Origin of the sequence: Roseomonas alba, assembly GCF_019430885.1 — a bacterium.
GTDB lineage: Bacteria > Pseudomonadota > Alphaproteobacteria > Acetobacterales > Acetobacteraceae > Neoroseomonas > Neoroseomonas alba.
Genome location: NZ_JAHYBZ010000001.1, coordinates 905,288 through 959,854, shown reverse-complemented (window position 1 = coordinate 959,854; position 54,567 = coordinate 905,288). Strand labels below are relative to the sequence as shown.

Annotated in this window: 62 protein-coding genes and 1 pseudogene (1 of these 63 running past the window's edge); 35 read left to right on the top strand and 28 right to left on the bottom strand. The window is 69.5% G+C overall.

Annotation, left to right across the window (positions count from 1 at the left end; all coding sequences use genetic code 11):
• Positions 1–582 (bottom strand): hypothetical protein (locus KPL78_RS04440; RefSeq protein WP_219761665.1); only part of this gene is annotated, 582 nt, incomplete at its 3' end.
• A gap of 211 nt (positions 583–793) precedes the next feature.
• Between KPL78_RS04440 and KPL78_RS04435 the strand changes: the two genes are divergently transcribed.
• From KPL78_RS04435 to gpt, 3 genes are read left to right on the top strand one after another with little or no spacing between them, the layout of a single operon-like run.
• Complete coding sequence (locus KPL78_RS04435; protein ID WP_219761664.1) at positions 794–1,105, top strand: hypothetical protein; 312 nt, start codon at positions 794–796, stop codon at positions 1,103–1,105.
• A 50-nt stretch (positions 1,106–1,155) separates the two neighbouring features.
• A complete protein-coding gene (locus KPL78_RS04430) occupies positions 1,156–1,497 on the top strand; it encodes a tRNA-binding protein (protein ID WP_219761663.1) in 342 nt (113 codons plus the stop codon).
• 1 nt (position 1,498) lies between these two features.
• The gene (gene gpt, locus KPL78_RS04425; protein ID WP_219761662.1) at positions 1,499–1,975 is read left to right on the top strand and encodes a xanthine phosphoribosyltransferase; all 477 of its coding nucleotides are present in this window, start codon (positions 1,499–1,501) and stop codon (positions 1,973–1,975) included.
• A 62-nt stretch (positions 1,976–2,037) separates the two neighbouring features.
• On the opposite strand, the gene KPL78_RS04420 is transcribed toward gpt, so the two are convergent.
• Both KPL78_RS04420 and KPL78_RS04415 read right to left on the bottom strand, forming a co-directional pair.
• The gene (locus KPL78_RS04420; protein WP_219761661.1) at positions 2,038–2,553 is read right to left on the bottom strand and encodes a putative adhesin; all 516 of its coding nucleotides are present in this window, start codon (positions 2,551–2,553) and stop codon (positions 2,038–2,040) included.
• A gap of 186 nt (positions 2,554–2,739) precedes the next feature.
• Positions 2,740–4,035: a hemolysin family protein gene (locus KPL78_RS04415; protein WP_219761660.1), complete on the bottom strand. Its 1,296-nt coding sequence runs from the start codon at positions 4,033–4,035 to the stop codon at positions 2,740–2,742.
• Positions 4,036–4,389: 354 nt separating this feature from the next.
• Between KPL78_RS04415 and KPL78_RS04410 the strand changes: the two genes are divergently transcribed.
• From KPL78_RS04410 to KPL78_RS04395, 4 genes are all read left to right on the top strand, one after another.
• Complete coding sequence (locus KPL78_RS04410; protein ID WP_219761659.1) at positions 4,390–4,689, top strand: hypothetical protein; 300 nt, start codon at positions 4,390–4,392, stop codon at positions 4,687–4,689.
• A gap of 110 nt (positions 4,690–4,799) precedes the next feature.
• Positions 4,800–5,426, top strand: a complete 627-nt coding sequence (locus KPL78_RS04405) for a bifunctional 4-hydroxy-2-oxoglutarate aldolase/2-dehydro-3-deoxy-phosphogluconate aldolase (protein WP_219761658.1) — start codon at positions 4,800–4,802, stop codon at positions 5,424–5,426.
• Between the two features lie 2 nt (positions 5,427–5,428).
• Positions 5,429–6,352, top strand: coding sequence for a sugar kinase (locus KPL78_RS04400; RefSeq protein ID WP_219761657.1), 924 nt, complete (start codon positions 5,429–5,431; stop codon positions 6,350–6,352).
• Positions 6,349–6,753 (top strand): hypothetical protein, encoded by a 405-nt coding sequence (locus KPL78_RS04395; protein WP_219761656.1) that lies wholly within the window; start codon positions 6,349–6,351, stop codon positions 6,751–6,753. The genes KPL78_RS04400 and KPL78_RS04395 overlap by 4 nt, the downstream gene beginning before the upstream one ends.
• Positions 6,754–7,002: 249 nt before the next feature.
• Here the strand turns inward: KPL78_RS04395 and KPL78_RS04390 are convergent, their stop codons facing one another.
• The 11 genes from KPL78_RS04390 to KPL78_RS04340 form a co-directional block, all read right to left on the bottom strand.
• Positions 7,003–7,584, bottom strand: coding sequence for a YiiX/YebB-like N1pC/P60 family cysteine hydrolase (locus KPL78_RS04390; protein ID WP_219761655.1), 582 nt, complete (start codon positions 7,582–7,584; stop codon positions 7,003–7,005).
• Positions 7,585–7,664: 80 nt separating this feature from the next.
• The gene (locus tag KPL78_RS04385; protein ID WP_219761654.1) at positions 7,665–8,096 is read right to left on the bottom strand and encodes a GNAT family N-acetyltransferase; all 432 of its coding nucleotides are present in this window, start codon (positions 8,094–8,096) and stop codon (positions 7,665–7,667) included.
• On the bottom strand, positions 8,093–9,592 hold the full coding sequence (locus KPL78_RS04380) for a M81 family metallopeptidase (RefSeq protein WP_219761653.1): 1,500 nt from the start codon (positions 9,590–9,592) through the stop codon (positions 8,093–8,095). The genes KPL78_RS04385 and KPL78_RS04380 overlap by 4 nt, the downstream gene beginning before the upstream one ends.
• A 3-nt stretch (positions 9,593–9,595) precedes the next feature.
• Entirely contained in the window at positions 9,596–10,849 is a 1,254-nt protein-coding gene (locus KPL78_RS04375) for an allantoate amidohydrolase (protein ID WP_219761652.1), read from the bottom strand.
• A complete protein-coding gene (locus KPL78_RS04370; RefSeq protein ID WP_219761651.1) occupies positions 10,846–12,099 on the bottom strand; it encodes a Zn-dependent hydrolase in 1,254 nt (417 codons plus the stop codon). The genes KPL78_RS04375 and KPL78_RS04370 overlap by 4 nt, the downstream gene beginning before the upstream one ends.
• Positions 12,096–13,331 carry a Zn-dependent hydrolase gene (locus tag KPL78_RS04365; protein WP_219761650.1) on the bottom strand — a complete coding sequence of 412 codons (1,236 nt, stop codon included), beginning with the start codon at positions 13,329–13,331 and terminating at the stop codon, positions 12,096–12,098. Before KPL78_RS04365 ends, KPL78_RS04370 begins: the two co-directional genes overlap by 4 nt.
• On the bottom strand, positions 13,328–14,623 hold the full coding sequence (locus KPL78_RS04360; protein WP_219761649.1) for an ArgE/DapE family deacylase: 1,296 nt from the start codon (positions 14,621–14,623) through the stop codon (positions 13,328–13,330). Before KPL78_RS04360 ends, KPL78_RS04365 begins: the two co-directional genes overlap by 4 nt.
• Before the next feature lie 9 nt (positions 14,624–14,632).
• Entirely contained in the window at positions 14,633–16,240 is a 1,608-nt protein-coding gene (locus tag KPL78_RS04355) for an ABC transporter ATP-binding protein (protein WP_219761648.1), read from the bottom strand.
• Positions 16,237–17,082 (bottom strand): ABC transporter permease, encoded by an 846-nt coding sequence (locus KPL78_RS04350; protein ID WP_219761647.1) that lies wholly within the window; start codon positions 17,080–17,082, stop codon positions 16,237–16,239. The genes KPL78_RS04355 and KPL78_RS04350 overlap by 4 nt, the downstream gene beginning before the upstream one ends.
• Positions 17,083–17,145: 63 nt before the next feature.
• Entirely contained in the window at positions 17,146–18,132 is a 987-nt protein-coding gene (locus KPL78_RS04345) for an ABC transporter permease (protein ID WP_219761646.1), read from the bottom strand.
• 3 nt (positions 18,133–18,135) lie between these two features.
• Positions 18,136–19,725, bottom strand: a complete 1,590-nt coding sequence (locus tag KPL78_RS04340; RefSeq protein ID WP_255568553.1) for an ABC transporter substrate-binding protein — start codon at positions 19,723–19,725, stop codon at positions 18,136–18,138.
• 115 nt (positions 19,726–19,840) lie between these two features.
• Here KPL78_RS04340 and KPL78_RS04335 point away from each other — a divergent pair, with 115 nt between their 5' ends.
• The 7 genes from KPL78_RS04335 to KPL78_RS04305 all read left to right on the top strand — a co-directional run bounded on the left by KPL78_RS04335 (position 19,841) and on the right by KPL78_RS04305 (position 27,984).
• Positions 19,841–20,875 carry a histone deacetylase family protein gene (locus KPL78_RS04335; RefSeq protein ID WP_219761645.1) on the top strand — a complete coding sequence of 345 codons (1,035 nt, stop codon included), beginning with the start codon at positions 19,841–19,843 and terminating at the stop codon, positions 20,873–20,875.
• Positions 20,872–21,888 (top strand): dipeptidase, encoded by a 1,017-nt coding sequence (locus KPL78_RS04330; protein ID WP_219761644.1) that lies wholly within the window; start codon positions 20,872–20,874, stop codon positions 21,886–21,888. Before KPL78_RS04335 ends, KPL78_RS04330 begins: the two co-directional genes overlap by 4 nt.
• Before the next feature lie 52 nt (positions 21,889–21,940).
• On the top strand, positions 21,941–23,455 hold the full coding sequence (locus KPL78_RS04325; protein WP_219761643.1) for a YifB family Mg chelatase-like AAA ATPase: 1,515 nt from the start codon (positions 21,941–21,943) through the stop codon (positions 23,453–23,455).
• A gap of 460 nt (positions 23,456–23,915) precedes the next feature.
• Positions 23,916–25,652, top strand: a complete 1,737-nt coding sequence (locus KPL78_RS04320) for an alkaline phosphatase (RefSeq protein ID WP_219761642.1) — start codon at positions 23,916–23,918, stop codon at positions 25,650–25,652.
• 7 nt (positions 25,653–25,659) lie between these two features.
• On the top strand, positions 25,660–26,100 hold the full coding sequence (locus KPL78_RS04315; RefSeq protein ID WP_219761641.1) for a hypothetical protein: 441 nt from the start codon (positions 25,660–25,662) through the stop codon (positions 26,098–26,100).
• Complete coding sequence (locus tag KPL78_RS04310; protein ID WP_219761640.1) at positions 26,087–26,782, top strand: ABC transporter ATP-binding protein; 696 nt, start codon at positions 26,087–26,089, stop codon at positions 26,780–26,782. Before KPL78_RS04315 ends, KPL78_RS04310 begins: the two co-directional genes overlap by 14 nt.
• Positions 26,779–27,984, top strand: a complete 1,206-nt coding sequence (locus KPL78_RS04305; RefSeq protein WP_219761639.1) for an FtsX-like permease family protein — start codon at positions 26,779–26,781, stop codon at positions 27,982–27,984. Before KPL78_RS04310 ends, KPL78_RS04305 begins: the two co-directional genes overlap by 4 nt.
• A gap of 54 nt (positions 27,985–28,038) precedes the next feature.
• Here KPL78_RS04305 and KPL78_RS04300 read toward each other — a convergent pair whose 3' ends face one another.
• The 6 genes from KPL78_RS04300 to KPL78_RS04275 all read right to left on the bottom strand — a co-directional run bounded on the left by KPL78_RS04300 (position 28,039) and on the right by KPL78_RS04275 (position 33,151).
• Positions 28,039–28,731, bottom strand: coding sequence for a carbonic anhydrase (locus tag KPL78_RS04300; protein ID WP_219761638.1), 693 nt, complete (start codon positions 28,729–28,731; stop codon positions 28,039–28,041).
• Between the two features lie 291 nt (positions 28,732–29,022).
• A complete protein-coding gene (locus KPL78_RS04295) occupies positions 29,023–29,628 on the bottom strand; it encodes an invasion associated locus B family protein (RefSeq protein ID WP_369412622.1) in 606 nt (201 codons plus the stop codon).
• A gap of 295 nt (positions 29,629–29,923) precedes the next feature.
• The gene (locus KPL78_RS04290; RefSeq protein ID WP_219761637.1) at positions 29,924–31,372 is read right to left on the bottom strand and encodes a YncE family protein; all 1,449 of its coding nucleotides are present in this window, start codon (positions 31,370–31,372) and stop codon (positions 29,924–29,926) included.
• Between the two features lies 1 nt (position 31,373).
• Positions 31,374–31,799: a DUF305 domain-containing protein gene (locus KPL78_RS04285; protein WP_219761636.1), complete on the bottom strand. Its 426-nt coding sequence runs from the start codon at positions 31,797–31,799 to the stop codon at positions 31,374–31,376.
• Between the two features lie 87 nt (positions 31,800–31,886).
• Positions 31,887–32,645: an anti-sigma factor family protein gene (locus tag KPL78_RS04280; protein WP_219761635.1), complete on the bottom strand. Its 759-nt coding sequence runs from the start codon at positions 32,643–32,645 to the stop codon at positions 31,887–31,889.
• The gene (locus tag KPL78_RS04275) at positions 32,642–33,151 is read right to left on the bottom strand and encodes an RNA polymerase sigma factor (protein ID WP_219761634.1); all 510 of its coding nucleotides are present in this window, start codon (positions 33,149–33,151) and stop codon (positions 32,642–32,644) included. Before KPL78_RS04275 ends, KPL78_RS04280 begins: the two co-directional genes overlap by 4 nt.
• Before the next feature lie 388 nt (positions 33,152–33,539).
• On the opposite strand from KPL78_RS04275, the gene KPL78_RS30735 reads away from it, so the two are divergent.
• The 4 genes from KPL78_RS30735 (at position 33,540) to KPL78_RS04255 (ending at position 37,519) form a co-directional block, all read left to right on the top strand.
• Complete coding sequence (locus KPL78_RS30735; protein ID WP_219761633.1) at positions 33,540–34,820, top strand: tyrosine-type recombinase/integrase; 1,281 nt, start codon at positions 33,540–33,542, stop codon at positions 34,818–34,820.
• Positions 34,817–35,518, top strand: coding sequence for a hypothetical protein (locus KPL78_RS04265; protein WP_219761632.1), 702 nt, complete (start codon positions 34,817–34,819; stop codon positions 35,516–35,518). The genes KPL78_RS30735 and KPL78_RS04265 overlap by 4 nt, the downstream gene beginning before the upstream one ends.
• A 67-nt stretch (positions 35,519–35,585) precedes the next feature.
• Positions 35,586–35,798 (top strand): helix-turn-helix domain-containing protein, encoded by a 213-nt coding sequence (locus tag KPL78_RS04260; RefSeq protein WP_219761631.1) that lies wholly within the window; start codon positions 35,586–35,588, stop codon positions 35,796–35,798.
• 140 nt (positions 35,799–35,938) lie between these two features.
• Positions 35,939–37,519, top strand: coding sequence for a replication initiation protein (locus KPL78_RS04255; RefSeq protein ID WP_219761630.1), 1,581 nt, complete (start codon positions 35,939–35,941; stop codon positions 37,517–37,519).
• Positions 37,520–37,689: 170 nt separating this feature from the next.
• On the opposite strand, the pseudogene KPL78_RS30080 reads toward KPL78_RS04255, so the two are convergent.
• Positions 37,690–37,974, bottom strand: a pseudogene (locus KPL78_RS30080) (BRO-N domain-containing protein); the annotation flags it as partial.
• A 99-nt stretch (positions 37,975–38,073) separates the two neighbouring features.
• On the opposite strand from KPL78_RS30080, the gene KPL78_RS04250 reads away from it, so the two are divergent.
• On the top strand, positions 38,074–38,682 hold the full coding sequence (locus tag KPL78_RS04250; RefSeq protein ID WP_219761629.1) for a DUF4320 family protein: 609 nt from the start codon (positions 38,074–38,076) through the stop codon (positions 38,680–38,682).
• A 36-nt stretch (positions 38,683–38,718) separates the two neighbouring features.
• Here the strand turns inward: KPL78_RS04250 and KPL78_RS04245 are convergent, their stop codons facing one another.
• The 3 genes from KPL78_RS04245 to KPL78_RS04235 form a co-directional block, all read right to left on the bottom strand.
• On the bottom strand, positions 38,719–39,108 hold the full coding sequence (locus KPL78_RS04245) for an antA/AntB antirepressor family protein (protein ID WP_219761628.1): 390 nt from the start codon (positions 39,106–39,108) through the stop codon (positions 38,719–38,721).
• A gap of 232 nt (positions 39,109–39,340) precedes the next feature.
• Positions 39,341–41,476 (bottom strand): phage antirepressor N-terminal domain-containing protein, encoded by a 2,136-nt coding sequence (locus tag KPL78_RS04240; protein WP_219761627.1) that lies wholly within the window; start codon positions 41,474–41,476, stop codon positions 39,341–39,343.
• A gap of 41 nt (positions 41,477–41,517) precedes the next feature.
• On the bottom strand, positions 41,518–41,694 hold the full coding sequence (locus KPL78_RS04235; RefSeq protein ID WP_219761626.1) for a hypothetical protein: 177 nt from the start codon (positions 41,692–41,694) through the stop codon (positions 41,518–41,520).
• 181 nt (positions 41,695–41,875) lie between these two features.
• Here KPL78_RS04235 and KPL78_RS04230 point away from each other — a divergent pair, with 181 nt between their 5' ends.
• From KPL78_RS04230 to KPL78_RS04165, 14 genes are all read left to right on the top strand, one after another.
• Positions 41,876–42,064: a helix-turn-helix transcriptional regulator gene (locus KPL78_RS04230; protein WP_219761625.1), complete on the top strand. Its 189-nt coding sequence runs from the start codon at positions 41,876–41,878 to the stop codon at positions 42,062–42,064.
• A gap of 4 nt (positions 42,065–42,068) precedes the next feature.
• Entirely contained in the window at positions 42,069–42,842 is a 774-nt protein-coding gene (locus KPL78_RS04225; protein WP_219761624.1) for a phage antirepressor, read from the top strand.
• Positions 42,842–43,291 (top strand): hypothetical protein, encoded by a 450-nt coding sequence (locus KPL78_RS04220; RefSeq protein ID WP_219761623.1) that lies wholly within the window; start codon positions 42,842–42,844, stop codon positions 43,289–43,291. Before KPL78_RS04225 ends, KPL78_RS04220 begins: the two co-directional genes overlap by 1 nt.
• Positions 43,292–43,634: 343 nt before the next feature.
• Complete coding sequence (locus KPL78_RS04215) at positions 43,635–43,940, top strand: hypothetical protein (protein ID WP_219761622.1); 306 nt, start codon at positions 43,635–43,637, stop codon at positions 43,938–43,940.
• Entirely contained in the window at positions 43,937–44,176 is a 240-nt protein-coding gene (locus KPL78_RS30730) for a GcrA family cell cycle regulator (RefSeq protein ID WP_219761621.1), read from the top strand. Before KPL78_RS04215 ends, KPL78_RS30730 begins: the two co-directional genes overlap by 4 nt.
• Before the next feature lie 144 nt (positions 44,177–44,320).
• Positions 44,321–45,199 (top strand): hypothetical protein, encoded by an 879-nt coding sequence (locus KPL78_RS04205; RefSeq protein ID WP_219761620.1) that lies wholly within the window; start codon positions 44,321–44,323, stop codon positions 45,197–45,199.
• Positions 45,199–45,735 carry a hypothetical protein gene (locus KPL78_RS04200; protein ID WP_219761619.1) on the top strand — a complete coding sequence of 179 codons (537 nt, stop codon included), beginning with the start codon at positions 45,199–45,201 and terminating at the stop codon, positions 45,733–45,735. The genes KPL78_RS04205 and KPL78_RS04200 overlap by 1 nt, the downstream gene beginning before the upstream one ends.
• An 8-nt stretch (positions 45,736–45,743) precedes the next feature.
• The gene (locus KPL78_RS04195; protein ID WP_219761618.1) at positions 45,744–46,067 is read left to right on the top strand and encodes a hypothetical protein; all 324 of its coding nucleotides are present in this window, start codon (positions 45,744–45,746) and stop codon (positions 46,065–46,067) included.
• Positions 46,064–46,342 carry a hypothetical protein gene (locus tag KPL78_RS04190; RefSeq protein WP_219761617.1) on the top strand — a complete coding sequence of 93 codons (279 nt, stop codon included), beginning with the start codon at positions 46,064–46,066 and terminating at the stop codon, positions 46,340–46,342. The genes KPL78_RS04195 and KPL78_RS04190 overlap by 4 nt, the downstream gene beginning before the upstream one ends.
• Before the next feature lie 182 nt (positions 46,343–46,524).
• Entirely contained in the window at positions 46,525–48,909 is a 2,385-nt protein-coding gene (locus KPL78_RS04185) for a phage tail tip lysozyme (RefSeq protein WP_369412630.1), read from the top strand.
• Positions 48,906–50,387 carry a hypothetical protein gene (locus KPL78_RS04180; RefSeq protein ID WP_219761615.1) on the top strand — a complete coding sequence of 494 codons (1,482 nt, stop codon included), beginning with the start codon at positions 48,906–48,908 and terminating at the stop codon, positions 50,385–50,387. The genes KPL78_RS04185 and KPL78_RS04180 overlap by 4 nt, the downstream gene beginning before the upstream one ends.
• Positions 50,388–50,461: 74 nt before the next feature.
• The gene (locus KPL78_RS04175) at positions 50,462–51,109 is read left to right on the top strand and encodes a hypothetical protein (RefSeq protein ID WP_219761614.1); all 648 of its coding nucleotides are present in this window, start codon (positions 50,462–50,464) and stop codon (positions 51,107–51,109) included.
• Complete coding sequence (locus KPL78_RS04170; RefSeq protein ID WP_219761613.1) at positions 51,109–51,666, top strand: hypothetical protein; 558 nt, start codon at positions 51,109–51,111, stop codon at positions 51,664–51,666. Before KPL78_RS04175 ends, KPL78_RS04170 begins: the two co-directional genes overlap by 1 nt.
• Complete coding sequence (locus KPL78_RS04165) at positions 51,660–52,232, top strand: hypothetical protein (RefSeq protein WP_219761612.1); 573 nt, start codon at positions 51,660–51,662, stop codon at positions 52,230–52,232. The genes KPL78_RS04170 and KPL78_RS04165 overlap by 7 nt, the downstream gene beginning before the upstream one ends.
• A 28-nt stretch (positions 52,233–52,260) precedes the next feature.
• Here KPL78_RS04165 and KPL78_RS04160 read toward each other — a convergent pair whose 3' ends face one another.
• Entirely contained in the window at positions 52,261–52,473 is a 213-nt protein-coding gene (locus KPL78_RS04160) for a hypothetical protein (RefSeq protein ID WP_219761611.1), read from the bottom strand.
• A gap of 225 nt (positions 52,474–52,698) precedes the next feature.
• Positions 52,699–53,088, bottom strand: a complete 390-nt coding sequence (locus KPL78_RS04155; RefSeq protein WP_219761610.1) for a DUF2493 domain-containing protein — start codon at positions 53,086–53,088, stop codon at positions 52,699–52,701.
• A gap of 254 nt (positions 53,089–53,342) precedes the next feature.
• Between KPL78_RS04155 and KPL78_RS04150 the strand changes: the two genes are divergently transcribed.
• Positions 53,343–53,636 (top strand): hypothetical protein, encoded by a 294-nt coding sequence (locus tag KPL78_RS04150; RefSeq protein WP_219761609.1) that lies wholly within the window; start codon positions 53,343–53,345, stop codon positions 53,634–53,636.
• On the opposite strand, the gene KPL78_RS04145 is transcribed toward KPL78_RS04150, so the two are convergent.
• Positions 53,624–53,992, bottom strand: coding sequence for a hypothetical protein (locus KPL78_RS04145; protein ID WP_219761608.1), 369 nt, complete (start codon positions 53,990–53,992; stop codon positions 53,624–53,626). The two genes, KPL78_RS04150 and KPL78_RS04145, sit on opposite strands and share 13 nt — an antisense overlap.
• Before the next feature lie 24 nt (positions 53,993–54,016).
• Between KPL78_RS04145 and KPL78_RS04140 the strand changes: the two genes are divergently transcribed.
• A complete protein-coding gene (locus KPL78_RS04140) occupies positions 54,017–54,523 on the top strand; it encodes a thermonuclease family protein (RefSeq protein ID WP_369412621.1) in 507 nt (168 codons plus the stop codon).
• On the opposite strand, the gene radC is transcribed toward KPL78_RS04140, so the two are convergent.
• A protein-coding gene (gene radC, locus KPL78_RS04135) for a RadC family protein (RefSeq protein WP_369412620.1) crosses the window boundary here: on the bottom strand, positions 54,520–54,567 show its final stretch. It continues 681 nt past the right edge of the window; the window shows 48 of its 729 coding nt (coding positions 682–729); its start codon lies beyond the right edge, outside the window — the gene reads right to left on this strand; it ends in the stop codon at positions 54,520–54,522. The genes KPL78_RS04140 and radC overlap by 4 nt on opposite strands.

Here is a 54,567-nt window from a genome sequence, read left to right as displayed (position 1 = left end):
AGCAACGGGCGCGACCGGCGGCGGCGCAACGGCGGGCCGCGGCGCGGCGGCGGCCGGCGGTGGCCCCGGCGGTGCTGCGCGCGGCGGCTCCGGCGCGCCCTCGGCCAGCAGCGCCGGCGGCACGGCCGCGCCATAGACGGCACGCAGATGCGCCGCCCGGCTGCTCGGATCGCGCAGCGCCCCGGCGGGGGCGAGGCCCCATCCCGTGATCAGCGGTTGGTCATCCACCGCCAGGATCGACTCCGGCCCCGCCAGCACCAGCGCCCCGCGCAGCAGCGGGTCGCCCATCTGCGGGGCGAGGGAGGCCAGCATCTCGCCGAGCCGCTGCTCCACCGCCGCGCGCCGCGCCGGCGCGAGCGCCGACAGCGGCAGCGGATCACCTCCGGCCACCGCGTACCAGGACACCGACCCGGCATTGCGCCCGTTGCCCCAGGTCACCACCGGCTCGGCGAAGAGCGCGGCGCGCTCCGGCCCCAGCAGCGCCCGCAGCCGGGCATCGGCGTCCAGCACCGCGGCCCCGCCGGCGGTCACGGCCTCGAGCCCCGAGAGCTCGGTCTTCAGGATGAAGCGCGGACTCGCCATGGTCTCGTGGGCTCCGAGCGGTGCAGTGGGGCGCGGCCGAATCCCGCGCCGGTGACCGGACTGTAGGCGGCATGATCACGCGGGAGAATGGCTTCCCCATGGCGAAACGCTTCTTCCACGGGCAGGAATGTGCTGTGTCGTGAAGCACTTCACGCTTGGCCGCCGCCATGATTGACCGCCGCGCCCATCATCGCCGACCGAGGTTTCCACCATGCTGCGCATCCTGACCCTGCTGCTGGGGCTGCTCGCCGGATCGGCGCTGGCCCAGACCCTGCCGACCAGCAAGCCGCCGCCGCTCGGCGCACCCGCCGCCCAGGCGCCGAGCCCGTCAGCCGGCGGGATGGTCTGTGCGGCGCCGCTCGCCAATGCCTGCCTGACGCAGCAGGGCGCCTGCCAGATGGCCTGCCCGGGCATCTGGAGCATGAACCCCAATGCGCCGGCCTTCACCCCGACAGACCGGGCCGGCTGCATGCAGCAATGCATGCAGCGCTACCTCGCCTGCCGGCGCCTGCACGGCTGCTGACCGGCCGGAGGCGCTTCCGCGCCGGCGGAAAACGCTCTAGAGGCGCAAGGATGGAATCAGCCGCGACCATCGAGGATTTCGACCGCCTGGACATCCGGGCCGGCACCATCGTCGACGCCCAGCCCTTCCCCGAGGCGCGCAAGCCCTCCATCCGCCTCTGGGTGGATTTCGGCGGGACGATCGGAGTGAAGCGGTCCTCGGCGCAGATCGCGGTGCACTACGCGCCGGACAAGCTGATCGGGCGGCAGGTGATGGCGGTGGTGAACTTTCCGCCGCGCCGCATCGCCGGCTTCGAGAGCGAGGTGCTGGTCCTCGGCGTGCCTGACGAGAACGGCGCGGTGGTGCTGCTCAGGCCCGACCTGCGTGTGCCCGATGGCGGAAGGATGTTCTGAGATGGCGCCGCGCTACTACACCGTCACCTGGGACCAGTTGCACCGCGACAGCAAGGCACTCGCCTGGCGGCTGCTGGAACGCGGCCCCTGGCAGGGCATCGTCGCCATCACCCGGGGCGGGCTGATCCCGGCCGCGATCATCGCCCGCGAACTCGACTGCCGGCTGATCGAAAGCGTTTCGATCATCACCTATGACTGGGAGAAGCGCGGCAATCCCCACGTGGCCAAGCCCCCCGTCGCGGCCGGCGACGGCACGGGATGGCTGATCCTGGACGACCTGGTCGATACCGGCACGACGGCGCGCATCATCCGCGGCCTGCTGCCCAAGGCGCATTTCGCGACGGTCTATGCGAAGCCCGCCGGCAAGCCGGTGGTCGACACCTTCATCACCGAGGTGTCCCAGGACACCTGGATCCTGTTCCCCTGGGACACCGAGCCACAATTCATCGCGCCGATCGCGAAATCAGCCGCGAAATAGGCCGCCGCGCGGGCCGGCGGAGCGGCCTCGCGCGATATACACGGACGCCGAAGCCACCGCTGTCAGGGTGTGCCGCCACCACCCAGCCCCAGCAGGAACGACGAATAGCTGGGCGCATCCCAGTCGAAGACATCCGTGCCGCTCTCATGCGACCGGCAGGCGCTCCAGTGGATCTCGGCATTCGGCGTCTGGCTCACCACCCACTGGACGATGTCCGACAGCTTCCTGCCGTTGTCCTTGTCCTGTTCGGTGATGTAGCGGCCGTTGGCGGAGGTCGACATGCCGAGGTTGAGGTAGCCGCCCGCCTTGCTCGAAAATAGCCGGTAGTCGTCGCAGGGCGAACCCGAACGGATGGTCTCGACCGGCGTAGGCCCCGTGCCGCCGTTCAGCACCTGGTCCACCTGCTGACCGATATCGTTCGGCAGGCCGTCGCCGTCCGGGACATAGAAATGGATGACGATGCCCGTGGGCACGATGAAGGAACCGTCGCCCGGCCAGATGGCGCCATGGCCGCCGCACACATACTGCCGCGTGCCGAACAGGCTCGCCTGCAAGGCCTTGATCCGTGAACCTGACATGTTGGGTATTCCCTCTGCCCGCCGCGGCGGATGCTAGGCACCCGCCGTGGATCGTCCAGTGAATTCCACCGCAACTATTCCGAAATCGACTTGCTGCCCGCGGAAGGGGAAAAACACCACGGCCATCACCATTCCAGGTTGACGGAACCGTGAGCGCCTGCGCCCGGCGGCACCGGCGCCCGGCCGTCAGGCCGCGACCTCCTCGCGGCTTGCCAGCACCTTGTCGACACGGCGGCCATCCATGTCGACGATCTCGAAGCGCCAGCCGGCCCAGACGATGCGGTCGCCTTCCCGCGGCACGCGCTTCAGCAGCGCCAGCATCAGCCCCGCCACGGTGTGATAGGTGCCCGCCGCCGGCAGTTCCGGGAGGTCGAGCTGCGCGCGCAGTTCGTCCGACGGCATCGACCCATCCAGCAGCAGCGATCCATCCGCCCGCTCGATCGCCCCGCCCTCGGATTCCGGCTCGGGCGGACCGAGGTCGCCGACAATGGCCTCCAGCAGGTCCGAGGCGGTGACCACGCCCTCGAAGGACCCGTATTCGTCCATCACCAGGGCGAGCCCCAGCGGATCCCCGCGCAGCCGTTCCAGCGCATCGAGGGCGGACAGCGTGTCCGGCAGCACGATCGCCTGGCGCAGCGCGGGGCCGAGCGCCATCGGCGCGCCTTCCAGCATCTGGTCGAGCAGATCCTTCGCCACCACCACGCCGACGACGTTGTCGACGCGCCCATCGGCCACGATGAAGCGCGTGACGTCCGAGGCGCGCAGCCGCGCCGCGATGTCCTCCGGCGAATCGGAGCGGTCGAGCCAGGCGAGGTCGTTGCGCGGCGTCATCAGCGCCCGCACCGGCTTGTCGGCCAGGCGCAGCACGCGCTCGATCATGTGCCGCTCCTCGGTCTCGAGCGCGCCCGCCTGGGCGCCCTCGGCCACCACGGCCTTCACTTCCTCTTCCGTTACCGCCTGTTCGGGCGGGGCCGGGCCGAACAGGCGCAGCACCGCTGCCGAGGACCGGCCGAGCACCCAGACGATCGGCCCCGAGAAGCGCGACAGCGTCGCCATGGGGCGCGCGACCAGCACCGCCACCCGTTCCGGGTTGCGCAGCGCGAACTGCTTCGGGACCAGCTCGCCCAGGATCAGGCTGAGATAGGTGATCGCGATGACCACCAGCGTGAAGGCGATCTCCCCGGCATAGGCGCCGATGCCGGGAATGGCGGCGAGCCACTCCGCGATCGTCCCTGACAGCCGCGCGCCGCCGAAGGCGCCGGCGAAGATGCCGACCAGGGTGATGCCCACCTGCACCGTGGGCAGGAAGCGCTGGGGATCGTCCGCCAGCGCCAGGGCGGCTTCCGCCCCCAGGCTGCCGCGGCGCTGCATCGCCATCAGCCTGGAACGGCGGGAAGAGACGATGGCCAGTTCGCTCATGGCGAAAGCGCCGTTGAGCAGCACCAGCAGGATGATGACGCCGATCTCGAGGGCTGTGCCCATGGGTGTCGTGAGTACCTCCGGGCCGCTTCCTAAAGGAAAAGCGGGCCTTGGGGAACGCGACGGGCCCGCGCCCTTCGCAAGGATCGCGTCACGCCTGGCACTGCCGGGGGGCACCGCGCCTCGCTCGCCGCGTGCGGCCGGCACATCCCGACACGGAAGGGATGCCCCCGACATCTTTCGAGGATCGCGGCTCAACATATTGATTCAGTGTGTTTTTCAGAGCGATCCTGGGGACGAAAGTCAGCGCGCCGATTCGCTGAATTTCGCGACTCCTGTCATTTTCCGAGACAAATTCTTCTCGCATCCGCCACAGGCCTCGATTAAGGAAGTCTTAAGACGCATGCGCGAGGCCCCATGGCTGACCCAATTGCCCCGACAACCTCCGCCCCGACGACCATGGTCGCCGCCTTCCCGTCGCGTCCGGAGGACCGGCTGCGCATCGCCCTGCGCAAGCTGGACGAGGCGATCGGCGAGCAGTCCCAGGCTACCGCGGGTCTGCGCGAGGCGATCGGCGACCTGTCGCGCACCATGTCGCGCCTCGGCCAAAGCGTGACCGGTTATCGCCACGCCCTGGACAGCACCGCGGTCGAGATCGAGCGCGCGCTCGTCGCCGCCCGCCGGCTGGAGACGACCGCCAAACGCATGGCGGTCTGAAGCAGGCTTCACGGATACGCTGACGGGCATATTTCCAGCCCGGGTTCCGGGCGGCACCCTTGCCCGCCGGCCACCGGCCGGCCCAGCATGGCGACGGAGGGACCATCGCCATGCACCCGCTCATTCCCCGCCTGCGCGCGGCGCGCCTCATTCCCGTGGTGCGCACCTCCTCCGCCGCCCGAGCCGCGACGGCCGTCGCCTGGCTGCAGGAAGCCGGGCTGCGCATCTTCGAAATCACCATGACGGTGCCCGAGGCCCCTGCCCTGATCCGGGCCCTCGCCGCCGATCCCGAGTTGCTCGTGGGTGCCGGCACTGTGCCCGATGCCCGCACCGCCGAGGCCTGCCTCGACGCCGGCGCGCAATTCATCGTCGCGCCGTGGGTGGATGCGACCCTGGCCGACACGGTGCAGGATGCGGGTGCCTGCCTGATGCTCGGCGCGCTGACGCCGACCGAGGTGCGCGCCGCACTGGCCGCCGGCGCCGACGTGGTGAAGGTCTTCCCGGCGAGTTCGGCCGGCGGACCGGCGCATGTGAAGGCGCTGCGATCGGTCTTCCCCGATGTCGTCTTCTGCCCGACCGGCGGCGTCGACGCGCGCAACATGCCGGATTACCTGGCGGCCGGCGCCGCCTTCGTCGGCATCGGCGGCAAGCTGGTGGACGAGGCGCTGATCGCCGCCGGCGACCGCGCCGCGGTGATCCGGGCCGCCGAGGACGCCCTCGGCACCGCGCGGGCCTGACCATGCCCGACCTGCTCTGCATGGGCGAGCCGATGCTGGAGTTCAACCAGCAGGCGCCGGGGCCGGACGGGCGCGTCCTGTATCTCGAGGGGCATGGCGGCGACACCTCCAACGCCGCCATCGCCGCGGCACGGTCGGGTGCCTCGGCCGGCTACATCACCGCCGTTGGCGCGGATGCGGCGGGGGACAGCTTCCTCGCGCTGTGGGCAAGGGAGGGCGTGGACAGCGCGACGGTCCTCCGCCGTCCCGGCGCGCAGACCGGCATCTACTTCGTCACGCATGACGCCGGCGGGCATCACTTCGCCTTCTACCGCACGGGCAGCGCCGCCGCGCTGTACCGGCCGCAGGACGTGCCCGAGGAAGCCATCCGCGCGGCGCGCATGCTGCACGTCTCGGGCATCAGCCAGGCGATCTCCGACAGTGCCTGCGACGCCGTCTTCCACGCCATTCACCTGGCGCGCGAAGCCGGGGTGCGGGTGTCCTACGACACCAATCTGCGCCTGCGGCTGTGGCCCGCCGCCCGCGCCGCGGCAGTGATGCATGCTGCGATCGGCATGGCGGATGTCGCCCTGCCCTCGCTCGACGATGCAACGGCGCTGACCGGACTGACCGATCCCGATGCGGTCGCGGATTTCTACCTGCGGCTCTGCCCGCTCGTGCTGCTGAAATGTGGTGCGGCCGGCTGCCTCGTCGCGACGCGGGCGGGCCGCACGCGCATCGCCGGCCACCGCGTGACGGCTGTGGACGCGACCGGCGCAGGCGACACCTTCGCCGGTGCCTTCCTCGCCCGAACCCTGGCCGGCGACGACCCAATCACCGCGGCGACCTACGCCAATGCGGCCGCCGCGCTGTCCACCACCGGCTATGGCGCGGTCGCGCCGATCCCGCGCGCCGCCGCGGTGCGCGCCTTCCTGGAGCAGGCATGATTCCACGCGCGGCTTTCGCGGCCCTGTTGTTCGGCAGTGCCGCGGCGCTCGCCGAACCGGGCGAGCGCATCACCCTCTATTGCGGCGGCGGCTTCACCGGCGGCGGCGGGGGCGTGGCTGCCGAGGCGGATGGACGCCTGTTGCGCCTGCGCCGCCCCCGCGCCGGCGCACCGCTTGAACAGATGTCGGTCGAAGGCCGCACGGCACCCTATGCGCGCTGGTCGGCGCTGCTCGATGCCGCGCGCTTCGACACCCTACCGCGCGGCGAGCCCGGCAACATGACCTGCGGCATCACGCGGGGCGCGCACCACGTCATGTGGCCGAGCACCCACACACCGACGACCCTGCCCGCGCCGCTGCGGGACCTGGTGACCGAGATGCGGGACGCGACGCGGGAGTAGGTTGGAGGGGCGCCGCCCCTCCAAGCCACCTCGCCAAAGGCCGAAAGGCCTTTGGAAACCGTCACTTGGCGCTGGGCAGTGCTGGCGTGCAGTCCTTCCCACAACGCGCTTTGTGCGCAAGAGCGAGTTTCGGCACTTGTTGCACCAGCCATGCCCGCCGCCAATTCGAGGTTTCCAAAGGCCTTTCGGCCTTTGGTGGGGTGAGGTCCGGAGAGGGGCAAAGCCCCTCTCCGGCCTCCCACCCGCCAGTCACGGCGACAGGATCGGCCAGCGCGTCAGGCTGCCCTTCAGGTGTCCGACATAAGTCAGGCTGTGCGCCGCGATCGTCACCGCATCGGCCGGCGTCACGCATTGCGAGGGCAGGCTGGACAGCGGCGCGCCGGCCTGGACGAAGGCCTCGAACACCAGTTGCGAGCAGAAGAAGCCGCCCGGCCGGGGTCCTGCGACGCGGCACAGGATCTTGTCCGTCGACAGCACCGCGCCCGAGACCGAATAGGCTGTCCCGACCTGGCGCAGCGCCCATTCCACGGCCAGGCGGCGCTGCGTGTCGGTCAGGTTCGGCGCGCGGTAGACGACGGCAAGCGAATCGTCGGAGAGCGCGGTCGCGATCGGATGCGCGACGACGCCGTGGCCGAGCGCTTCGATCACCATTCCCGCGCCGTCATACAGCGCTGCATGGCTTACCGAGGATCCCGTCCCGACGCGGATGACGCCCGACACGCCGGCGTCCGTGGTGGAGACGATGATGTCGCCCATCTGCAGGGCACCCTCGCCGATCGAGCAGCCGCCGACGCCAGGATCGAGGGGAATTTCCGGAGCAAACAAGCCCATGTCATGGTCCTTTCGCGACCGTGGAATCGCCCCCTGGCGCGGACCATGCCGCAGACGTCGCGCGACCGCTCTGACGCCTTTCACGCCACGTGCAGCGTCATCCGGTGCGTAGCGGCCGCGTCGCCCGTGATGGGCGCGAAGCCAAGTGCTTCCCAGAAGCGCCATGCACCCTCCGGCGCGCGCAGGCGGATGAGTCCGACGCCTGCGGCACGCGCCCGTGCTATGGCTTCCATCGCAAGGCTGCGACCGGTACCCGTGCCACGCATTCCCGGCAGCACATAGAAGCGCCGCATGCGCAGTGCGTCCGCGAAGGGATCGCGCGTGATTCCGCCGATGCCTATGAGCATGCCATCGGCATCGCGCGCGGCGAACAGCGCCTCGCCCGGCGCGGCGAAGCGCATCGTGCCCTCCGCCCATTCGCGGGCCAGCACGTCGAGCATGCGGAAGCCTTCCGCCCGCGCGGCCACGGCCAGCGCGGGCAGGTCGTCGGGCAGCGCGGTGATGCGTGTCACGCGGTGCGTCGGTTGTCCCCCGGCCGCAGCCGCAGCCCGGGCCGCAGATTGGTGAAGGGCAGCACCGCGGGATCGGCGACCACCGGACCCGGCGCAGTCACCACGATGACCTCCGAGGCGATCGGCTGGAAATGCGCCCGGAAATGCACCGAGGACTTCACCGCGACGATCTTCTGTTCGGCCGGCTCGACGCCGAGGAAGCGGAACACCTCCTGGTCATGCGCCTGCATCTTGCGGCTGACCACCACGACGCGCACGCCCGGCGCGACGCGGATCAGGGCGGAGGGCCCGAGATCCGCCGGGTTCCCCTTCCCCATCGGCCCGCTGAGGATGAACTTGCCATCCGACAGCTTCTCGACCAGCGCGGTCACGCGCAGCGGCGCACCGTCGCTCTTGCCGCCGAGATCGAGGGTGACCTCCGCCCCCTCGCCTGCCGCGTGGAAGGCCGCGGCAGCCTCGGCGTCGTTCATCGGGGCGAGCACCGCGCCCTGCGCATCCTGGCGGATCAGCTCGGCGAGCAGGCCGGTCGTGTCGCCATGCCCGCCGCCGCCAGGATTGTCCTGCGTGTCGGCCAGCACCACCGGCCGCTGCGGGTCGCGCGAGGCGATGGCGCGCGCCACGCCCTCGCCCGCCGGCACGACGCCGAGGGCGAAATCGGTCTCCTTCGCCACGATGAAGCGGGCCAGCGCGTCGGCGGCGGCATCGGCTTCTGCTTCCGTGTCGGCATAGGCGGCGATCGCCATGCCGCAGCCGGGGAAATCGACATAGGGAAAGCCGAAGCAGAAGCCGAGTTCCCAGACGCCCGGCATGGTCTCAAGCCGCGCGCGTTCGGCCATCACCTCCGCCATCGGTCCGACCATGGTGCATTGGCCCGGCAGCGGGGTCCAGAAATCGAGCTCGCGGAACACCTTGGCCGGGCGGCGGCCATCACGGATCATGCGCAGCAGGAGCTGCGTCGCGAGCGCCCCCGTCGCCTTCTGGTCGACATGCGGATAGGTGCGGTAGGGCACCAGCACATCCGAATGCTGGACCATGGCGATGGTCTTGTTGGCATGCGGATCGAGGCTCGCGGCGATCGGCACATCGGCGCCCACCACGGCGCGGACGCGACGCAGCAACTCGCCCTCGGCATCGAGGAAATCGTCCGAGGCCGCTGCCCCGTGCAGTTCCAGATACACGCCGTCGATCGGGCCTTCCTCCAGCGCATCGGACAGCGCCGCGACCATCAGGGCGGAGATGCGCTCGAAGGCCTCACGCGTCACCGGACCGGCGGGGTTGGCCATGGCCCAGGCGAGCGGCGCGATGGCGATGCCCTGTTCCTCCGCCACCGCGATGGCGCCCGCCGCCGGCAGCGAGGTCGGGCGCAATGCATCGAGCAGCGTCACCGAATGCTGCAGCGCCGGGAACCCGCCGGGCTGCTTGAACTGTGCCCAGCCCGCGGGGAGCGGGGCAAAGGAATGGCTCTCGTGCTGAAAGCCGCCGATAGCGATACGCATGGTTCACGGTCCTTGAGTGAGACCTGCCGTCTCGATCACGGCATCGGCCAGCACGCGCAGCCCGATCTCGGCCCAGTCGCGCGAGATCGATTCCGTCGGGTGATGGCTGACGCCGCCATGGCAGGGGATGAACAGCATGACGGCCGGCATTCGGGCGGCCGCGTGATAGGCGTCATGGCCCGCGCCGGACAGCATGCGCTTGTAGCGCGCGCCACGTCGCTGCGCCGCCGCTTCCAGGCGCGCGGCGAGCGTCGCGTCGAAGACGACGCGCGGGAAGGACCAATAGGGCTCGCGCATCACGGCGACGCGCCGGCGCGCGGCAATGCCTGCGAAGGCCGCATCGGCCTCATCGAGCAGGGCACGCAGCGTGGCGTCCTCCGGGTGGCGGTATTCGAAGGCGAAGCGCGCGCCGCCGGGCACGACGCCATCAGCACCCGGATCGACGAGGAAGCGGCAAACCGTCATGCGCGCGTCGGGCGCGCGGGCATAGAGGATGCGTTCCCCGGCGCCGATCATCTCCGCCGCGGCGAGGACGGCGTCCTGGCGCATCTCCATCGGCGTCGTGCCGGCATGGCTGTCCTTGCCGGTCACCGTGACCAGGGCGCGTTCCGTCGCGAAGCCACCGGTGACGATGCCAATGTCCAGGCCTTCGGCTTCCAGGGTCGGCCCCTGTTCGATATGCGCCTCGAAATAGGCCTCCGCATCGCGCAGCCCGGCCGGATCGGCGTCGCCCGCCCAACCCGTTGCCGTCAGCGCATCGCCATAGCGCTCACCGTCATCGAGGGCGCGCCGGTCGAGCACCTCGGCCTCCGACAGCACGCCCATCGCGCCCGCCGCGCCGATCATGGAGGGGCTGAAACGGCAGCCCTCCTCGCTCGTCCAGTTCACGAGGACGATCGGTGCCGCCGTTCGCGTGCCGCTCTCATGCAGGGCGCGCAGGATCTCGAGGCCGGCGAGCACGCCATAGGGGCCGTCGAACTTCCCGCCCGTCGGCTGGGTGTCGAGATGGCTGCCAACCAGAACCGGGCGGCGCGCCGGGTCGGTGCCCTCCCGCCGCAGCGCCATGTTGCCCAACCGGTCGACGCTGAGGGTCAGCCCGATCCGCGTACCCCATTCGGCGAGCATCCGCCGCGCCTCGCCATCCAGCATGGACAGGGCCGGGCGGTTGTTGCCGGCCTCCGGCGTCGCGCCGATGCGCGCCATGGCCATGAGGTCATTCCACAGCCGATCGACGGACAGTGGCAGGTTGGCGCTCATCCGCGCGCGATGCCCGCCGTCGCCAGCACGGCATCGGCCAGCACGCGCATGCCGGCCTCGGCCCATTCGGGCGTGATGCTCTCGGCCTCGTTGTGGCTGATGCCGCCATGGCAGGGGCAGAAGATCATGGTGGTGGGCACGCACCGCGCGGCATAGACAGCGTCGTGGCCGATCGCCGTCGGCATGTCCATGTGCGGATAGCCGAGCCGTTCGGCCGCATCGCGCACGCGCCCCACCAGCACCGGATCGAAGGGCACCATCGGCGAGTACCAGAAATCCGTCACTGTGATCCGCACGCCGCGCTGCGCCGCGATGGCGGCGGCCTTGGCGCGGATTTCCTCGGCCATCCGCGCGAGCAGGTCCGGATCGTGATGCCGCGTGTCGATGGAGAACCAGATGCGCGACGGCGCGATGTTGCGGCTGTCCGGATAGACGGTCATGCGGCCCACCGTGGCGCGGCCAGGCTCGCCGGCGGGCGTCACGGAAGCGAGCGCGATCTCCTCGATCGCCGCGATCAGCGGGGCGGCGGCCATCATCGCGTCCTTGCGGCCGGCCATGGGGGACCCGCCATGCGCCTCCTCGCCCTCGATGGTCACTTCCAGCCAGTTCTGCGCCAGCGCCTGGGTCACGACGCCGATGCTCTTGCCGGCATCCTCCAGCAGCTTGCCCTGCTCGATATGCAGCTCGACATAGGCGCCGAGGTCGCGCAGCGCGGCCGGATCGGCGTCGCCCTGCCAGCCGATGCGCGCCAGTTCGCCGCCGAAGGTCTTGCCCTCGGGATCCTGCTTCGCGAGGATTTCTTCCTCGGTGAAGATGCCCATCGCCGCGCCGGAGCCCATCATGGGCGGGGAGAAGCGCGCGCCTTCCTCATTCGTCCAGTTGATGAGCATGAGCGGCGCCTCGGTCTCGATGCCCGCCTCATGCACCGCGCGCATCACCTCGAGCCCCGCCAGCACGCCCAGCACGCCATCGAATTTCCCGCCCGTCGGCTGGGTGTCGAGATGGCTGCCGAAGGCGACCGGCTTGCGCGACGGATCGCGCCCGGGCCGCGTCAGCAGCATGTTGCCCAGGCGATCGACGGTCATGGTGCAGCCCGCGGCCTCGGCCCAGCGCTGCAGCAGATGCCGGCCCTCGGAATCGAGATCGGTCAGCGTCTGGCGGTTGCTCCCGCCCCTCGCCGTGCCGCCGATCTTCGCCATCTCCATCAGGCTGTCCCAGAGGCGCTGCCCGGACAGGGGAACATTGGTCATGCGAGGCCTCCTGCCGCTTCGATCACCGCCGGGCCCATCGTCGCCAGGCCCGCGGCGCACCACTCGCGCGAGATGCTCTCCGACGGATGGTGGCTGACGCCGCCATGGCAGGGAATGAACATCAGCGCCGAGGGCACGACGATGCCGACATGCAGCGCATCCTGCGGGATCGGCCCGGGCATGTCGCGATGCTTCAACTGTGCCCCGTCGGCCGCACGGCGCAGCGCGTCGAGCAGCTTCGGCGCGAAGGGCACGCGCGGATAGCCGCCGATGCGGATGATCTCGGCGGTGACGCCACGCCGGGCCGCGACCTCCTGCATGGCCGTACGAAAGGCGGCTTCCATGCGCGCATTGCCGTCCTCGTCCGGGTGGCGGATGTTGGCGGCGAGGCGCACCAGTGACGGAATGTTGCCTCGCGCATCGGGTTGCAGCGTCAGCCGCGCGGCGGTGGCCATGCCGCCGGTCTCGATCGCGACGCGTTCCAGCGCGAGGATCAGTTCCGATGCCGCGACCAGCGCGTCCTTGCGCCCCGCCATCGGATAGCCGACATGGCCATCCTCTCCGGTCACGACGATCTCCCACTGCTCGACGCCGATGCAGTGGGTGACGATGCCGATGGGAATGCCCTCGCGTTCCAGGATCGGACCCTGCTCGATATGCGCCTCGAAATAGGCGGCGAAGTCGCGGGCCAGGGCCGGGTCTTCCGGGCCGGCCCAGCCGATCGCCTGCAAGGCATCGCTGTAGGTGAAGGCCGGATCGAAATTGTCCGGTGCCGCGAGGACCTTCGCTTCATCCAGCACGCCCATCGCCGCACCGCTCGCGGACATGGCGGGGGTGAAGCGGGACCCTTCCTCATTCGTCCAGTTGACGACGGTGATCGGCGCGTGGGTCCGGCGCCCGGCCTCATGCAGCGCGCGCACGATCTCAAGGCCGAGCAACACGCCATAGGGCCCGTCATACTTCCCGCCCGTCGGCACGGAATCGAGATGGCTGCCGACCGCGACCGGCGCCGCGTCCGGATCGGCGCCGGGATAGGTGCAATACATGCTGCCGAGCCGATCCACCGTGACGGTGCAGCCCGCCGCGATCGCCCAGTCGCGCAGCAGGGCCCGCGCGACGCGGTCCTCATGCGACAGGGCGAGGCGCTTCACCCCGCCCTCCGGCGTGGCGCCGATGCGCGCCATCTCCTGGAGGCTGTCCCAGAAGCGGTCGGCGTTGAGGGGAATGGTCATGCGGTCTTCTCCACCCCGCACCACTCCGCCATGGTCAGGGCGATGGTGCGGGTGATGTCGTGCATGCTGTCGATCCCGACGCTTTCGTCGATGCCGTGGATCTCCTGCGCATCGGGACCGAAGCAGGCAACCGGCGTGTCCTGATAGAGCGTGAAGAAGCGGCCATCGGTCAGTCCCGTCGCCGGATAGTCGCGCAGGAGACCACCCGAGACATCGGCGAAGTTGCGCTTGGCCATGGTGACGATCGGCGCATTCATGTCGAAGACGCAGGGATCGGCCATGAAGCCCTTGAACTCCAGCTTGACCGTCGCACCCTTCAGCGCGGGATCGGCCGCGGCCTCCGCGACGATGCGCTCGATGTCCGCCTTCGTCTGCGCGGCGGTGTAGCCCATCATCACGCCGACCCGCATGCCGATGCGCGCGCGCGTCGGCACGGAGGAATTCCATTCCCCGCCCTCGATGGTGCCGAAGTTCACATTCACCGGATGGTTCACGCCGCGGAAGGAGGCATGGATGCGCTCGGCCTTGTTCATCTCGGCCTGGTAGTCCTCGAAGCGCGCGGCGATGGCGTTCGCGGCCTTGATGGCGTTGAGGCCCGCCTGCATGTCGCGCACATGCGCCGGCCGGCCGGAGACGGTCACCCAGGCCCACACCACGCCGACCTCGGCCGAATACATCGCCGGCAGGCCAGGACCAGGCTCCGGGATGATGACGGCATCGGTCTTCGGCAGCGCCAGCATGGCGGCCAACGCGCCGTTGCCGGAACACTCCTCCTCGATCACCGACTGCATCTGCACCTCGGCCGCCGGCTGCAACCCGGCGAGGCGCAGCGCCTTGAAGGCCATGACATAGCTGACGATGCCCGCCTTCATGTCCCCCGCGCCACGGCCATACATGCGGCCGCCACGGATGGCGGGCTCATAGGGCGGCGTCTCCCACATGTCCGCCGCACCCTCAGGCACGACGTCAACATGGCCTTGCAGCACGAGGCTGCGGCCGCGCGTCTCGCGCGGCGTGTGCACGGCGACGACATTGTCGCGGCCCTCATAGGACACCAGCGGCGGCGAGAACCCCGGATGGGACGCCAGCACCTCAGGGACCGTCGGCACGCGGCGCGGGGCGAGGCCCAGCCCTTCATAGATCCGCGCCATTTCGTTCAGCGCGGATTGCTCGTTGCCCAGGGTCGACGGGCATCGCACGAGGGTTTCCAGTGTCCGCACCGCATCCTCGCGCAGCGCGTCCACGGCTTGCAGGATCGCGCCGCGCGCGCCGGGGTCCAGGGTCTCAGTCATGTATCGTCCTCAGGCAGCGATGACGGGCGGCGTCCAGGATCGTCCCGGGATGCTGTCCAGCAATTGCTGCGTATAGGCGTGCTTGGGGTTGCCGAACACCTCGGCGGTCGGCCCCTGTTCCACGATCGCGCCGCGCTGCATCACGGCGATGCGGTCGCAGACCTGGGCGGCGACGCGCAGGTCGTGGGTGATGAACAGCATGGTCAGGCCGAGCCGCGCCCGGATGTCCGCCAGCAGGTCCAGCACCTGCGCCTGCACGGACACGTCGAGCGCAGAGACGGGCTCGTCCGCGATCAGCAGTTCCGGCTCCATGGCCAGCGCGCGGGCGATGCCGATGCGCTGCCGCTGCCCGCCCGAGAACTCATGCGGATAGCGACCCATCGCCCCCGCATCGAGCTGCACCAGCCGCAGCAATTCCCGAGCCCGGGCCAGCGCCACGCCGCGTTCGACGCCGTGGGTGATGGGTCCTTCGGCGATGATCTCGCCCACCATCCGCCGCGGATTCAGCGAGGCGAAGGGGTCCTGGAACACCATTTGGATCTTCTTGCGGAAGGGCTTCCAGGCACCGCGAGACAGCGGCCGCAGATCCTCGCCCTCGAAGATGATCTCGCCCTTCTCCGGCTCGACCAGCTTCACCACGCAGCGCGCCAGCGTGGACTTGCCCGACCCGGATTCCCCCACCAGTCCGAGCGTCTCGCCCTTGCGCAGGACGAAATCCGCATCGTGCACTGCGCGGACCACGGGCTTCGGCCCGAACCAGCCGCCCGGGCGGCGATAGGTCTTCTCGACACCCCTCGCTTCCAGCACCAGCGGCGCGGTCGATGCCGCCAGGGCCGGCGGCGCGCCATGCGGCACGGCGGCGATCAGCCCGCGGGTGTAGGGATGCTGCGGGTTGTTCAGCACCTCGGCGGCCGGCCCCTGTTCGACGATGCGGCCCTTCTGCATCACCGCGACGCGGTCGGCGATCTCCGCCACCACGCCGAAATCATGGGTGATGAACAGCACACCGGTGCCGCGGCGCGACTGGATCTCGCGGATCAGGCGCAGGATCTGCATCTGCGTGGTCACGTCGAGCGCCGTGGTCGGCTCATCCGCGATCAGCAGGGACGGCTCCAGCGCCAACGCCATCGCGATCATCACGCGCTGCCGCTGCCCGCCCGACAGGCGGAAGGGATACGACCGCGCCGTCGCCGCCGGATCGGGCAGGTTCACCGCGGCGAGCAGCTCCGGCACGCGCCGCGCCGCGTCGCCGCCGGCGCCGTGGACCCGCATGGCCTCGGCGATCTGCTCGCCCACGCGCATGACGGGGTTCAGCGCCGTCATCGGTTCCTGGAAGATCATGGCGAGGCGCTGCCCGCGCAGCCGCCGCATCGCCTCCGGCGACAGCCCCAGCAGGTCCTGGCCTTCGAAGGTGATCCGGCCGGAGGTCACCGGCAACCCCTTCGGCAACAGGCCCATTGTCGCATTGGCGGTGATGGACTTGCCCGATCCGGACTCACCGACGACGCAGAGAATCTCGCCGGGATTCACCGCCAGCGTGATGCCCTCGACGGCATTCGGCCGATCGCCGCCGGGCGGCAGGGCGACGGTCAGGTTCTCGACCGACAGAAGCGTCATGCCGCACCTCCGCGTTGGCGCGCGAGGCGCGGGTTCAAAGCGTCCGACAGCCCCTCCCCCACCAGGTTCAGGGCCAGCACCGTCACGAAGATCGCGAGACCGGGGAACACCGACATCCACCAGGCGATGCGGATCACCGACCGCCCCGCGCCGATCAGGAAGCCCCAGGTCATCAGGTTCGGATCGCCAAGGCCGAGGAAGGACAGCGCGCTTTCCAGCAGGATCGCGCTCGCGACCATCAGCGAGGACAACACCACGATCGGCGACATCGCATTGGGCAGGATGTCCGTCACCACGATCGACACGCGCGACTTGCCCAGCACCTCCGCCGCCTGGACGAATTCGCGCGACCGCAGCGAGAGGAACTCCGCCCGCACCACCCGCGCGACCGGCGGCCAGGACACCACCGCGATGGCGAAGACGACGGAATAAATGGTCGGCGTGAAGATCGCGACGAGCAGGATGGCGAAGACGAAGGATGGAATGGTCTGGAAGAACTCGGTGAAGCGCATCACTGCATCGTCGACCCAGCCGCCCAGATACCCGGCGATCGCCCCCAGCGACACGCCGATCACCAGAGAGACGACCGTGGATACCGCACCGACCATCAGCGAGATCCGCGCGCCATGTGCTATTCCGGCCGCCACGTCCCGCCCGAGGCTGTCGGACCCGAGCAGCATCCCTTCCTCGCCCGGCGGGACGAAGGGTGCGGTTGCCATGTCCCAGGGGCTGCCGGGGAACAGCATGTCGGCGAAGATCGCCATGGCGAAGACCAGCAACAGGATTATCAGCCCCACCACGGCGCCGCGATTGCGGCGGAAGCGTCGCCAGAAGTCAGACATGGTGCCCCCCGCGATTCACGCTCTGCGCCTCGCTCCGCCGCGGTGCTCCGCGATCACAGGGGCTCATCCCTCGACCTCCACCCGCGGATCGACGATGGCGTAGAGCAGGTCGGTCACGAGGTTGAACAGAACCACCATCACCGAGGTGCAGAAAAACACGCCGAGCAGGACAGCATAGTCTCGCGCCAGCAGCGCATCGAAGGCGAGCCGCCCGATACCCGGCCAGGCGAAGACCGTCTCCACCAGGATCGACCCGCCGATGAGCTGCCCTGCCTGGATGCCGGCGAAGGTGATGACCGGCAGCAGCGCGTTGCGCAGCACGTGCCGCCGTACCACCTGCCCTTCCGGCACGCCCTTGGCCCGCGCCGTCTTCACGAAATCCTGGTCGGCGACTTCCAGCATCGTCGCGCGCGTCAGCCGCGCATAGACGGCGAGGTAGAACAGCCCGAGCGTCGCCGCAGGCAGGATCAGGTGCACCGCCACGTCCAGCACGGCGTCGATGCCATGCAGGTCGACGCCGACGCTCGCCATGCCGAAGCTCGGCAGCCATTCCAGCCAGACCGAGAAGAACAGCACCAGCATCAGCCCGACCCAGAACAGCGGCGTCGCATAGAAGGTCAGCGCGATGACGGTGATGAAGGAATCCCACCAGGTGCCGACGCGCCGCGCCGCGAGCGTCCCCAGCGTCACCCCCGCCGCGACGGCGAAGACGAAGGCCGCACCGGTCAGCAGCAGCGTCGCGGGCAGGCGTTCGCTGACCAGCGTCCAGACCGGCTGCTGCTGCCGGTGGCTGAAGCCGAGATCGAGCGTCAGCACACCCTTCAGATAGATCCAGAGCTGCTCATAGAGCGGCTTGTCGAGCCCGAACTGTTCGCGGAGCTGCGCGAGGAAGCGTTCATCCGCCGCCCCCGACTGGCCGGCGATGACACTCGCCGGATCGCCGGGTGCGGCATGGATCAGAAAGAAATTGCAGACGACGATCGCGAGCACCACGATCGCCGCCTTGACCCCGCGCCGCAGCAAGAAGCCGGGCAGCCGCGACAGCTCCATCCGTCAGCCGGCGATGAAGACGTCGTCGAAGGACTTGCTCACGCCGAGGCCGGTCGTGATCACGTCGCGCACCTTCTTGTCGTAGATGGTCGGGAAGGAGAGCTCCGTCAGCCAGATCTGCGGCACGTCCTCGACCAGGATCTTCTGCACCTCGCTGAAGGCGCGCTGGCGATCGGCCGCCGCGGCCGCTCCGCGCGCCTGCAGGAACAGCGCATCGACCTGCGGGTTGGAGTAGCCGCCGGTATTGGTGAAGGTCACCTTCTGGATGTTGGACGACACGTAGGTGCGCTCGACACCGAGCGTCGGGTCGCCGAACTGGTACACGAAGTTGATCGTCGTTTCGTATTCCCAGGCGCCGACGCGCCGCGCCCAGGACCCGGCATCCGTGCTTTCCATGTCGAAGGCGATGCCGATCTGGCGCATCGCCTGGCGGAGGTATTCCGACAGCCGCGTCCAGATCTCGCCATAGGGCAGCGGGATGTGCTTCAGGGTGAAGCGTGTCCCATCCGCCTTGCGCGGATAGCCTGCGGCGTCCAGCAGCGCATTGGCCTCCCGCACATTGAAGGCGGCGATCTTGGCATTGGCGTCGAAGAAGCGCGTGGTGGACGCCACCGGCCCCGTCGCCGGCTTGCCGACGCCGAACCATAGCCGGTTGACGATGAAGGCGCGGTCGATCGCCATCGACATCGCGCGGCGCACCCGCGCATCGTCCAGCGGCTTCACGCGGTGGTTCAGCTCGATCCAGGACAGCGGCGAGAAGTACTCCCACCCCTTGGTGTTGACCTCGAGGTTTGGCCGCTGGCGGAGCTGCGGAATGTCGAAGGGCTCGATGTCGGAGGCCTGGCTCAGCAGCACTTGCCCCGATTCCAGGGCCAGGCGCCGGCTCTGGCTGTCCGGAATGATGCGGTAGATGATGGTGTCGAGATAAGGCTGCCCCGGCTTCCAGTAGTCGTCGAAGCGGTCCATGCGCACGAAGTTGCCGCGCTGCCATTCGGTGAACTTGAAGGGTCCGGTCCCGATCGGGTGCTGCACCGCCGGCGCGGTGCGGTAGTCGCGCCCGTCGAACAGATGCTTTGGCACGATGGCCGCGGCCGTCGCGTCGAACATCAGCAGGAAGGGCTGGAAGGCCTGCTTCAGCACGATGCGGACGGTCAGCGGATCCTTCGCCTCGCAGGTCTCGATCAGGGTGAAGATGGCACGCGCCCGCGGCGAAAGCTCCGTGTGGAACTTCATGATGGAGAAGACGACATCGTCCGCCGTGAAGGCCTGGCCATCATGCCACTTCACGTTCTCCTGCAGGTTGAAGGTGTATTCCTTGCCGTCGTCGCTGATGGTCCAGGACTTGGCGAGCACCGGCAGCGGTTCGAGCGTCGGCGAGAACGTGATCAGCCCCTGGAACATCTTGGGCGCGGCCGCGAGGGTCGGGCCCTGCTGGTTCACCCCGATTTGCAGCACCGGCGGCTCCGGCGTCAGCATCATCTGCAGCGTGCCGCCGCGGCGCGGGGTGACGCCCTGGGCCAACGCTTCCGAAACGGTCATCAGCATGGGGGCGGAAGCGGCAGCAGCCATGAATCCGCGACGCGAGACGGCCATCGACGAAGTCTCCCTGATTGTGCAGGGAGGCTATCCCCCCGGCGATGCCATGGACAAGGTGCCCGCCACCGCCTGCGTGGACAAGCACGACGCCGCTGCCTAGCCTCGCGTCATCATGAAGACCTTCGCGCACCCCGATCAGGCAGGCCATACGCCGACCTTCTTCCTTCAGCGTGGCCAGGTCCGCCGCAACTACGAGATCCCCGCCCGCGCCGCGGCGCTGGAGGCGGCGCTGCACCGCATGGGCCTCGCTCCCGCGACGCCGCCGCCCTTGCCCGACGGCGCCATGCAAACGGTGCATGCACCGGACTACCTCGACTTCCTGGCCACCGCCGCGACGGAATGGGCGAAGCTGCCGGAACCGGGCCCCGAGGTCGTCGCCAACATCCATCCCGTGCCTGAGATGGTGGCCCAGGGTGGCCGGACGGGTGCCAGCATCATTGCGCGCACCGGCTGGTACACGGCCGACACGGCCTGCCCGATCGGCCCCGGGTCCTGGGCCGCGATCCAGGGCGCCGCCGCCTGCGCGCTGGCCGCCGCTGCCGAGACGGCACAGGGCCGCACCGCCTATGCGCTGTGCCGCCCACCCGGCCACCATGCCTATGCCGCACGCGCCGGCGGACATTGCTACGTGAACAACGCCGCCCTGGCGGCCCAGGCGCTGCGCGATGCGGGCGCGGCGCGGGTGGCGACGCTCGACATCGACAGCCATCACGGCAACGGCACCCAGGGCATCTTCTGGGAGCGCGGGGACGTGCTGACCATCTCCATCCATGGCGACCCGGACAACTACTATCCATGGTTCGTCGGCCGCACCGCCGAGCGCGGCGCCGGCGCGGGCGACGGGTGCAACATGAACCTCCCCCTCGCCTTCGGCACCGGCGACGAGGGCTGGCTCGACGCGCTGCGCTACGCCATGGCCGCGATCCGCGACTTCAAGCCCGATGCACTGGTCGTCCCGCTCGGCTTTGACGCGTCGGAACACGAACCGCTCGGCGCGCTGAAGGTCACCGAGGAGGGCTTCGCCCGCGCCGGCGCCATGATCGGCGGGCTGAAGATCCCGACCGCCATCACCCAGGAGGGCGGCTACAACGTCGAGAAGATCGGCGGGCTGCTCGAACGCTTCCTCACCGGTTGGACTTCCGCATGACCGACGCCGCCGCGATCCACGCCGCCACGCTGACCCTCGACACCCATATCGACATACGCTGGCCCGAACCGCCGGACGCCACCACGGAGACCGACCGACGGGTCGATTTCCCGAAGATGCTGCGCGGCGGGCTGAAGGCAGCGGTCTTCATCGCCTACACGCCGCAGGGGCGGCGCGATGCGGAAGGCTTGACCGCCGCCGCCACGCGCGCCGACGCCATGCTGCGCCACATCCGCACCCGCGCGAACGGCACGACGCGCCATTTCTGCACGACCGCGGCGGAGATGGAGGCGGCGCAGGCCGCCGGCGCGCTCTGCGTGCTCAGCGCCGTCGAGAACGGCAATGCGCTGGCGCGCGACCCGTCGCGCCTCGCGCTGTGGCGTGATCTCGGCGCGATCTATCTCACGCTGACCCATGACGGGCACAACGACCTGGCCGATGCCGCGCGTCCGAAGCCCGATCTCGGCGACGGCGTCGCCGAACATGGCGGCCTGTCGGAACTCGGCCGCGAGGTGGTGCGCGAACTGAACCGCCTCGGCATGCTGGTCGATGTCTCGCACAGCGCCAAGACCACCATGATGCAGGCGGCCGAGCTATCTCAGGTGCCGATCGTCGCGACGCATTCCTGCTGCAAGGCGCTGTGCGACCATCCGCGCAACCTCGATGACGAGCAGCTCGACATGCTGCGTGCGACCGGCGGGCTGGTGCAGATCACCGCGCTGGACGGCTTCCTCCGCCCCACCCCGCCGGGCGGCAAGTCGCCGGCGACGGTGAAGGACATGATCGACCATGTGGACTACGCCGTTTCCCGCATCGGCATCGACCATGTCGGCCTGTCCTCCGACTTCGATGGCGGCGGCGGCATCCCGGGCTGGGGGGATGCCTCGCAGACCATGAACGTGACGGCGGAACTCATCGCCCGCGGCTATGGCGCGCGGGAGATCGACCTGCTCTGGTCGGGGAACTTCCGGCGGCTGATGCGGATCGCGGCGAGCGCCGCCGAAGCCAGGTAATTCTCGTCTAGGTTGATTTTCATTCGGTGTGACGCCACCCTGGCGTCACATCATGACCATCGCCCGCATCGCCACCTTCGCCTTCGCCGGCATCGACCCGGTCCCGGTGGAGGTGCAGGTCCAGATCGCCCCCGGCCTGCCCGCCTTCATCCTGGTCGGCCTGCCCGACAAGGCCGTGGCCGAAAGCCGCGAGCGCGTCCGCGCCGCGCTGACGGGTCTCGGCCTGTCCTTGCCGCCCAAGCGCGTGCTGGTGAACCTCGCCCCCGCCGACATCCTGAAGGAGGGTTCGCATTTCGACCTGCCCATCGCGCTCGCCTTGCTCTCGGCGATGGAGATCATCCCGAAGGAAGACGCGGCAGGGTACGCGGCACTTGGCGAGCTTTCCCTCGATGGCGGCATCAACCCGGTGGCCGGCGTACTGCCCGCGGCGCTGGGCGCCTCGGCCCGTGACCTCGGCCTGATCTGCCCCGCCGCGCAGGGCGGCGAGGCGGCCTGGGCCGGGCAGATCGAGGTCCTCGCCGCACCCGATATCCTCTCCCTGCTCAACCACTTCCGCGGCATCCAGCTTCTGTCGCCGCCCGCCCCGCCGAAGCTCGACGCGCCGCCCCGCGCCGCACCCTGCCTGTCCGAGGTGAAGGGCCAGGAGAGCGCAAAGCGCGCGCTCGAAATCGCCGCCGCGGGATCGCACAACCTGCTGATGATCGGCCCGCCCGGCGCCGGCAAATCCATGCTGGCCGCCCGCCTGCCCGGCCTTCTGCCGGACCTGTCGCCGGCCGAGGCACTCGAAGTCTCCCTCGTCCATTCCATCGCCGGGATGCTGGAAGGTGGTCGCCTGGTCATGCGTCCGCCCTTCCGCGACCCGCATCACTCGGCATCCATGCCGGCCCTGATCGGCGGGGGCCATCGTGCGCGTCCTGGCGAGATCAGCCTCGCCCATCGCGGCGTGCTCTTCCTCGACGAATGGCCGGAATTCCCGCGCCCGGCGCTGGAGGCGCTCCGCCAGCCAATGGAGACCGGCCGCACCACCATCAGCCGCGCCCAGGCCCACGTCACCTACCCCGCGCGCTTCCAATGCATCGCCGCGATGAACCCGTGCCGCTGCGGCTATCTCGGCGAGGCCGGACGCGAATGCGGTCGCGCCCCGCGCTGCGGCGAGGACTACCAGAACCGCCTCTCGGGCCCGCTGCTGGACCGCATGGACCTGACCATCGAGGTCACGCCCATCCCGCCCGCCGAGCTGAACCGCGCCCCCGCCGGCGAGGCCAGCACCACCGTCGCCGCCCGCGTCCAGGCCGCGCGCGACGCGCAGCGAGCCCGCTGGGGCGGGACCGGCCCGCGCAACAATGCCGAGGCCGAGATCGGCCAGCTCATGCCCCTGCTGGAACCCGAGGCCGAAGCCCTGGTCGAGACCGCGGCGACGCGGCTGCGCCTGTCCTCGCGCGCGCATGTCCGGGCGCTGCGGGTCGCCCGGACCGTCGCGGACCTCGCCGACAGCAAGACGGTCCGCCGTGCCCATGTGGCGGAGGCGCTGGCCTTCCGGCACCGCATGCCAGGCCGGCGGGGCTGATCGCGAAAGGCGTCGTCGGACGCTTCGCACCGCCCGGCAGAGGCCGAAAGGCCATCCTGAGCCCCCCAAGGAATTGGAGGGGTGCCGCACCCTCAAACCACCCCGGCACGTTGCCAATCACCTCGCCATGCAACGTGATTGGGAGCCCGCATCGGCCGAAGGGCCTCTGCAAACCTCGCCCTGGCACCAGCCCCGGCAGGCAGAATGGGCGCCGAAGCCCGCTCTTGCGCACCAAGCGCCTTTGGGGGCCAGCGCATCCGTTCGGGCTCAACACCAGAAGACTGCGGTCCAGGATGCCCAGCATCCTGGCGGGGTGGTGCGGAGGGGCAGAGCCCCTCCGATCGCGACCGCGGCGCATCGCTCCAGCCTCCCCCTCAGCCCGCCATGAAATTTTTCAGACAGCCGCCCAGCCTTGGCCTCACCCCCTATGGTCCGCGCGCATCTGCACTGGAGCCACCGCATGCGCCGCAGCCTTCTCACCGCGCTCAGCGTCACCGCCCTATTCGCCGCCCAGGCGGCGGTCGCGCAGACCATCTACCCCGTCGACCGCGCTGAGATCCTCGCCGGCGCCCGTTTCGACCTGAAGGTCGAGTTCCCGGGCCTCGTCGCCCGCGACCGCGCGAGCGTGACGGTCAATGGCCGCCCGATCGCCGAGGTCTTCGGCCGCGAGGCGGAGTTCATCGAGCGCGAGGACGGCCAGCCCGCCAGCTCCATCATGCTGCGCGATGCGACCCTGCCGGCGCCGGGCGTCTATACGATCACCGCGACGGATGGCGAACACACGGCAAGCGTCGGCTGGCAGGTCTATGGCGGTGGCCAGCGCCAGGCGCGCAACGTCATCCTCTTCGTCGGCGACGGCATGACGGTCGCGAACGTGACCGCCGCGCGCATCCTGTCCCGCGGGATCCGCGAGGGCCGCTACAATGGCCGCCTGACGATCGACGACTTCCCCCAGATGGCGACGGTCGGCACCTCGGGTGTGGACAGCATCGCGACCGACAGCGCCAATTCAGCCGCCGCCTACAACACCGGGCACAAGTCGGGCGTCAATGCGCTCAACGTCTATCCGAGCCGAGCCCGCGATACCCTCGGCCATCCACGCGTCGAGACGCTCGCCGCCTATGTCCAGCGCACCCGCGGCATGTCGGTCGGCGTGGTGACCAACACCGAGATCCAGGACGCCACCCCGGCCGCGGTCTTCGCCCATACCCGCCGCCGTTCGGACTACATCCCGATCACCGACCAGATGCTCGCCTCGGGCGTCGACGTGCTCCTCGGCGGCGGCTCGGCCGCCTTCCTGCCGCGTGGCGTCCCCGGTTCCCGCCGGCAGGATGAGCGCAACATGATCGACGCCTTCCGTCAGCAGGGCTACACCTTCGCCGAGGACGCCGGCAGCCTGGCCGAGGCCGCGGCGCAGTCCGGCACGCGCCGCCTGCTCGGGCTCTTCACCCTTGGCAACATGGATGGCGCGCTCGACCGCTTCTACCTGCATCGCGGCACGGTCAGCCGCTTCCCGAACCAGCCCGACCTCACCGAGCAGGTGCGCGCCGCGCTGCAGGTACTGGAGCGCAACCCGGCCGGCTTCTACCTGATGGTCGAGAGCGGCGAGATCGACAAGAACAACCACCCGCTCGACTGGGAGCGTTCGGTCTACGAGACCATCATGCTCGACAATGCGGTTCGCGTGGCCCAGGACTGGGCGCGTGACCGCAACGACACCATGATCGTCGTCGTCCCCGACCACACCCACGGCATGGCCATCGTCGGCACGGTCGACGACAACCGTCCGGGCGAGCAGGGTCGCGACCATGTAGGCGTCTATCAGGATGCCGGCTTCCCGAACTACCCGCCGGCCGATGCCCGCGGCTATCCGCCGAGCGTCGACGTCTCCCGCCGCCTCGCGGTGTTCTACGCGGCCTTCCCGGACTACTGCGAGACCTTCCGCCCGAGCCTCGACGGGCAACGCGTCCCGTCGGTCCGCCAGGGCAACGTCTACGTGGCGAACGAGGCCTTCTGCAACCAGCCCGGCGCCCAGCGCCGCGAGGGAAACCTGCCCCGCACCGCGGATAGCGGCGTGCATGCGGTCGACGACGCCATCCTCCGCGCCTGGGGCCCGGGCAGCGAGCGCTTCCGCGGCTTCGTGGACAACACCTACGTCTTCCGCGGCATGGCGGAGGCCCTCGGGCTTGGCCAGTAAGGCCATCATGACCGACCGGCGCGCCCTGCTCGGCGCGCCGGCTGCCCTGCTGCTTCCGGCGGCCGCGCGGGCCGCGGCGCCGGAACGGCTGGGCTTCGACGAGCTCTACGGCACCTGGTCGGTGACCGGGCTGCGCTTCACCGACAAGGTCAAGCGGCTGGCCGGCGAGACGGTGACGATGCGCGGCTACATGGCCCCGCCCCTGACCGCCGAGGCGATCTTCTTCGTGCTGACCAACGAGCCGATGTCGATCTGCCCCTTCTGTTCCTCCGACGCCGAATGGCCGCCGGACATCGTGGTGGTCTATCTGCGCCGCCGGGCGCTGCCGCTCGACCCGTCGCACCGCATCGACGTGACCGGCCGGCTCGAGACCGGATCCTGGACCGACCCGGAGAGCGGCTTCGTCAGCCAGCTCCGCCTGCGGGACGCTGCCTTTGCCCGAGGCTGACCCCGCCGGGGCGCTGGCCCTGCGCGACCTGTCCATCGGCGTGCCGGACCGGGCCAGCGGATGGCGGACCCTGCTGGATGTCGCCGCACTCGACCTGCCCGCCGGCGCGAGCCTGGGCATCGAGGGCGCTTCGGGTGCCGGCAAGACTACGCTGCTGCATGTGCTGGCCGGCATCGCGGCGCCGCGCTCGGGCCGCCTCGCCTGGGGGACCGTGGAACTGTCCACCCTGCCCCCACGGGCGCGCGACGCCTGGCGGCGGCGCCATGTCGGCATGGTGTTCCAGGATTTCCATCTCGTGGATGGGCTCGGCGCGACGGCGAATGTGCTGCTGCCCGTCAGCTTCGAGCACCTGCGGCCGGATGCGACGCAGCGCGAGGCCGCCGCTGCGCTGCTGGCGCGCCTCGGCGTGCCCGGCGCGGCGGGGGATGTCGCGGCGCTCAGCCGTGGGGAGCGGCAGCGCGTCGCCCTCGCCCGCGCCCTGCTGTTCCGCCCGCCTGTGCTGATCGCCGATGAGCCGACCGCCAGCCTCGACCCGGCGGCGGCGGCGCTGGTCGGCGACCTGCTGGTCGGCCTCGCCGCCGAGACCGGCGCGACGCTGCTGGTCGCGACGCATGACCGGGGACTGCTCGGCCGGTTGCAGCGACGGCTGCGCATCGAGGACGGGAGCCTGGTGCCCGCATGATGAATCCCTGGCCCGTCGCCGGCGCGGCGCTGCGGCGCCGGCCCTGGACCTCGGCCGCACTCGCACTGCTGGTGGCGCTGGCCGTGGCCCTCGGTGTCGCGGTCGGCGCGGTGGAACGCGGCGTGCGCCGCGGGTCAATCGGCGCCGTGGTCGGCTTCGACCTGGTGGTGGGCGCGGCGGGCAGCCCGACTCAGCTCGTGCTCTCCTCCGTCTTCCTGCGGCCGGAGGCCATTCCGCTGATGCCGGGCACGCGGTTGCAGGAATTGCTTGCGGCGCCGGGGGTCCGCTGGGCCTCGCCGATCGGTTTCGGCGATTCCTGGCGCGGCTATCCGGTCGTCGGCGTGACTGCGGATTTCGTGACGCGCGGGGGCCGGCGCGCCCCGGCCTCGGGCCGAATCTTCGCCGCACCCTTCGAGGCGGTGGTGGGTTCAGCCGTGCCTCTCAAGGACGGCGAAGAATTCGAGCCCGGCCACGGCCACACCGAACAGGACGAAGCCCCGCACGGCCATGAGGGCAGCGACTACACCGTGGTCGGCCGCCTGCCGCCCCAGGGCACGGCCTGGGACCGCGCCATCCTGGTGCCGATCGAAAGCGTGTGGGAATTGCACGGTCTCGGCATGGGCCATGGCGGCGACGAAACCCGCATCGGCCCGCCCTGGGTCGAGCCGCCCGGCGTGCCGGCGGTGGCGGTGACGCCGGTCTCGATCGCCGATGCCTATCGCCTGCGCGGCCAGTTCCGCAGCGGGGCGAGCACGGCGGTCTTCCCGGCCGAGGTTTTGGTGCCGCTGCTGCGCGCCCTGGGCGATGTGCGCGGGCTGCTGGCGGGCATGGCCTGGGGCGGCTTTGCCCTGGTGCTGGCCGCGGTGTTCCTGGCGCTGTCGGCGAATTTCCTGGCGCGGCGGCGGGATTTCGCGGTGCTGCGGGCGATCGGCGCGCCGCCCGGCTACGTCGCCGGGGCGGCCTGGCTGGAGGCCGGGACCATCCTGGGCCTCGGCGTCACCGCCGGCCTGCCGCTGGGCTGGCTGATGGCGGCGGGGGCCGGGATGCTGGCAGGCGGTGCGCTGGATCTGCAGGTAGCCGCGCAGCCGGATTGGGAGGATGCCCTGGCGCCGGTGGCGGCGCTGGCGGTGGGGCTGGTGGCGGCCGCCCTGCCCGCGCTCGCCATGGGCCGGCGGCCGGTCGAGGCGGACCTTCGGCGATAGGCGGCGGCCGCGCCCGTCACGTAACGCGACATCCGCGCGCGTGCCGGGCGGATGTCACAGAAGCTCCACCTTGCCGCTCGCGATCTCATAGACCGCGGCGACCGACCGGATCCGCCCGGAAGCATGGAAGCCCGAGAGGATCGGCGCCGCCGTTGCTGCCTTGCCCGCATTGCGCCGCGCGTTCTCGGCGATCGCCGCGGCCAGCAGATCGTTCGGCCGGCCGGGCATGACGTCATAGACGGCCGGGCGGATCGCGTTCACCAGATTCGGCAGGTGTCCGGGCGGCAGCGCATTGTCGCGAATGGAGTCGATGGTGGCGCCGACCGCGCCGCAGGAAGCGTGCCCGAGCACCATGATCGCGCTGATGCCGAGCACGGCCGCGCCGTATTCCAGCGTTGCGAGCGCGTCGTCGTTGATGAAGTTGCCGGCGACCCGGATGACGAAGAGATCGCCGGGCCCCTGATCGAAGATCAACTCCGGCACCACCCGGGAATCGGAACAGGCGACGATGGCCGCGAAGGGTCGCTGGCCGGCCGCCCGGACCGCGCGGCCAGCGGCGTGGTCCGCAGGGCGCAGAGTATTGGCGACATAGCGTGCATTACCCTCGATCAGGCGCCGAATCGCGTCATCGGGCGAGCCCGCTTGGCCGGCGAACGGTTGCGCGGTGATCCCGGATCGGGGCAGCGCAACTATGGACAGCGCGACACCCCCCATGGCGAAGAGGCCGCGCCGACGCATGGCGCCCATCGAGCATGCCTGACACATGGGACCCTCATCCTCGGTTGGTCGCCCGGTGATGCCGGATCGTGCCGGTATTCAGGTTGCCGATCCGCTAAGCCGCTCCGACCAGCCGCGATGCGGTCACCCGGGTCGCATGTCGCGACCCGCGGCTATCCGGGGCCAGCACAATCGTTCGGGGTGCGCGGTGATGAATCGCGCTGCCTTCAAGCCACGCCTGTCATCGCATGCGAGGCTGCCGGGGCGGGGAAGCGGGACCACACCGCCTCCGGCATCGCGGTCACGTCCCGGGGCGGAGACTCAGCGCCGCCCCCGCCGGGGCGGGCATTCGCGGGTGATGGCGTTGTAAGCCGCGGTGAAGCCCCGCAGGCTGAAGGTATCGGTCACGGTACCGCTGCGGCCCGCACGACGGGGGCCCCGCGCGATCGCCTCGCTGCCACGGCGGAATGCCGCCACGGCGGCCTGACTGTCGCGCGCAAAAGCGGCGGTCCCGTCCGCCTGGAACGGCAATGCCTCCCGGCCCACCGAGACGGTCACCCGCGCATTGCGCGGATAGATGTAGCCGGCCGCCAGCGCGACTTCGTTGCGGGTGCGCCCACGGTGCGTGACCATCAGCATGACATCGGTCCGCGCATGGCTCATGCGGGACGCGCGCGTGAAGGCGTAGCAGAGCTTCTGCCCCTGTTCCTGATGCACGGCCGCAGTCCATTGGCCAAATTCGCCAAGGCGTCTCGGCGAGTTCTGCGCCACCGCGGGAACGACGAAGAGGGCGGCGAGAGCGGAGATCAGAAGAACGCGCTGCATGACCGATTGATACGGGTCGTATCCCGTGCCCGCAACCTTTGCGTCCGACTTTCGGGATACTCGTGCCGGAGCGCCTTGTGTCAGCGTCGTGACCACAGACACCGCGGGGCGCATCCGGCCGACTGGACTCGGGGCGTCTCCACGGCAGGGAAATACCATGGATGCGTCTGGCATGCCGGCATCCGAAATCCGCCTCACCGCCGGAGCCCGGCCAATGGCGAGGCCCCTGGACCGGCACATCTCGCGCCCGCTCGGCGTGGGCACGGATGCGGGGAGGCATATCGCTCCGCGGCGTCTCCGCCTTCCGCCTGCACCGGCGCGCCATCCGGCGGGATGGCGCCCCGCGCAGGCATCGCCGCCGCATCCCCCCCCCCGCGGCGGCGGTGCGTCGGATGGCTCAGGGCCGCTGCACCTGCAGCGGTGCGCCGTGTTGGGCAGCCGTGCCGGGGACGATGACCAGATAGCGGCGCTGATCCCCCTGCCCCGCCTGCACGATCTGCCGGATCGGCCCCAGCGCATTGACGATGGCCGAACCCGCCGGATTGGTCATGAAGGCCGAGATAGGCTCCAGCGCGCCGCTGCCATCAGCGCGTGGGGCAAGGGCCAACACGTAGGGCTTGCGCGGCTCGAGCCCGGTGACCGAGGCCTGCAACACCTGGATCAGCCCCTGGTCGAACAGCGTGACGCTGGTCGGCCCGGTGCCGCCGGCCTGCGCACCATGTGGCGCGAGGCTGAGATGGGCCGCCTGCCCCGCGACGCCAAGCGGCTGGAGCCTTTGCGTGCCGTCGCCCTCCGGCACCGCATCCGGCACGTAGGCGACGGCCTGCGGCGCCTGGCCGATTGGCACGGTCGCGAGGACGCGGTTGGTCAGCGTGTCGATCACCGCCATGCCGGCGGCATTCTCGAGCCCGACATAGACGCGCGTGCCATCGCCGGACGGCCACAGCCCGTGCGGCAGGGCGCCGACCGGGATGGTGGCAACGCGGGAGAAATTGTCGGTGCGATAGACCTGCACCTCATTGCGGCCGCCGATCGTGATGTAGGCAAAGCTGCCATGGGCGTTGCGCACGATGTTGACGTGGTTGGTGATCGGGCCGGTGTCCATCCGGTGCAGCACGTTGAAGGGCGGCCGTGCGTTGAACACCATGACGCGGCCGATATCCTTCAGCGTCAGCCAGACCTGCGTGCCGTCCGGGTTCGCCGCGATGTTCGGGCAGAAGGGGCTGTCCTGCGGCACCCGGCCGACGATCTCGTGGCTGGCGACGCCGATGACCACGGTCTCGGGATTGAAGCTGGAGCAGACATAGCCGTACTGGCCGTCGGGCGAGAAGATCGTCATGCCCGGCCCCGCCGGCACGGTGATGCGGCGCGTCTCCTCGAAGGTCGTGGCGTCGATCACCGAAATGTAGTTCTCGCCGCGCACCGTCACCCAGACCTCCTTGCCGTCCGGCGTGTAGAAGGCCTCGTGCGGGGAGCGACCGACATAGGTCACGTGCCGCACCGCATTCGTCGCCGTGTCGAGGAAGGTCACGGAATTCGACCCGATCGACACCACGGCGAGGGTACGGTGATCGGGCGAGAAGCCCATGCCATGCACCAGGAGCTGGCCGCGATAGAGCGGGCTGAGATTGCCCGGCGCCGGATCGCCCAGGCGGATCACGCCGAGCAACCGGTTGTCGGCCGGGTCGATGACCGAGACGGTGTTGGAGAATTGCTCGGCGGCATAGACCCGGTCGCGATGGCTGATCACGATGTCCGGTGCGTCGGCGGCGACCGGCGCCTGGCCGGCGAAGGCCGGCATGGCGGTGGAGGCAAGCAGCAGCGCGAGGCGAAGCGTGCGGGTCATGTCAGCGACTTCCATGGTGATGATGGGCAGAGGCAGGTGCGGCAGTCTGGTCGGGCGCCGGCGCGGCGGCGGGCAGCGGATCGCCGAGCGCGAGGCGCATCGCGACGATCTCCTGCTGCTGCTCGACGATGATCTCCTGCGCGATGCGGCGGATCTGCTGGTTCCTGCCGTAGCGCAGCACGGCCTGCGCCATGTCGATCGCGCCCTGGTGGTGCGGGATCATCATCTCGACGAAGTCGCGATCGATGTCGCCGGTAGGGTGCACCGCCATCGCCGCCATCATGCGGTCCATGGCCTCCTCGTTCTCGGCGAGGAAGGCGGCTTCGGGGGCGACGGGCGCGTCAGCGGCCCGCGCGGCGCGGGTGCCGAGCAAGGCGGCGGCGAGAAGCAGGGCCGAGGATCGGCGCGAAACAGGCAAGGGTTGCATCGGATCTCCGCGAGTGAAAGGTCGGGAACCGATGACGGAGGCTCGGCGGCCGGTGCCTATTCCCGGCCGAGCGGAAGAATTGTCGGATCAGCTCCCGACGCGCAGCACCCGAGCGATCTCGGCGGCGCGGTCGTCGTCCGCTGGCGCGACGACGGCGAAGCGATAGCCGTGGCGCGACCAGTAGCGGGCGAGCAGCCCGCCATCGCGCCGTTCCTCGATGGTCTCGGTCGCGAAGGGCGGGCCCGGCCGCATGTAGAAGGCAATGCGCCGGCCGTCCTCATCCTCGAAGAGCACCATGGCGGCCGGGCCGTCCTCGGTCGCCAGCAGTCGCCCGCCGAGCAGGCGCACGCCATAGGCGGTGAGGTCCGGCACGCGCGCGCCGCCGCGGTCGAGATGCCGGGCGAGCCAGGTCTGCATCGCATCCGTGCCGGTGGCGCGCACCTCGACGGCCTGGCTGCCGGCGGTGGCGAAGACGCGATAGGCGCTGACCGCATCGGCCATGGGCGGGTTCGCCGCGGCGAACATCCGCTCGCGCGCCGTCCAGCCGAGACCGCCGCCGAGGCCCGCGACCAGCAGCAGCGCCGCGGCAGTGGCCAGGCGGCGCTGCCGCCGCACCCGCATGCCCTGGCGCAACGCCGCCGGATCAAGCCGCGGATTGAGCGGCAGCAGCAACGGCCCGGCCGCGGCGGCGCGCAGCCGCTCGGCATCGCGCTTCCAGTCGGCGACCGTCGCCGCCCAGCCGCCATCGCGCGCGAGGAAGGCCTCGACGCGCGCCTGCGCCTCGGCATCCAGCCGCCCGTCGACATAGGCGTGCAGCGTCTCCTCATCGGGGATCAGCGCGCTCATGGCACGGCCCTCAGGGTCTTCGGCGTCTCCTCGCCGTCGATGGCGCGGTGCAGGGCGGCGCGGGCCCGCGACAGGCGCGACATGACGGTGCCGATGGGCAGGTCCAGCGCCTCGGCCGCTTCTTTGTAACTGAGGCCCTCGACACTGACGAGCAGCAGCAGGGCGCGCTGTTCGGTCGGCAGGGTGTCGATGGCAGCAAGGCCCACGCGGGCGAGCGCGCCTTCCTCCACCGAAGGCGCATGCCGCTCCATGCCGGTGAAGAGCTCTACCAGGCGGGAGAAGCGGCGGGCGCGGCGCTGTTCGGCAGTGAACTGCCGGTAGAGGATGGCGAAGACCCAGGCGCGCAGGCTGCCTTCGCCGCGCCAGGAGGCCCAATGCGACAGGACGCGCTCCAGGGCCGCCTGCACCAGGTCGTCGGCGGCGGCGGAATCTCGCGTGAGGCTGAGCGCGAAGCGGCGCAGATGCGGCAGCAGGGCGCGTATCGCGTCATCTCCGATGCGGCCCATCGCCTCCGCCTGCCCCATGTCGCCTGCCTTCGCCCGACCCTCGTGCCGGAGAATGGAGGCCCGGACAGCGCAGCTATTCCCGATGCACTCGAAAAAAAGTCGGGCCGAAGGATGCGGGGGATCAGTCCGCCGGGCCGATACGGCGTCGCGCGGCTTGCTGCGCGAGGACATCACAATGCGCGGGCAAGATGGCGGAGGGGATGTCCGCCATACCATCATTCGCCAATGATCGGTCAGAGCGCTTGCGGCGCAAGAATGCCTCGGAAAAGGCCACGTTCCAAGGAGCCTTCGTCCACTCTCGCTCGCTTCCGTTCGCCGCCGTTCGGGCCTACGTTGTGGGAACGGATGTGGGACTGGATTCCAGGCCCCACCATGGCGGAGATGTCGGGTGCCGAAGCGGGCAGCGGGGCTTTCAGCGGCCCAGGTGGCGAAGGAGAAGCGGCCTGGTCGCTATAGTGACGGCGGAGGGCTGCAGCTCTACGTGAAGCCCTCCGGCGCGGCCCTTTGGATCATGCGCTACAGCGTCAGCGGGGTTCGGCGCGACATGGGTCTAGGTCCCGCGCGCGGTGCCGGCGCCCTATCGCTGGCCGACGCCCGCACGCGGGCCGGAGCCCTCCGCGGCCTGATCACTCAGGGGATCGACCCCCTCCTGAAGCGCGAAGCGGATGCCGCAGCCGCCGAGGCAGAGGCGCAGGTACAGGCCGCCCGGAACCGGACCTTCAAGGAAGTGGTGGACCTTTACCTGGCAGCCCAGGAAGCCGGCTGGCGCAACGCAAAGCATCGGGCCCAATGGAAAATGACGCTGACCGAATATGCCGGCCCGCATATGGGCGATGTGACGGTCGGCGACGTCGGAACCGAACACGTCACCGCAGCGCTCACCCCCTTGTGGAGCTCGAAGCCGGAAACCGCGTCGCGTCTTCGCGGGCGCATCGAGGCGGTGCTGGACTTTGCCGCCGTGCGCGGTTGGCGCGACGGCTCGTCCGCCAATCCGGCGCGGTGGCGCGGACACCTGGACAAGGTGTTCCCGCGCCGCTCGAAGGTGCGGGCCGTGAAGCACCACGCCGCCTTGCCGTGGCAGGAGTTGGGCGCCTTCATGAAGCGGCTGAGATCGCGTGAAGGGGTTTCGGCTCGGGCCCTGGAATTCGCAATCCTGACCGCCGCCCGCTCCGGCGAGGTCATGGGCGCGACCTGGGGCGAGATGGACCGGAACGCTGGCGTCTGGACCATTCCAGCTTCGCGCATGAAGGCGTCGAAGGAACACAGGGTTCCGCTCACCGAAGCTGCGGCCGCCATCCTTCGCGACATGGCCAACCTTCGTTCCAGCGATGCCGCTGATTCTCTGGTGTTTCCCGGCGCAAAACAGGGCTCCCGCTTGAGCGTGATGGCCCTTGAAATGGTCCTTCGCAGGATGAAGATCGACGCTACCGTGCACGGCTTCCGCTCGTCGTTCCGGGATTGGGCCGGCGAGGCGACGGCCCACCCTCGCGAGGTGATCGAGCATGCGTTGGCGCACCAGCTCAAGGACAAGGCGGAGGCGGCATATCAGCGCGGCGACCTGTTCGTGAAGCGGCGGCGTCTGATGGAGGATTGGGCCAGCTTCTGCGACAAGGCTCCGGCATCTCTTTTCCCGCTACCTCTTTCGTCGGTCGAGGAGCGGCAGGCGTGAAGATTCCGGCGCCGACGCGTGAGTTCCACATCGCCGCACCCGGCACCGGCCCGGTGCCCCTATGGATCGCCCGCATCGAGTTTGCCGAGGACGCGGCCCTGGCCGAACGTGTCGTGCATCTCGGCGTCCGGGATCGCCACGCCGGTACGGACGGCCCCCTGGTTCCGCTCTCGACGAAGGAGCACGAAGAACTCGAAGCTGGCGAACAGGCACTTCGCACCTTCCTCCTCACCCGGTTGCGCAACGGCAGGCTGGTCGCCCGCGGCATTCCGGCCGGCAGCATCGAGACCGTCGCGCTTCCAACCGAGGCATGGGCGGACGCCATAGTCGACTGGTGGAACAGCGCGATCGACATTCACGGCACAGAGGTACGCGGCATCTTGGTCGGCGCATCGGGGGATGCGCGTGTGGCCGCGCCGGTGAAGCCCGACACGTCCCCATCGCGCCGCCCGCGGGGGCGAAGCTTCAGGGCACTCGACGCACCGTTCGCCGAGCTGGGCGCCCGTATGGTTCTGGAGGGCAAGGCGACAGGCCCGATGGACGCGGCGCTGGCTCTGTCGGATCGCTTGGCCGGCAAGAAAGAAGGCACGACGAGAGCCAAGCGACTGGCTCCGCTTATCCGCAAATGCCTCGCCGACATTGAACGCGACGCCGGTCAGAGTGGTCAGACTAATCGTCACTCTGACCACTCCGACTAAGACTGACCATCAGCCGAACTCGTATGCCTCGCACATCGCCGAACAGCGGCGGATTGCGAGGATGCAGATGAGCTTCGAGACCCCAGACAAGTTCCAGCCGGCCAGCGCCCTCGGCTTCCGCGTCAACGACGCATGCCGGCTCGGCGGCTTCGGCCGGACCACCTGCTACGCCCTGCTGAAGACCGGCGCGCTGCGGAAGGTGAAAGTCGCGGGCCGCACCCTGATCGAGGGCGACAGCCTGCGCTCCCTGATGAAGACCGGCACGGCGAACGCGGCCTAGCCAAAAAAAGGAACGCCCGGCGCCTTTGGGGGGCGCCGAGCGAAGGGAACCCAACAGCGACTCAACACCGCTGATACTATACCGAGTGGATAACCTTCGCAATCCCCCCCTAGGTGTTGTGGCGATGCCGGCTATCGGTGTTGTCAGCCCTCCCCTCCTCCTTCGAGCCTGCTGCGGCGTGCGCCAGCTTCCCGGCGAAGTGCAGCGTCGGCCGCTGGCATCGCCGCCGGCCCGACCTCCTTGCTGCGGCTCTAGATCAGGTCCGCCGCACCACTCCGGTCGCCTCTGACATCGCCGAGGCGATTCTGCCGCGCGTGCCGCGTCGCGTGTTGGCGTCGCAGAACCTGCGAACAGCCACCACCGCCCCCTTCTCCTCCGTTCTGCCGCTGGACGAGGCCGCGATCTGCCCGTGGGTGTCGCTCGACTCTGAGACGCACCGGAACGTCCTCGCCTTCGACATCGACCACACCGAGGCGCTGGAGCTGGTCGAGGAACTGCCGGCGCACGTTCGGCCTTGGCTGGCGATCGACCCGTACAGCGGCCGCGCACACGCCTTCATCTTCCTCGCCACGCCCGTGCTTGTCTCACGGAAGGGCAGCGATGAGCCACGGATCAGCTTCAAGGCGTGCCGCCTAGCTGAGGTGGCGCAAGCCATCATGACCGCCGCCCTCCGCGCCACGCCTCTCCGGCATCGGGCTCTGCTGAAAAATCCGCTGGGAAAGGTGGACGCGCTCCTCGGCCAACAGCTCCGCCGCGCGCCCCAGCCGACCATGCCGGCGATGTGGGATGCTTGGCGGGCCGCTGGGACCGGGCTGGTGTGGCACACCGTCCCGGGCGCCAGCCCGGTCGAGCTCGGCGCCATCATCGCCGCCCTGGCGGATGACTACGGCGAGGCCGTGGCCGAGGCGCCGATGCGCAACCGCGTCCGCAGGCGCCGGGGAGAGCCTTCCGCCACGGGCCGAAATTGCAGCCTGTTCGACCAAGTCCGGTGGTTTGCCTATGACCACCAGGAGCGCGACGGCGGCGCCATCCTAGCCGAAGCGATGCGCGTCAACAGCACCTTCGCCGAGCCCCTGCCGGCGTCCGAGGTAGCCGCAACGGCGCGGTCGATCGCGAAGTTCATGCACTCCAGGTATCGCCCACGCAGCGGCATCAGCAGTCCACGCGGGCGGGATCGGGCGGCATGCGCCGGCCTGGCGTTGGAGGAGGAGCGGCAAGCTGTCGCCGGCCGAACCACGGCCGCCGCCCGAGCCGCCGAGACGAACACGAAGATCGCCGCCGCTGTGGAAGGCATCCGCCTCGCCGGCGAGCGCGTCACGCAGGCCGCAGTCGCGGCGGCCGCGTGCGTTTCGTTGCGAACCGTTAAGCGGCGGTGGGCGGCGATCAGCACCCCGTCAGGGAAGGTGCCAAACGCTGTTGTGTCAGATAGTGGCACCGCCTCCGCAGCTCATCTGATTGGGAAAGAAGTACCGGCGGCGCTCGATGGCATCGAGACTGCGCGGACCCTGAAGGACGGTGGTCTCACGCAGAAGGCACCCCCGCCGAAATCGACAAGGCACCGAAAGGCAGACGACGGGCGGCAGCGCACCCTACTCCTGCCGTTGCCGGGCAAGGACTCGACAAGCGGCCTGCCGGCCGGAATCGGACGGCAGGCCCAAGGGCCTCCCGTGCAGCAACCACGGCGTGAGGGGTCGCTATTCCGGCCTCGACGGGCCGCCTGAGTCCCAAGCGCGATAGCTGCGACGGCCGGAGCCTGGGCCGCGAGCTGCGCCTTCTGCCGCGCGACCGTCGCCTGCAGGACGGTCAGGGAACGCGCCGCCAGTTCCTCCGGCGTCTCCTGCGGCCGCGCCAGCATGTAGCCGCCATCCTTGCGGATCGACGGCAGCACCTCGCCCGTCACCCACTTGCGGAAGCGGTGCGGGGTCGATCCGGCCTTCGTCGCGTCGCGCGAGCGGAGGACGATCGTGTAGAGGCCGCCCTCCGAAACCTGGAGCAAGTCCTGCGGTCCACCAGGGGTCGGGATTGAACCCCGCCCCTTCTCGTCCGCGTCCAGCTTCTCGACGGCGTCGCTCACGTCCTTGATGCCGAGCGACCGGCACACATCCGCCGCAACGAACCACGGCGCGCCGTCACGCATGACGACGCGCACCTCGGCGCCCTCGAAGACGAAGGGCATCACCGCAAAGGGACCTCTCGGCGCGGTCCGGCAGCGTGGACTGGTAGATAGTCTCAGGCCACCATCGCATCGCGCGCACACGGAGACTGGTACGCAACTATGCCGGAAGAGAACGCCTTTCCGATTTTGGAGATTGCAAAGCTCGTCGGGTCCGGGCTGATCGCGGCGACCATTACGCAAATCCTAGCTTGGGTGCGCGAGGTTCGGCGCGATCGCGCGATGAGCGAACGGGATGCCCGATACCTTGCGCTTAGAGTCGCGATAGTCCTAGAGCGCTTCGCGATCGACTGCGCGGACTCTCTTTACGCGCTGGATATGCATGAAGCATCCAGCGGCGCAGCTGGGACTCTTCCTCTCCGCCTCCCTGAGCTCGGAGACTATCCCACGGACGCGGACTGGAAGGCGGTTAGCGGCGCTTTAGCCCATCGCGCCTTGACGTTGCGAAATGAGCTTCTGGTGGCCTCGAGGACCGTATCGGGCAGTTGGGAGTTTTTGGACGCTGACGATGTGGCACAAGAATGCTGCGAACAGACTGGCAGGCTCGGATACCGCGCCTGGACGCTCGCGGCAGGACTACGCGAGAAATACGGGCTTCCACCGCTCGATACGGCGGACATTGGCTATGATTTCGTGGAGACGCTTCAAAAAATGCATGAGAAAGTGATCGAGGCTCGGCGTAAAGAGCGCGAAGCTGTCGGGAAGCTGTAGCGGACAGCGCCGCGCCTCTCAGCCCTTCTCGTTATTCTAGACCATGGCCAGCTCCTTCGCCATGTCGAGGGTCAGATAGTATTCCTTGGCCTTCTGGGGGCGCGCTTTTGAGCTTCCCGAGTTTGGGAGGCGCAAATCCTCAGTGATGATGTAGTCCACGCCATCGGCGAACCCGTATGTCTCGATCCGCTCCTCGACCCATGTGGTGAAACGCTTCCCCACCTCCAGGTAGGTATGCAGCTTGGTCGCCGCGATGGTCTCGACCGGGCCCTCGCCGATGCGGTGCGGTTGCACCGGCAGGAGGCGCGCGATCGCGCGGACATCACCGCAGGCCGGAAGACGCCGCGCTGAAACCGGCCTTCTACAAGGCTTCCGCGAAGACCTGCTGCTTACCGATGTGCGTAAGCAATGCTTGAGCAGATGCATAAGCATTGCTTGAGCAGCGCCACATGCAGGTTGAGCGCGCATCGGTCGATCGGCTATCAGGTGCCCGCCGCGAGCGGATACCGCCTTCGGGCGATGGCAACCGGGCAGGCTTCGGCCGGCCGTGACCAGATGGCGCAGCAATCGGAAGTTCCGTAGCCCCCACTTCGCCCACCGCGGGGTGTGGGGGGGCACCTCACCCGCGGTGCGACCTAAGTTGAACCTGTGGTCGCACTCAAGTTGAACCACCACGACATGCACCTCGCGCAAACCCTGCATGGAGCTGGTCCACGCGCGCCACGGCCATGCGGCGCGCCTCCTCGGCATCGCGGATCGCGCCCTCCGCCGCCAGCACCGCGCGGGCCATCAGCTCCTCGCGCGTCATCTCGCCCGTCGCCACCTTCTCCTGGCCGGCGATGTAGCCCCCGTTCTTGCGGACGGACGGCAGCACCTCGCCGGCGACCCACCGCTGGAACCGCTCGGCCGCCGGCTTATCCGAGCGCATCACCAGCCGATACATGCCGGCCTCGTTGATGACGGTCGGCATGGCGCCGCCACCGCCTAAGCCTTTGAAATTGGCACCCTCAGTCTGGCTTAGGGTGCCCTTCTCATCCTCATGAAGGCCCTTCGCCGCCATGCTCGGGTTGGACAGACCGAGCACCCGGCAGATGTCGGCGAGGATGAACCACGCATCGCCACCCCGGCTGACGACGCGGACCTCGGCGCCCTCGAAGACGAAGGGCATCGCCGCCGGCGCCGCCACCGCGACGGGATGGACCACCTCGGCGATCGGCGGCTCCTTCGCCCGGATTTCGGACGAAGGCTCGACGCTCGGCGGCACTGCGCCCGTCACCAGCGGCACCAGCCCGGCGGCCAGGCCCTCCGCCCAGGCCAAGCCGCGCGCCGCCTCGATCGCCGCGAGGCCGCGCGACGTGGCCTCGAGGAGCTTCATCATCGGCGCGATCTTCACGTCGATGATCGCCGCCGTCTGGCGCCCAAGGTCGGCCTCGGTGACGCGCCGCTGCGGCTCGCCGGTCGCCTGGCCGAAGAAGTGGGCGAACAGCGTGTCGGCACACTCCTCCTGATAGACGATGATCGCCTCGCGCGTGGCGAGGTCGGCGATGCGCTTGGTCGAGACGGTGGCGAGCCAGAAGTTCAGGCGCGTGAGCTGGAGTGCGACCCCATCCTGATCGCCCCCGGCCGAAGGGATGGCAATAACTGCCATACCCTTCGCCAGCACAGGATTCTCCTTGAGTTTCTTGAGCTGCGCGCTCCAATCCAAGCCCATCCCCTCCACGATCGGCTTCATCGCGACCATGGTGGTTTCGGGGGTGTCGCCGCGGCGCGCGACCAGCGTGGCGCCATGGAACGAGATTTCGGCCAGGGCGTTCTCAGGCTTGCTCATCGTGCCTTCCTTCGGGGCGGTGCTGGGATCATGGGGGATCGGGTCCGAGCTGGCCTCCGCGCCCTGCATCGGGTGGCGCCGCGCGAAGCTCGAGAGCTGGTTGCCGATCAGCAGCGTCGCCCCCTTCCCCCGCTTGGTGATCCCTTCCCGCTCGGCGAACCAGATCGCCGGCTTGTGGGTCAGCGTCACCTCCGTCTCGGCGCTGCGGTGCAGGCCGGGCATCGACGCCTCGATCGCCGCGAGGCCGCGCGACGTGGCCTCGAGGAGCTTCATCATCGGCGCGATCTTCTTCTCCACGATGGCCGCGACCTGGCGCCCGGGGTCCTTGCCCTTCGCCGGCGGCAGCGCGGACAGGTCGCCCTCCGCCGCCGCCTTCAACCGCCGCTCGCAGTCGATGAAGTAGCGCCGCGCATCGCGCCCCTTCTCGTTGTTCTGGACCATGGCGAGTTCTTTCGCCATGTCGAGGGTGAGGTGCCATTCGAGCGCGTTCTGGCCGCCCCACTCGCTCCCCGTTTTGGGGGAGCGAGATTCCTTCACGAAATCAACGCCTTCCGTGAAGGAGTATTTCGCGATGCGCCCCTTGATCCAGGTGGGGCAGTCGCGCCCCGCCCCCAGGAAGGCGTGCAGCTTTGTCGCCGCGATGGTCTCGACCGGGCCCTCGCCGATGCGGTGCGGCTGCACCGGCAACAGGCGCGCGATCGCGTTCTCGTTGTCGTCCATGCTCCCCTCCTTCGGGGCGGTGCTGGGATCGTAGGGAATCAGGGCGAAGCCGGCCCCGGGGGCCGGGTTCAGGCGGTGCTCGCGCGACGTGAGAAGCGGCACCTCAACGTCGCGGCCGTTCATCAGCGCGCGCAGCTCGTATCGGCGCTGGCGGATGCATCCCTGGACCGCGTTCGGGCCCTTCGCCGCAACATCGGCCGGGACCAGGTCGCGCGCCCGCGCATGCTCCGGCAGGTTCCACAGCAACGGCGTCTTGCGCCGCGCCTTCTGCTTCGGGGCTGGCCCGATCAGGAAGGACAGCCAGCGGTAGAGCGTCCAGCCGATGCGCCACGCCCAACGAAGCGCTCGACCACCTCGGCCCGGCAGATCGCCTCGGCGCCCTCGCGCTCGACCATCGTGCGGGTATGCGTCGCCACCTCATGGAACAGGGCGCGATGGCTCGCGTGCATCTTGGGCCATGGCATGGGCTGCAACACGCCGCCCTAATGGACGGCGGAGACGCCAGCGCCAGCCCAGCAGCGCGGCGCACTATCGCGGATGGCTTACGTCATTCTGTCTGGAGATCACGCGGAACAACCTGATGTCTCCCGCGATGTCGTGACGCTGAACTGAGCTGGTCAGCAACGCCAGCCAGCGGAGACAGTCATGGCGACCGACACCGACGATATCCCGATCAACGAGGCCGACGCGGCGAAGCTCGCGGGCATCGCATATCCCACCCTCGCGCGCTTCCGCCGTGAAGGGAGTGGCCCGCGCTGCATCCGCATCGGCCGCCTCGTCCGCTACATGCCCGCCGATGTCCGGGCCTGGCGCAACGCGCAGCGGGAGGGCTGAAGCCGTGAACGCGATCAGCACCAGTTCCGCAGTCCCCTTCATCTTCGACCATGGTGGGCGCCGCGCTGAGGTCCGCGCCGTCACCTGGAACGGAACGCCCGCCTTCGTCGCGAAGGATGTGGCGGAGGCGCTGGGTTACGTTTGGGCCGGTTCGGCGACGATCAAGCACGTCCCGGAGGAATGGAAGGGGGTCAATTCCGTTCTGACCCCCTCCGGGAAGCAAGACATGGCGGTGCTGTCCGAGCCCGGCCTGTATTTCTTCCTCGGCCGGTCTGACAAGCCGGCGGCCCTGCCGATGCAGAAGTGGGTGGCCGGCGAGGTGCTGCCGGCGATCCGGCGGGACGGAGGTTACATGCTGTCCCAGCCCCAGGAGACGCCGGAGGAACTGGCCGCCCGGGCACTGACCGTGCTCCAGGCGGCCATCGAACGGCACAAGGCGGAGTTGGCCGTCGCAGCGCCGAAGGCAGCCGCCCTCGACCGCATCGCGACCGCGGCGGACGGGAGCATGTGCATCATCGACGCGGCAAAGGCCCTCCAGGAGAAGCCGAAGGCGCTGTTTTCGTACCTCCAGGCGAATCGGTGGATCTACCGCCGGGCGGGCGGCAAGGGCTGGGTGGCCTACCAGGACCGCCTCAAGTCCGGGCTGCTCGAATGCAAGGTCACGGAGATCACCCGCAGCGACGGCAGCGAGAAGATCGTGGAGCAGGTGAAGGTCACGGCGAAGGGCCTCGCCCGCCTCGCCGAGATCATGGGCGCCAGCCGCAAGGGAGTCGCGTGATGCCGAACGTCAAGCGCACGCTGCCCGGCATCTACCTCAGCGCCCGCGACATCGCGATGGAAGCTGGCATCGACGACCCGACGCCGGAAATGTTGGAGGAGATCGAAGCCTCCCTCCTCGCCTACTGCGCGGCCCACCCGGAGCTGCCGGAGCTGATTGAACTGGCTCCGCCGGCCAACGGTGACTTCGTCGCGGCCGCGGTGGAGGACATCGGCTCCCTCCCGCCGGATGCGCAGGCGACCATCCGCACCGGTCTCCTCCGGTTCCTCCGGGAAATCGGCGTCACGCCGATGGTGGATGAGCGGACCGGCGAAATGATGGTGGACCTCGCCTCCATCGCCAGCGCCCTCGGCATGACGCTGGAGGAAGCAATGGAATCGCTCCGCGAATGCGGTGCCGATAGGCACGCGCGCCTGGTCCCGTCCGCGTATCTCCACCCGATGCAGTGACGCAATTGCCCGTCGCCGAGGCCATCGGCGACGGACGGGAAGGACATCACGCAAACGTGATATTACTTCACGCGCTACACCGTGCCGACGGCATGCGGATTCGTCCGAGCGTCTCGGACATGGCCGCTCGGACAATTCCACAGGGGCGATGCCCTGTGGTCGGCAGGTAGCCGTAGTTGCCCCAACGATCGAACCGCATTCTTTCGGAAATGTCCGAACCGGAAATCACAATACTCAATATCGGCGCATGGATTATTCAATTTCTGCCAATTTCTAAGTACATTTACTGCTCGAATTGCTCATGTCAGCCTCAATACCGACCCAATTGAAGGAGCCTCTCCAAATGCAGCCCGAGAACATTCTTTGGCGCTACCTCGGCCCGCTCGGCGGAGCTGCCGAAGACCTAATGCTCGGCGAGGATGGCAGCACGTTCGACCTCGCCTGCGACGCGAGGCATGCGGCCGAAGCGGTCGCGCTGTCTGTGCCGAACCCCTCCCTGCCCTTGCAGGTCCTCCGCGCGCGTATCGCCGTGCGGGTCATGCGCGTCGCCTTCGGCGACGATGGCGCGGATCGGTGGCTGGACGAGATCGCGGCGGCGCTGGATGCGCTGAGCGGCGCTTGCCATGCCGGCTCGATTGTCTCGGCATGACGCTTCCGCAGCGGGGTGCCTGCTGCTGGCCGATCGGCGAGCCGCGCTCACCCGACTACCGAACGTGCGATGCGCCACGGCAACGCGGCAGCTCGTACTGCGCGGAGCACCACGCCAGAGCCTATCGCGTCGTGCCGGCGATGCCCGCCCGATTGCGGCGCCTCGTAGGCCCACGGCGGATATCGCGGGCAGCGTCCGGCAACGCACGTCGGGGAGGCCACAGCACGAGCCGCTGACGCCGCCGCATAGACCTCATCGTCACCTCCTCGCCGGAATGCCCGCGCGCTGAATCCGGCGAGGAACGCGAAGCGACCAGAATTCCGCACCCTCGCGAAGATTGGTCGGGTCCGCCGCCCAGGTCGTGACGGAATCATGAGGAGATGATCGACCGTGCCGAACAGACCAGCTTCCTCAGCCTCCGCGACTGCCTGAAGGCCACCCCGGCCGAGGAGGGCGGCGAGCGATTCGTCTATCTCGAGGCCAGCAACGAGGCGCGTGACCACCAGGGCGAGGTGGTGCTGGCCAAGGCGCTCAAGGACAGCGCGGACTACTACCTCCGCTACGGCAACCTTGACCTCGACCACATCACGCAGCTCGGCCCGAAGGCCGGCATCCCCAACTATCCGACGTTCGAGATCGGCCGCCCGGCCGAGGTGCGGATCACGGGCGGCCGGACCTTCGTCAAGGGGCAGGTCTATCGCGGCGAGGGGCCGGTGGCCGCGAAGGCCAACGACTTCTGGGACAGCCTGACCAAGATCAGCCCGCCGCAGCGCTGGTATCCGAGCGTGGGCGGCGCTGTGGTCGCCAAGGATACGGAGCTGGACCCCAAGACGAAGGGGCGCCGCACCGTCATCCGCCAGGTGCGCTGGACCAACATCGGGTTCTCGAAGACCCCGGTGAACCTCTCCGTCCCCTCAGTTTCCACCGTGCCGATCGGCGCGCTGGCCAAGAGCTGGGGCCCCGGCGGGTTGGACCTGACCAAGGCTCTGGAGGTGAGCGGTGGGGGCACCGATGCCGCCGCGCTGACGGGCGGCGCCGCCCTCGCGAAGCAGAGCCTCGATCGCCGCGTCCATTCCTATTGGGACTTCCGCGACCGCGTCGCCGAGGCGGTGTGGCGCGGCCGCGTCCATCTGCATCCGCGCGACGTGGTCGCGCATGCCACGCACGAGCACGGCATCGGGCCGGCCGAGGCCTCGGAATGGTGTGAACGATTCCTGGCCGACCTGAAGCGCGGCGAAATCACGAAGAGGAAGAACTGATGGCCAACTATTTCGATATGCTGAAGCAGGCCTTGCGGGCCGGCCAACAGATCGAGCGCCTCCCGCCCGAGCGGCGGCGCCAGGTGGACGAGCTCTTGAGCGGCTCAGCGCCGGCATCCGGCGGCCGCACCTACTCCGACGATGCTGACGGCGACGGCGTCGCCGATGACGCCGAGATCGCGGAGTCGGCCCGCGCGGGGCGCCGCCAGTCGGATGCAGACGCCGCCGCCCGCGACGGCCAGCCGATGAGGAAGGCAACCGGGTTGGATGTCTTCTTCAGCCCGCCCGAATCCGCCGCTCGTCGCAGCGCGCGCCTGACCGGGCTGGCCGCGGAGGCGAAGATCGCGTCCGCGGAGATGCGGACCGCAGCCCAGAGGGAACACCGTCAGCGCATCCGCGAGAATGGCCACGCCGTGTTGGCCAAAGCGCTGGCGTTGCTCCACGCAGGCCAGATCACTGGCCAGCAGGTCATCGCCATCGAGGCGCGCGTTCACCGTCTCGACGATGCCATCGCCCGCGCGGACCGCGGCCGGTGATCCCGACGATGACAACGCCCGACGACGATACGACTGCCGGCGCCGAACTCGAGGCTCAGGCCGCTGAGGTCCGAGCCGCGATCCGCGCCGCGCTCGCAGCCGGCGGCGGCACAGCCGAGCTGCGCCACCGCCTCCGCGGCATCGAGGATGCGATGCGCGAGCAGGCCGATCGGATCGCGCACTTCCGCGCCGCAGCCGAAGGTGACCAAAAGGCCCGGGTCGCCGAGAAGGCATCGGAGACGGCGCGGGCCAGTGCAGAGCGCCTGAAGTTCCGCCTCGCCACATTGGCGCCGCCGCGCGCGCCGCATCTCGTGCGGGGGCGTTCCAGATGAGCAGCACAGCCCCCGAGGCCGTCGCGTGGGCCGAGATGGCCTTCGAGAGCTCGCTCATCGGCGTGCGCGCCGCCGTCGCGCGGGCTCTTGTTGATCTTCGCGCAGTCGCGCGGGCAGGAGGCGATGTTGACCGCGCCCGGTGCGCGCTCCTCACCGCCCTCCGGGGTGCGGAGATCGACTCCGAGCGCCCCTCGCTCGGGGTGTCCATGTCCTTCGGCAATGATCCAATCCCGCGGGGCATCGGACCGGTGCGTGACGACGGTCTCACCCTATGAGCGTGCGTATTCCGATCGAGGCCGATGCCTCGGCAGCGGTCAAGGCCGTCCAGGATATCCAGCGCGCACTTGACCGCGCCGGGCAGTCCGGGAAGGCGCTGGCCCAGATCGACCTGTCGCATCCCGAGCTGAAGACCTTCGCCAACGACATCAAGCAGATCGAGGAGAACCTTGACGCCTTGGTGAACACGGCGAGCGGCGCCACAGCAGCGACGGCGCGGCGGCTCCATGGCGCCTCCTTCGGCAGCCCGTTCGGCCCAGGCGGCATGTTCGACGCGGCGCGCTGGCGCCACCTCCATCCGGATGGAACCCGCGGCGACCGGCTGCATTCCAACGCGGTCCGCTATGTCCTGCAGGGCACCTCCTTTGCCTCGGGCGCTCATGCGCCGCAGGCAATGGTCCCGATGAGCGCTGGCGGTGCCCAGCCTTCTGGGGGCGGAGGCATCAGCCTGCCCGGATTCCAGATGCCGAGCGCCGGCGGCGTCGCGAGCGGCTTGGGGCGCTCCGCCATGTCTGGCGGCGCATGGATGCTCGGAATGGCCGGGGTCGGCGCGGCGGCGGGGTTGGCGGGTATGGCAAGCCAAGCCGTCTCGCAGGCGCAGCAAGAGGCCGTCGCCAATGACACCCTTCTCCGCAGTCTGCGCGACCTCGATACCGACTTCGGTGGGCTCCGGAGGTCGGTCCGCGACGCGACGGCCGGCCTGGGGCTGACCTACCAGGAGGCCCAGCGCCTCTCCCTGGCATGGGTCCGCGCCACCAACGAGACGAGCGGCGATGCCGCGACGCGCAACATGCGCTTCGCAGTGGGAGCGGCCCGTAGCCTGGGGCTGGAATCGGGCTCCATGGTCGGCGGTGCGGGCCGTGCCGCCTTCCTGGGAGAGGACCCGCGCCGCTTCGCGGTGCTGCTGGCGGAGACCATGCGTGACTCCCGCATGACCGGGCAGGGCGAGGCGGTCATGGGTCAGCTCCTCAGGTGGCAGGAGGGCTTCGCCCGCAACATGTCCGGCGCCGGCGCGCTGGATCGCGCCGCCGGTATGTATGCAACGCTGTCCAGCTCCGGAATCCCGGGCCTGCGCGGGGAGATGGGCGCGAGCCTTATGGACCGCGTCAATGCATCCCTGTCGCAGGGCGGCGCGGCTGGCGATGCTTCGATGCACCTCACCTATCGGGCGATGGCTCGCAACGGCATCACTGACCCATACCGGATCGAGCATCTTCTCGCGGGCGGGATGTTCGAGCGGATCGGAGAGAATGGCCCCACCGTGTTCGAGGCCACCTCGCAGGAGATCAACCGCCTCTACGCCGGCATGCCGGACTACCAGCGCTGGCACGCGATGGGCCGCCACTTCGGGATCAACCCGCGCCAGGCGCAGGCCTTGGAACGCGCGATGCGTAGCGGCGGCAATCTGGGCGGCATGGGGCGCGACCTCGCCGCGCTCGGCATCAACATCCAGGACATCAATCCAACCTCCCTTGCTGAGATCGCAGAGCTCTCCGGGCACTCCATGGTCAGTGCCGAGGCAGTCACGCGCTTTCGTCAGAACCGCGCGATCCCCCAGGCCGATCGTGACCGTGTCGGCGGGATGCTGGGCGAGGACCAGCGCCGCGAGATGATCCGCCTCCTCGCCCAGCACGGCGGGACGCGGACTGACGGCGATCAGGTGCGCGACACCATGGCGCAGATGGCCAACGCCCTGACCGCAGCGGGAACGGGCCTGGTGCCGGTCCTCAATGACATGCGGGAGGTGCTGTCCGACCTCGGCCAGAACATCGGGACTCTAAGCGAGACGCTGGGCGACGTTTACGAGGGATACGTCAGAGGCAACCCCGACGCGCGTCAGAGCCTCGAGCGGCGCCGCAACGGCGGGGCCGCCGGCGGCAACTTCCGTGGCGAGGCCATCACGGGCGCCGAGGAGGCGCAGCGGGCTCGCTTCATCTACGAGGAGGGCATCAGGCGGGGCCTGACCCATGAGCAGGCCTCTGCCGTGGTTGCTCAGGCCCGGGTGGAATCGAATTTCCGCGCCGGCGCGCGGGGCGACAGCGGACGCTCCCACGGCGTGTTCCAGCACGACGCCGCGCGCCGGGCCGCGATGGAGCGTCAGTTCGGGTTGCAGCCCGGCGCCTACTCGACCTCCTCCTTCGAGGGCCAGGTCCGCATGTCGTATTGGGAGATGCTGGAAAGCAGCGGCAGAGACAACGTCGGCGCCGCGCTGCGTCGAACCCAGACCGCTCGGGAAGCGGGTGCGCTCCTGTCCAACCAATGGGAACGGCCCGGCGACCGCCTCGGCGAGGCGCGCCGCCGCGGAGGCCTGTCGGAGAACTTCAGCGAGCACTTCCGCAACGGCGGCGCCATGCCCGATGCCCCGAACGCGGTCACGCCGGCCCGGCCCGACCCCCCCGGCAACACGCCGGCGCCGGCGCCGGCCCGCCCTGACGGCCAGCAGCAGGCATTCAACATCGCTCCGCTGGACGTGTTCATCCGGGATTCGAGCGGAGCGGTCATGCGGGAGGAGAGCCTTCCCGTGACACGCATCGGGGGCGATGCGCGCCCGTGGGGGATCGCATGAGCGGCCTGGTCAACACCATCCTTGGCGGCCCGAGCGGCGGCGAGGGTCGGGTGAAGGTCTATCGTCCGAAGGTCGAGGTGAAGCTGCTCAAGATGGTGCAGCGGCGCGAAGGCCAAGCAGAGCGGTATTCGGCGGCCGAGCGCGAGATCGACCTGACCCCGTTCCTCGGCGATGTCGGAGGCATCCGGACCACCAAGAACCTGTATGAGGCGGCCGGCGGGTTCTCGATCAGCTTCAGCGACCAGCGCCACCCGAAGACGCTCGACACGGTCGCGGCCATGGTCGAGCCGATGGACGCCATCGAAATCCGCGGGGCCCGCGAGCCGCACCGATACGCCGGCCAGAAGCTCCCGCTGATCATGCGGGGCTGGGTATCCGATGTGGAGCGTGCCGAGGCCATCGGCCAGGACGGCACGCCTCAGCGCACCGTGACGATCCAGGGGCAGGACGCCGGGAAGTTCTGGCTGATCCACCAGGTCATCTACGAGATCGCCTACCTGCAGGACGTGCCGTTCCTGGACCTGTTTCGCATGCAGGCCGCAACGGGGGTGGACGTGTCGTTCATGCCCGTGTCGCAGTTCATCACCCAGCTCACCGAGCGGATCGTCAACGACAAGGTCAGGAAGCTCTCGGCCTTCTCTTCGCAGCAGGTGAAGCCGTTCCGCGTCTCCGCCACCGTCACGGAAGGAATTGCTTCGGCGACGACCGTCGCCAGTGTCCAGGGGCCCATCTGGCAGATCGCCGAGATCTTCGCCGACCGCCCCTGGAACGAGCTGTTCATCGAGGACGAGGAGGAAGGGCCGTTGGTACGGTTCCGGCCGACACCCTGCCGGAGCCTCGCCGGCGACTTCATCATGCCCGGCGCGACGGACCCCGGGCGGGTGGACATCGACGCCGATGCGGTAGTCGCGCTGGGCCTCAAGCGGAGCGACGCTCAGGTCGCCAACTTCTTCTGGGTGCCACCGGGCGGCTCCATGTTGGACACCTCCGCGCTGGTGAACACTGCAACCTTGCAGCGGGGCGCCCCGCTAGACCAACAGCACGGCAACAATCGCCCCGAGCTTTATGGCGTGCGCCGAATGCAGGTGCAGACCCGGCTGCTGCCCGATGGCCTCTCCGGCCTCCCCTCGCGCGCGCCCACCGAGGCCGGACGGCGACAAGGCGGTCGGACGGTGGTGCTCTGGCACGAGAAGCGCGCCGCCGAGCTCAAGGCGATGAACCGCGACAACGCCGTGTTCGAGGGCGGGTCCGCGACGCTACGCGGGTCGGAGGAGCTGAAGGTGGGCCGCTACCTGCGCCTGACGCGCGGCGATTTGACCAGCGAGGCCTACATGACCCGGGTCAGCCACAACATCAGCCCCATGCAGGCCTGGACCACCCAGGTCTCGCTTGAGCGCGGCACGGGCTTCATCGAGCGCACCAAGCGCCGGCAGACCGCCTACTTCGCAGAAACAACGCGAGGTCCGTACTCGCAATGACCCACCCCTCCCCTCAGGCCGTCTGCATTCCGCATGACGGCCAATCCCACCGTCGTTAACCGGAGTTCCCAATTGTGAATGCCATCGACATGATCACCATCGACCCGTCCATCGTCAGCGCCGCCGAAAAGCTTGTGCGAGCCGAGGGCAAACTCTCCGAGCATCGCGCCGTGACCGCGAAGGCCCGCGAAGCGGCCAATGGCATCCGCGCCCGCATCGCCGACCTGGACGCGAAGCGCGCCGCGATCGGCGCGCGGCGCCAGAACGGCGATGTGCGCGACGGCGACGCCGGCGAACTGGACCTGATCGTGCTTGATCGCGAAGGCCTCGCCGAGCTCGGGCGCGAAGCCAACGCGCTGCTCGCCGCGAAAGAGAAAGAGGAAGCGGCCGCCGCGGCGGCGGTGCGGGACGCCCATGCCGGTCTTCAGTATGCCGAGGACCAAGCGGCGCTGGCCGCGCTGAAGGAACATCTGGATGCGCTGAACGGCCGTGCCAAAGAGACGCTGGCGCAAATGGCCGAGGTGGCGGGGCGCATCGACGGGCACGCCGCGCTCGCGGTGATCAAGCCCGCCGCTGATCGTGCCGGTGAGGTTCTGCAGCACACCGTGGATCTGATGGCGGCCACGGGCCGGCGCATCGGCAGCCACAACTTCAACTGGGAGCCCGCCGGAAGCCTGATGGAAGTTCTCCGGCGCGCCACGATCGCGGGCCGCCCCCTGTGATGTCGGGGGCGAGCAGCCCGCCGCCGGGGCGGAAGGCGCGCGGTCCGCTCTCCGCGGCGACGCGCCGGCGGCTGCTCGCCGATCTCCTGGCGCGCGCCGAAGGTGGGGACGTCGCGGCGGCCGAGGCCCTGATCCGCCTCGGCGCCACAGCCGAGGCAGCGTGTCCCGATCTCCCCCGCGTCACGCCAGCCTCGGGCCAGCCGGTCCGGCGCGGTGGTGGCGTGTCTGCCACGCCCGAACGCGCCGCGCTGCGCGACGAGGTTGAGGCCGCCACGCTGAGCGAGACGCAGCGCATCGGCGGCACTGTCCCGAACAAATTGGCGCTGGCAAACCGATTCCTCGGCCGCGGCGCTTCGCCGGCAACTCTCTACCGATGGGTGGACGCGGCCGTGAAGTCCGGCACCCCGGGCCGTCACCTGGAACACCATGTCCAGCGCGGCGGCACGACGCCCGAGGGTCGCCGGCGCTCCGCGCTGGTAACGGCGGAGCAACTTGAGGCTGCGGCGAGGCGCATCCGTGCCTCGCTGCTCGCCTCCGAGCCGGAAGTGCCGTGCTGATCGCCGCGGTGCCCTCGTCCGCGTCCAGTAGCGGTGCGATGCCGATTCCGGCGCTATTCGATTGCGTCGCGCTCCGCGCTCGCCTGACCGTGTCGAGTTGCGCGGCGCGCTGGTGCAAGGCGGCCGACCGCCTGCCCGAGCCATGGGATAGCCTGTCACGTTGCCGAAACTGCCCGATCGGCGCGAGGCACGCCGGTATCGAGTTCAACGCTGTCGAGGCTGCTGCTGACGCCTGGCGGTTGGTATGCTGCCGCTGCCTTCGCCCCTCAGAGCGGCTGATCCGCGGGAAGCACTGCATATCCTGCTACAACAGGGACCGCGAAGCGCGGATCGGGAAGAACGCGAAGGGAGGCCGTCCGCACCTGACCGATCATCTCGGCACCTGCGCCGTCGCCGTTGCCGCCGGCGGCGCGGTTGAACTGATCACAGCGCACCGCGTCACCGGACCTGTTGAGGTCATGGTTTGTGCGGCACGCACTGCCAAGGCTGGTGTCACATTCGGGCGCCCGGGACGCACCTGGGCCCTGCCGATAGACTCGGCCGCAAGCACACCGGACAAGGACTAAGCCGATGCCGAGCGGACCCGGAACTCGGTCACCGTCGCCCGGAGGGCTTTGCCGAGGTGCTCTCCTTGGCGTCCTTCCGCCTGGCAATCAGGGCGGCGATCCGCTCCGGAACCCGCACCGGGTTGTTCGCCATCGGCACCCGCGCGTCCATACCATCCATCTTCTCGGTCTTCTCTGGGGGCACCATCGTCATCGTAGACCGCTCGCATGCGGGCGCCCCCCCTTCCGCCGGCTGGCTCATCTGCATCTCCATCCTCAACCCAGCCCACAGCCAGAAAACCGTCGCTTGCTCGCCGCCAACCTCCGCTTCTTTTCGTCGGTATATCCGTGGATATCGAGCGCCACGCCCCGCCCCTCCTTCCCTTCCGGCGTTCTCCTCCCTCCGCCCAGAGGCCGCGCAACATGATGAAGCGGGCCCACCTTCCTCATCTTCGATGATGAAGCGACAGCGGTAGTGTCTCGCGTGTCAATCGGCCACGCCCGTCCACAACGTCGCTCCTGCCGCCACTTCCTCCAGCCGGATCACCTTGACCGCCGCCTCCGTCGCACGCCTGACCATGTCCGCCGTACCGCGCCCACCAGGGAGTGCCAGGACTAGGTCGGGTCGCCCTTCGTCCAGCATGCGCTGGTTGCGGATCGGACCTGCCTTCCTGCCCAGGCTTTCCCAGTCAGCATGGAAGGCGAGCATCGGCACGCCGTGGGCGGCAGCCCATTCTCCGCCGAACGTATCCGCACCGCGAGCAGCGCCGTGGATCAAAACCGCGACACCGCATTGGGCGTGGATACGGTCGATGGCGGCAAAGGCAGCATCCCGGTCAGTGAATGTCCGGCCGCCGCAGACGAGGAGACGCAGCATGTTCCTTCCCCTTGGCGTGGCCGCTGACATAGATCAGCGCACGTCGTCACGAATGGCTTGCCTCCGAGAATAGTGGCAGGGACAATAGACTTGCCGCGAACGGGTAACCCTCCCCGGAGGGATGGCAACCGGCCCCCTTGGGGGTGTGACCAGTAGGCACGGCAACCGGAAGTCCCGTTGCCCCTCGCTGAAAGGCGAGGGGCATCCTCATCCCGACACCTGGCAGCCGTCCGGCGCCATGCCAAGGTGCCGACATGGATCAGGATTGGCAGCGCGAGCGGCGATGGATCATTCTCGGGGAGGATGGTCGCTTCGTCACGCTTGGCCGTGCCGTCGCCCCGACCGATGAAGACATTAACGCGGCCGAGGCCGCGATGCGCGCGCAGGGCGTGGCCGGGTGGGTCGCCGTCATGTCGGGCAGCCCCTGGACCTTTGCCCGGCCGGAGCTGATGGAGGTGAGGCCGCTTGCCAGCCCGGCCTCGACCTTCGCTGCGGCGGTCGCGGCATTCAGGCGGACGCGACTCTCAGCCTTCGATCAAGGCAACTGATACTGATTCGAGCGCCGATTGCAGCGATGCCAGCGCATCTGGTAGCCGGCCTGCCCCACCTCGCCATAGCACCAACCAACCTCCCTCAGCCTGCGCACGAGATCGTCGCGCACCTCGCAGGCGATTTCCGTTTCGATGCTGTCGCCGGTGCCGCCGCGACAGAGCTCGTTGGCGGTCTGCACGAGCCGGAGCAGGCCGCTCCCATCGACCACTGTCTGTGCCGCAGCCTCGCCGGCAGACATAGCCAGCGTCGCAAACATCATCCCTGCCATCGCGTTGCGCATCATCGTCACCTCACATCGAGCATCGACGCCGACTTGGCCTTTAAGGGAGGGTCGCCGAAACAACTCGCTCATGCCAAGCTCCCGCTCATGCGCCGCGTGTCCGCTGTCCTTGTGCTCCTCGCCTTCCTGGCGCTCACCCTCCCCGCCGCGATCGCCGACGAGCTGCGCGGCCGCGTGGTCGGGATCAGCGATGGCGACACCCTCACGCTGCTGACGGCCGGCCGCGAGCAGGTCCGCATCCGGCTTTCCGACATCGACACGCCGGAGCGAGGACAGCCCTATGGCAACCGCGCGCGCCAAGCGCTTTCCGACCTGGCCTTCGGAAAACAGGTCCGGATCGAGGTGCGCGACATCGACCGTTACGGGCGGACGGTAGGGCGCATCTTCGTCGGCGCACTGGACGTATCGGCCGAGCTGGTGAAGCGCGGCGCGGCCTGGGTGTTCCGCCGCTACAGCAACGACCCTGCCTTGCTCCGCTATGAAGCGGAGGCGCGCGCGGCACGTCGCGGTCTATGGGCCCTGCCCGAGGCCGAACGCATCCCGCCATGGGAATGGCGTGCCGCGGCGCGCCGGCATCCTGCGTCCCTGCAGCTCGTCCCCTAGATCAGCCCCTCTCGCCGCAGCGAGAGGTGCCTGCCGTTCCCGAT

Bases quoted from the DNA above. Each gene is read 5' to 3' on its own strand.
- KPL78_RS04220 (WP_219761623.1), top strand. From the start codon at position 42,842: ATGCCGAACGTCAAGCGCACGCTGCCCGGCATCTACCTCAGCGCCCGC.
- KPL78_RS04145 (WP_219761608.1), bottom strand. From the start codon at position 53,992: ATGAGCGAGTTGTTTCGGCGACCCTCCCTTAAAGGCCAAGTCGGCGTC.
- KPL78_RS04375 (WP_219761652.1), bottom strand. From the start codon at position 10,849: ATGAGCGCCAACCTGCCACTGTCCGTCGATCGGCTGTGGAATGACCTC.
- KPL78_RS30730 (WP_219761621.1), top strand. From the start codon at position 43,937: ATGACGCTTCCGCAGCGGGGTGCCTGCTGCTGGCCGATCGGCGAGCCG.
- KPL78_RS04155 (WP_219761610.1), bottom strand. From the start codon at position 53,088: ATGCTGCGTCTCCTCGTCTGCGGCGGCCGGACATTCACTGACCGGGAT.
- KPL78_RS04325 (WP_219761643.1), top strand. From the start codon at position 21,941: ATGACCATCGCCCGCATCGCCACCTTCGCCTTCGCCGGCATCGACCCG.
- KPL78_RS04370 (WP_219761651.1), bottom strand. From the start codon at position 12,099: ATGACCAATGTTCCCCTGTCCGGGCAGCGCCTCTGGGACAGCCTGATG.
- KPL78_RS04275 (WP_219761634.1), bottom strand. From the start codon at position 33,151: ATGGGCCGCATCGGAGATGACGCGATACGCGCCCTGCTGCCGCATCTG.
- KPL78_RS04315 (WP_219761641.1), top strand. From the start codon at position 25,660: ATGACCGACCGGCGCGCCCTGCTCGGCGCGCCGGCTGCCCTGCTGCTT.
- KPL78_RS04305 (WP_219761639.1), top strand. From the start codon at position 26,779: ATGATGAATCCCTGGCCCGTCGCCGGCGCGGCGCTGCGGCGCCGGCCC.
- KPL78_RS04435 (WP_219761664.1), top strand. From the start codon at position 794: ATGCTGCGCATCCTGACCCTGCTGCTGGGGCTGCTCGCCGGATCGGCG.
- KPL78_RS04415 (WP_219761660.1), bottom strand. From the start codon at position 4,035: ATGGGCACAGCCCTCGAGATCGGCGTCATCATCCTGCTGGTGCTGCTC.
- KPL78_RS04405 (WP_219761658.1), top strand. From the start codon at position 4,800: ATGCACCCGCTCATTCCCCGCCTGCGCGCGGCGCGCCTCATTCCCGTG.
- KPL78_RS04320 (WP_219761642.1), top strand. From the start codon at position 23,916: ATGCGCCGCAGCCTTCTCACCGCGCTCAGCGTCACCGCCCTATTCGCC.
- KPL78_RS04290 (WP_219761637.1), bottom strand. From the start codon at position 31,372: ATGACCCGCACGCTTCGCCTCGCGCTGCTGCTTGCCTCCACCGCCATG.
- KPL78_RS04250 (WP_219761629.1), top strand. From the start codon at position 38,074: ATGCCGGAAGAGAACGCCTTTCCGATTTTGGAGATTGCAAAGCTCGTC.
- KPL78_RS04355 (WP_219761648.1), bottom strand. From the start codon at position 16,240: ATGACGCTTCTGTCGGTCGAGAACCTGACCGTCGCCCTGCCGCCCGGC.
- KPL78_RS04245 (WP_219761628.1), bottom strand. From the start codon at position 39,108: ATGCATCTGCTCAAGCATTGCTTACGCACATCGGTAAGCAGCAGGTCT.
- KPL78_RS04170 (WP_219761613.1), top strand. From the start codon at position 51,109: ATGTCGGGGGCGAGCAGCCCGCCGCCGGGGCGGAAGGCGCGCGGTCCG.
- KPL78_RS04150 (WP_219761609.1), top strand. From the start codon at position 53,343: ATGGATCAGGATTGGCAGCGCGAGCGGCGATGGATCATTCTCGGGGAG.
- KPL78_RS04190 (WP_219761617.1), top strand. From the start codon at position 46,064: ATGAGCAGCACAGCCCCCGAGGCCGTCGCGTGGGCCGAGATGGCCTTC.
- KPL78_RS04400 (WP_219761657.1), top strand. From the start codon at position 5,429: ATGCCCGACCTGCTCTGCATGGGCGAGCCGATGCTGGAGTTCAACCAG.
- KPL78_RS04280 (WP_219761635.1), bottom strand. From the start codon at position 32,645: ATGAGCGCGCTGATCCCCGATGAGGAGACGCTGCACGCCTATGTCGAC.
- KPL78_RS04340 (WP_255568553.1), bottom strand. From the start codon at position 19,725: ATGGCCGTCTCGCGTCGCGGATTCATGGCTGCTGCCGCTTCCGCCCCC.
- KPL78_RS04420 (WP_219761661.1), bottom strand. From the start codon at position 2,553: ATGTCAGGTTCACGGATCAAGGCCTTGCAGGCGAGCCTGTTCGGCACG.
- KPL78_RS04205 (WP_219761620.1), top strand. From the start codon at position 44,321: ATGATCGACCGTGCCGAACAGACCAGCTTCCTCAGCCTCCGCGACTGC.
- KPL78_RS04260 (WP_219761631.1), top strand. From the start codon at position 35,586: ATGAGCTTCGAGACCCCAGACAAGTTCCAGCCGGCCAGCGCCCTCGGC.
- KPL78_RS04395 (WP_219761656.1), top strand. From the start codon at position 6,349: ATGATTCCACGCGCGGCTTTCGCGGCCCTGTTGTTCGGCAGTGCCGCG.
- KPL78_RS04350 (WP_219761647.1), bottom strand. From the start codon at position 17,082: ATGTCTGACTTCTGGCGACGCTTCCGCCGCAATCGCGGCGCCGTGGTG.
- KPL78_RS04360 (WP_219761649.1), bottom strand. From the start codon at position 14,623: ATGACTGAGACCCTGGACCCCGGCGCGCGCGGCGCGATCCTGCAAGCC.
- KPL78_RS04410 (WP_219761659.1), top strand. From the start codon at position 4,390: ATGGCTGACCCAATTGCCCCGACAACCTCCGCCCCGACGACCATGGTC.
- KPL78_RS04430 (WP_219761663.1), top strand. From the start codon at position 1,156: ATGGAATCAGCCGCGACCATCGAGGATTTCGACCGCCTGGACATCCGG.
- KPL78_RS04230 (WP_219761625.1), top strand. From the start codon at position 41,876: ATGGCGACCGACACCGACGATATCCCGATCAACGAGGCCGACGCGGCG.
- KPL78_RS04180 (WP_219761615.1), top strand. From the start codon at position 48,906: ATGAGCGGCCTGGTCAACACCATCCTTGGCGGCCCGAGCGGCGGCGAG.
- KPL78_RS04200 (WP_219761619.1), top strand. From the start codon at position 45,199: ATGGCCAACTATTTCGATATGCTGAAGCAGGCCTTGCGGGCCGGCCAA.
- KPL78_RS04215 (WP_219761622.1), top strand. From the start codon at position 43,635: ATGCAGCCCGAGAACATTCTTTGGCGCTACCTCGGCCCGCTCGGCGGA.
- KPL78_RS04160 (WP_219761611.1), bottom strand. From the start codon at position 52,473: ATGAGCCAGCCGGCGGAAGGGGGGGCGCCCGCATGCGAGCGGTCTACG.
- KPL78_RS04300 (WP_219761638.1), bottom strand. From the start codon at position 28,731: ATGGGCGCCATGCGTCGGCGCGGCCTCTTCGCCATGGGGGGTGTCGCG.
- KPL78_RS04380 (WP_219761653.1), bottom strand. From the start codon at position 9,592: ATGCGTATCGCTATCGGCGGCTTTCAGCACGAGAGCCATTCCTTTGCC.
- KPL78_RS04330 (WP_219761644.1), top strand. From the start codon at position 20,872: ATGACCGACGCCGCCGCGATCCACGCCGCCACGCTGACCCTCGACACC.
- KPL78_RS04235 (WP_219761626.1), bottom strand. From the start codon at position 41,694: ATGCCATGGCCCAAGATGCACGCGAGCCATCGCGCCCTGTTCCATGAG.
- KPL78_RS04195 (WP_219761618.1), top strand. From the start codon at position 45,744: ATGACAACGCCCGACGACGATACGACTGCCGGCGCCGAACTCGAGGCT.
- KPL78_RS04335 (WP_219761645.1), top strand. From the start codon at position 19,841: ATGAAGACCTTCGCGCACCCCGATCAGGCAGGCCATACGCCGACCTTC.
- KPL78_RS04365 (WP_219761650.1), bottom strand. From the start codon at position 13,331: ATGACCATTCCCCTCAACGCCGACCGCTTCTGGGACAGCCTCCAGGAG.
- KPL78_RS04285 (WP_219761636.1), bottom strand. From the start codon at position 31,799: ATGCAACCCTTGCCTGTTTCGCGCCGATCCTCGGCCCTGCTTCTCGCC.
- gpt (WP_219761662.1), top strand. From the start codon at position 1,499: ATGGCGCCGCGCTACTACACCGTCACCTGGGACCAGTTGCACCGCGAC.
- KPL78_RS04390 (WP_219761655.1), bottom strand. From the start codon at position 7,584: ATGGGCTTGTTTGCTCCGGAAATTCCCCTCGATCCTGGCGTCGGCGGC.
- KPL78_RS04345 (WP_219761646.1), bottom strand. From the start codon at position 18,132: ATGGAGCTGTCGCGGCTGCCCGGCTTCTTGCTGCGGCGCGGGGTCAAG.